Genomic DNA, 55,743 nt, shown 5'->3' with positions numbered 1-55,743 from the left:
GTGCTCGCCGGGCTTCCGGACGGCCGGTTCGTGATCGGTCTTCCGGGCAATCCCCTGGCGGCCGTGATGGCCCTGCTCACTGTCGGCGCACCCCTGATCGCCTCGCTTGGGGGCGCGCAGCCGCCTCCGTTGCAGCTCATGATGTCCGGCTGCGACCTTGAGGGCGATCCGGGAAGGACACGCCTGGTCCCCTGCCGGTTCCTGTCCGGCCTTGCGTTCCCCGTCCAGCACACCGGGCCCGGCATGATGCGCGGGCTTGCCTGGGCCGACGCGGTCATGGCCGTTCCTCCCCAGGGCGTTGACTCGGGGGGACCCGTTCCCGTGCTCCCGCTTCCGTGGGCAGCACCAGAAACCCCAAGGACCCCCGGGGCGGAGGCCGCCAACCCACCCTGACGCAGAGGTTTGCCCTGCTTCCCCCCTCACCGGGCACTCGATATGGCAGAGGTCTTCCTGTCCCAGCGGTCAGGGCCTTTGGTGGGCCCCGGAGTACCCGGCAGGAGCGCCTACACACTTCGCCTTTAGGGGGTCACACTCTTGACATTGAATGTGAGCTGGCGCACGATTTTGTTGCATACAGCGAAGGTTGTTGATCATCACGGAACGAAGCTCGCCCGGATACGCTCCTCCCGTCCCCCCGGCTCCACCCGTGATGACTTTGGGGAACAGACGAACGAATTCATGATGGCCGATCCGAAAGGGGCCCTGCCCCGTGCATCGGCCGCACAACGGCTGCCAGCATCATGCGGCAGCGCCAGATCACCAAAGGAAACTGTCTATGACTATCAGGGATGGCAGCACCATCGATCAAAGCAGCGCAGGGCGCCGGAACCGGGGAACGACGCCGAAGCCTGTCCGCGGGTCCAGGAAACAGCGCTCTGGCACCTTCAGCGGTTTGCGCTGAAGCCGGAAGGGAACGAATCTTAATGATCAATCCGACCAAGACGACGGCAACCGTCGACACCTCCTCATCAAAAGAGACCAGCTCCAGGTTCAAACGCCGCTTCATGGTGCGGCTTGTCGCGGTCTTCATCGGCGGGATGTTCCTCGACGGCTACATCCTCGGAATCATCGGCCCCGTCACCGGACCCATGCGGTCAGATCTCCAGCTCGACGCACTGTCGCTGGGCATGATCGCTGCCGGCCCCCTGGCAGGCATTTTCATCGGCTCCCCGCTGGCCGGCTGGGCTACTGACAAGTTCGGACGCAAGCCCATGTTCCTCGTGGACATGGGGCTGTTCCTGGTGGCCTCAGCTGCCCAGTTCTTCGTAACCTCCGGAGACGGCGCCGTAATCCAGTTGGCGCTCATCCGATTCCTGATGGGCGTCGCGATCGGCGGCGAGTACTCCATCGGAGGGCCACTGCTGTCAGAGTTCTCCCCTCCAAAGCTCCGCGGACGGTTGCTCGGGCTGACCCTGATCGCCTGGTACGTCGGTTTCATGATGGCATTCATCATTGGCACTCTCCTGCACGACGCCGGCACCCCCTGGCGCCTTGTCATCGGCACGAGCACCATACTGGCATTCGTTCTTTTCATCGCCCGCATAGGCCTCCCCGAATCGCCGAGCTGGCTCATCACGAAGGGACGGCGTGAGGAAGCACTCGCGATCGCCCACAAATACGTCGAATCGCCGCAGATGCACAACAGCATCACCGAGGAGATCGATCTGAGGATGATCCAGGAGGCCCAGGCCGCGAAGGGCCGGACCAAAATCAAGAACGCCTCCTTTGGAATGTTGTTCTCGAGGGAGCACTGGCGCACCACCCTCTTCACCGCGGGCTTCTGGTTCTGCGCGGTAACTCCGTACTTTGCGATCGCGACCTTCGCCGACGACGTGCTCAGCCAATTCGGCTTCGGCGGCGGCTGGGCAGGTGGAGTCGGCCTGTCCGCACTTGCGGCCGCGGGTGTTGTCACCACCGTGCTTCTGATTGACAAGCTGGGCCGCCGAATCCTCACCGTGCCCGGACAGTGGCTCTGCGCAGGCATCCTGCTGGTCATCGGCGTCTGGGCGGACGCACCGGCGATCCTCGTGCTCGCCCTGTTCCTCGCATTCTCCTTCTTCAATGCCGGCTACACCACATTGACCCAGGTCTATCCGGCCGAGGTATTCCCCGCACCCCTGCGCGGCATCGGCATGGGCTTCGCCGCGGCTTTCAGCCGCATCGGAGCCGCACTCGGCACCTTCGCCCTGCCGTGGGCAATCAGCAACATCGGCTTGGGCCCAAGCATGGTGGTGGCCGCCGTCGTCGCATTGCTCGGCGCAATCCTCTCGCAATGGCTCGCGCCTGAGACGAAGGGGCGCACCCTTGCCGAGATCTCAGCAGACGTTTCCCACTGACCCCGGGACCGGACGGCCAAACGCCGCCGGATAACCGGAGATGCACCAAAGAGGCCTTCGCCGCACCAGCGGCGGGGGCCTCTTTGCCGCCTGCGGACACAGCGCCGCCCATCCCCGCAACAAAGCAGGAAACCCTTGACATCCCATGTGAGCTGAGACACCCTGTTGCATATAGTAATGCGCGTTGCTCATAGCGAAGCAAATTCCATCACCCGGTCAGGCGGATTCCAGCAGCAACCAGGAGAACCCAACATCATGAGCGCATCACCCCGCGTCGTCATCATCGGAGCCGGCATCGTCGGTACCAACCTCGCCGACGAGCTGGCAAGCCGCGGCTGGAACGACATCACCGTCGTCGAACAGGGTCCGCTGGAGCTCGCAGGCGGCTCCACGTCGCACGCCCCAGGCCTCGTGTTCCAAAACAATCCGTCCAGGACCATGACGGAATTCGCCACGTACACCGTCAACAAGCTCCTCGCCCTGGGCAAGGACGGCCAGTCCTGCTTCAACCAGGTGGGCGGCCTGGAGCTGGCAACCACTCCGGAGCGCCTGGCCGACCTCAAGCGCAAGATGGGCGTCATGACCTCCTGGGGTGTCGAAAGCAGGATCGTCGACGCCGACGAATGCGAAAAGATCTACCCGCTGCTGAACACGGGCAAGCTCACCGGCGGCCGCGAGGTCTTGGGCGGCCTGCTCATCCCCACCGACGGACTCGCGCTGGCGGCACGGGCCGTGCAGCTGCTGATCGAACGCACGCGCGAGCGCGGCGTCACCTACCGCGGGTCCACCACCGTCACCGGCATCGCCCAGGAGGGCGGCAAGGTCACCGGCGTCGAGACCTCCGCGGGCGTGATCCCTGCCGACATCGTGGTGTCCTGCGCGGGGTTCTGGGGCCGTGAACTCGGCCGGATGGTGGGCCTGGAGGTGCCTCTGCTGCCGCTGGCCCACCAGTACGCCATCACCACACCCCTTGCCGAACTCGAGAACGTCAACGAGCTTCCGAACGGCGCCAGCAAGCCGATCCTGCGCTACCAGGACAAGGACCTGTACTACCGCGAATGGGGCGACCGCATAGGCATCGGCAGCTACGCCCACCGCCCGATGCCCGTGGACATGTCGGCACTGCCGGAGGTCTCTGCCGAGGACATGTCCGACCACCGCATGCCCTCCCGCCTGGACTTCACCCTCGAAGACTTCGTGCCCGCATGGGAGGACAGCCAGGACCTGCTGCCGGCACTGCGCAGCACCGAAATCCAGGACGGTTTCAACGGCATCTTCTCCTTCACCCCGGACGGCGGCCCGCTCATGGGTGAGGCACCGGACCTCGAAGGCTTCTTCGTGGCCGAGGCCGTCTGGGTCACGCACTCGGCCGGCGTTGCCAAGGCCATGGCAGAGCTGATCATCGACGGCCAGCCGCAGACCGACCTGCACGGCTGCGAGCTGACCCGTTTCGAGAAGGTGCAGACCTCCGACGCGTACGTCAGCGAGACTTCACAGCAGAACTTCGTGGAGATCTACGATGTCATGCACCCGCTGCAGCCCCGCGAATCGCCGCGCGACCTGCGCGTCAGCCCGTTCAACGTCCGCCAGAAGGAACTCGGGGCTTTCTTCCTGGAGTCCGCCGCCTGGGAACGCCCGCACTGGTTCGAGGCCAACCGCGGACTCCTGGCCGAACTGCCGGAAGAATGGCAGGCGCCCGAGCGCGACGACTGGTCCGCCATGTTCCACTCCCCCATCTCCGCCGCCGAAGCCTGGAAGACGCGCACCGCCGTCGGACTTTTCGACATGACGCCCCTGAAGCGGCTCTCGGTGGTGGGCCCGGGCGCGCAGGCACTGCTGCACCGGCTCAGCACGGGCAACATCGCCAAGAAGCCGGGTGCCGTGACCTACTGCCTGCTGTTGGCGGACGATGGCGGCATCCGCAGCGACGTGACCGTGGCCAGGCTCGCGGAGGAAGAGTTCCAGCTGGGCGTGAACAGCAATGTGGACTTCGATTACCTCCGGGTGGAGGCCCGCCGGCAGTCAGCTGCCGATCCCGCCCAGTGGGTGCATGTCTCCGACATCACCGGCAGTACCTGCTGCATCGGCCTGTGGGGCCCGCTGGCCCGGGAGGTCATCGGCAAGGTCTGCCTGGATGACCTGACCAACGACGGCCTGAAGTACTTCCGGACCAAGGAGATCTCGGTGGGCGGCATCCCTGTCACGGCGATGCGGCTCTCCTACGTAGGCGAACTCGGCTGGGAGCTCTACACCACCGCCGAATATGGGCTCAAGCTCTGGGACCTGCTGTTCGAGGCCGGCCGGGAGCACGGCATCATCGCTGCAGGACGCGGCGCCTTCAACAGCATGCGCCTGGAGAAGGGCTACCGGCTTTGGGGCACGGACATGACGTCCGAGCACCACCCCTACCAGGCCGGCCTGGGCTTCTCGGTGGCCAAGGACAAGACCGGGTTCGTAGGCGCCGAGGCACTGGCGGTCCGCAGGGAACAGCCGGCAGCCAAGACGCTGCGGTGCCTGACGGTCGACGACGGCACGTCGGTGGTGCTGGGCAAGGAACCGGTGTACGTGGCCGGGGAAGCCGTTGGTTACGTCACCAGTGCGGCGTACGGCTTCACCGTCCGCAAGCCCATCGCCTATGCCTGGCTGCCCACGTCGGTGACTGAAGGCGACTCCGTGGAGATCGAGTACTTCGGCCGGCGCGTAGCCGCCATCGTCAGCGCAGAGCCGCTCTTTGACCCGGGCATGGAGCGCCTCCGCGGCTGACCTGTCCCGGCGGTTGAGCCGACGAAATCTGGTGGTTTGGCCTGCTTGAGACCGGCAGGCCCAACCACCTTTTTCGTGCCCTCTGGATGGTGCCATCCGAATGTCAGACCCCCTTGCCATGATGGGTTTATGGGGAAGGCAGCGGTGGTGAGGGCGTTTGGGGAGATCCGTGCTGCCCTTGCGGTGCTGAATGCTGAGGTGGACGGGGCCGGTGCGGTGCCTTTTTCTGCGGCTGACCCGTTGGCTGGTTTGGCGGATGGTTGCCTGGAGATTCTGGCCGGGACCCGGGAGGTTGAAGCCGGGATCGCTGGGTTGAAGGCCAAGGCTGCCGTTGCGTATGCGGAGAGCGCCCACGTTGTTGCGGGGCCGGATGTTCCGGTACGGGCGCAGGAGATGGCGGTCGCGGCGGAGATCGGATGCGTGCTGGCCTTAGGACCGCGGGCGTCGTCGTCGTTCCTGGTCACCTCCTACGCTGTCACGGCGACGTTGCCGCGAACGCTGGAGGCGTTGCGGGCCGGGGCGATCTCCTGGAGCCACGCGGTGGTGATGGCGGACGAGACAGCGTGCCTCGATCCTGCCGGCGCTGCGGCGTTGGAAGCCCATTTCCTGGACCCGGACGCACCAGCCCCGGCGAGGGGGTGCCCGGTGGGGCAGTTGCCGGCGCACCGGTTCAAGGCCAAGGCCCGGACCTGGCGGGAACGCCACCAGGCCGGATCCATCGAAAAACGCCACGCCAAAGGCGTCGCTGACCGGCGGGTGGAGTTCCGGCCGGACCAGGACGGGATGGCCTGGCTGTCCGCGTACCTGCCCGCGGACCAGGCCCTGGCCGGGTGGAACCGGCTCACCGCGGCCGCCCGGGGCATGCAGGGACCGGACGAGCCCCGCAGCATGCCCCAACTCCGGGCCGACACCTTCACCGATGCTCTCCTTGACGGCGGCAACAGCACCGGCAACGGTGCCGGCGCCGGAACCGACCAGCCGTCGTCGGGTATCCGGGCGCAGGTGCTGGTCACGGTCCCGGTGTTCTCCCTGATGGGCCAGACCGATGAACCGGCGGTGCTGGACGGGTACGGTCCCATCCCACCCTCAATGGCCAGGGCACTCGTCGCCTCCGGTGCGGGCTCGTTCTACCGGGTGTTGGTGGATCCTCGGGACGGGGCTCCGTTGGAGATCGGCCGGACAAGCTACCGGGTCACCGGCGGGATGCGGGCGTGGCTGCGGATGCGGGACGGCAAGTGCCCGTTCCCGGGCTGCAGCAACAACTCCCTGGACAACGACGCCGACCACATCCTCGCCTGGGCCAACGGCGGCCCCACCGGAATCAGCAACCTGGGACAGCCCTGCCCGAAACACCACAAACTCCGCCACACCACCGCCTGGAACCCCACCCCCGCCACCAAGAACGAACCACCCGGCTGGACCTCACCCACCGGCCGCCACTACCAAAGCGAACACCAGGACTGGGAACCACCACGCTGGCCGAATCTCCAAAACCGCGGCTGGGCACCAGAGGAAGGCAGTCCGCTTGGCGCTGTTCCGGATCTCGTTCACTTCCCGCTATTCCCGGCAGAAGATTGGCTGGACCGGGTCCTGCACCCGCCATCCGCCTGAGACGGCGAGGTTAATGCGGCCCTGTCCAGGCCTTGCATGCTGTCTGGTGCCGGTGCTTGGCTGGTGTCATGGCTGATGAAGAGGTAGCGAAAAACCTTCCAGACGACGAGCACCTGCGGAAGAATGTGGCGCCCGGGTCTGAGGAGCCACCGCAGGACGTCCAGGAGGACCAGTTCGCGCCAGGCCAGACGAATGCCGGGCAGCAGGTAGCCGGGCTTGCCTCAGCCAGCGGCTATGGCAAGGACCCGGACCCGGAAGCCGGTCCAGACGGGAACCACCCAGTGTAAAACCTGGTTGGGCCAACAGCGACGGCGACACCCGGCACCTGCGGGACTGCCGCCGTCGTTAGTCTGCGCACCGGCGCAGCCAACCCGCCGCGGTGGGGCTAAGAGTGCGTTCCGGCCAGCGCCCCCGCGGACTCTTCGGCCACCGCTGCCCCGCCCCGATGCGGCTCGAAGCGGACGAACATTGCCTTGAAACCCGGCGTATTGGACACGCGGGCCACGTTTTCCTTGTGGACCAGTGCGTTGGCCTCCGGGAAGTACGCGGCGGCGCAGCCCCTGGCAGTTGGGTACGCCACCAGGCGGAACTTGTCCGCCCTGCGGTCCACACCCTGGAACGTGCTCACTACATCCACGAGTTCGCGGTCCTGGAAACCCGATTCAGCGAGGTCCTCCGGGTGGATCAGGATCACGCGGCGGCCGTCGGAGATGCCGCGGTAGCGGTCGTCCAGGCCGTAGAACGTGGTGTTGTACTGGTCGTGGCTTCGGATGGTCTGCAGCACCAGGTGGCCCGGCGGCGGCGTCAGGTACTCAAGGGGGCTGACCGTGAACCGGCCGCGGCCGATGTCCGTGGCGAAGGAGCGGGTGTCGCGCGGCGGGTTGGGCAGCACGAACCCGTTCTTGGTGCGGACCCGGGCGTTAAAGTCCTCGAACCCCGGCAGGACGCGGGCGATGTGGTCGCGGATCACGTCGTAGTCCTCGGCCATGCCGCGCCAGTCCACGGAGTGGTCCGGGCCGAAGGTAGCTTCGGCCATCCGGGCCACGATCACGGGCTCGGCGAGCAGGTGCTCGGAGACCGGCGTGAGGCGTCCCTGGGTGGAGTGGACCACGGACATGGAGTCCTCCACGGACAGGAACTGCGCCCCCTTGGGGTGCTTGTCGTCCTTGTCGGTCCGGCCCAGCGTGGGCAGGATCAGCGAGGTGCGGCCGTGCACAATGTGCGAGCGGTTGGGCTTGGTGCTGATGTGCACGGTCAGCCCGATCCGCTGCATGCCCGCTTCCAACGCTTCAGTGTCGGAGCACGCCAGCGAGAAATTGCCGCCCATGGACACGAAGACGTCCACCTCGTCGCGCTCGAACGCCTCCATCGACTCAACGGCGTCGTAGCCGTGGTGCCGCGGGGATGAGATGCCGAACTCGGAATCGAGTGCCGAGAGGAGCCATTCCTTCGGCTTTTCCCAGATGCCCATGGTCCGGTCGCCCTGGACGTTGGAGTGCCCGCGGACGGGGCAGGCGCCGGCGCCGGGTTTGCCGAAGTTGCCCTGGAGCAGCAGGACGTTGACCATCTCCTTGATGGTGTCCACCGAGTGCGGCTGCTGCGTCACGCCCAGCGCCCAGCAGAAGATCGAGGCCTTGGACGCCACCAGCATCCCCGCCACCTTCTCGATCTGCGCGCGGGAGAGGCCCGTGGCCGTCTCGGTCTCATCCCAGTCGAGGGTGCGGCGGGCGTCTCGGTAGGCGTCGAACCCCTCCGTCTGCGCGGCAATGAAGGAATGGTCGACGACGGTTCCCGGGTTTTGTTCCTCAGCCTCCAGGAGCAGGTGGCCCAGCGCCTGGAACAGCGCGAGGTCGCCGCCCACCTTGATCTGCAGGTATTCGTCGGCGAGCGGGGTGCCGCCGCCCACCACGCCCGAGATGGTCTGCGGGTCCTTGAAGTTGAACAGTCCGGCCTCGGGCAGCGGGTTCACGGCCACCACCTTGCCGCCCTTGTCCTTGCACTCCTTCAGCGCAGAGAGCATGCGCGGGTGGTTGGTGCCGGGGTTTTGACCGACGACAAAGATCAATTCGGAGTCGTGGATGTCGTCGAGGGACACGGTGCCCTTGCCGATGCCGATGGTCGGGTTCAGCGCCGATCCGGAGGACTCATGGCACATGTTGGAGCAGTCCGGCAGGTTGTTGGTGCCCAGGGCCCGAGCGAACAGCTGGTACAGGAACGCGGTCTCGTTCGCGGTGCGCCCGGAAGTGTAGAAGACGCTGCGGTCCGGGGTGGTCGCCCGGAGGTGCTCTCCGATCAGCTCGAAGGCGTCAGCCCAGGAGATCGGTGAATAGTGGGTATCACCCTCGCGGATCACCATCGGTTCACTGAGCCGGCCCTGGTTCCCCAGCCAGTACTCGGTCTTCCCTGAGAGTTCGGCAATGGAGTGGTTGGCCCAGAACTCCGCGCCCACGGTCCGCAAGGTGTTCTCCTCGGCCACGGCCTTGGCACCGTTCTCGCAGAACTCGGCAGTCTTGCGCTTCTTGTCCGACTCCGGCCACGCGCAGCCGGGGCAGTCGAACCCGCCGCGCTGGTTCAGCCGGAGCAGGGAATGTGCCGTGCGGGTCACGCCTGCCTGCGCCACCGCGCGCTCCAGTGCCACCATGACGGCCTTGACGCCGGCGGCCTCGGTCTTGGGCTTGTGGACTTCGAGGTTGTCCTCGTTGATGTCCGCGACGGGGGCAGGCTGTTTGCCGAACTTCATTGTTCCAACTTCCTCGCCGGCACCCGGGAACTCCCGTGACGGCTCAATTGTTCATTTGCAGTGGAGGCGCGCCGGAATCCCGGCGCGCCTCCAGGGCACTCGTTGCCGATTTCCGCTACTCCGGAACCTTCGCCAGCGTTTCCTGCTCCGCCGCGATGGTGGTGTCCCCGCCATGGCCGGTGCGGACCACGGTCTGAGCCGGAAGCGTCAGCAGGCGTTCGCGGATGGAAGTCAGGATGGTGGGGTAGTCACTGTAGGACCGGCCGGTGGCACCCGGGCCGCCATTGAACAGCGTGTCCCCGGTAAATACCGTTCCTTCGCTTTCGAGGTAGAAGCAGGTGGACCCCGGGGAGTGGCCCGGTGTGTGGATGGCCCGCAGCGTTGCCCCGCCCACCTCGAACACGTCCCCGTCGGAGTGGTAGCGGTCCGGCTTGGCGTCCGGGTAGACCTGCTCCCACAACACCAGGTCCTCCTCGTTCAGGACGATCGGGGCTCCCAGCGCGTCAGCAACCTCCCGGGCGGCACCGATGTGGTCGTTGTGCGCGTGGGTCAGCAGGATGGCCTTGACCTTCCGGCTGCGTACCTGGTTGATGATCGCGGCGGCATCGTGGGGCGCATCGATAATGACGCATTCCTCGTCGTTGCCCACGATCCAGACGTTGTTGTCCACGTCCCAGGTGCCGCCGTCGAGCGAGAACGTGCCCGAGGTGACCAGGTTCTCAATGGTGACGGCCATCAGACCCCCACCGGGCTGACTTCAACAACGGAACGCAGGACCTTACCCTCGTGCATCTTGCCGAAAGCCTCCTCCACCTGGTCGATGGTGATGCGCTCGGAGACGAACGCGTCCAGGTCCAGGTTGCCCTGCTTGTAGTGGGACACCAGCATCGGGAAGTCCCGGGAGGGCAGGCAGTCCCCGTACCAGGAGGACTTCAGCGATCCGCCGCGGCCAAAGACATCCAGCAGCGGCAGCTCCAGCTGCATCTCCGGCGTCGGCACACCCACCAGGACCACGCGGCCGGCAAGGTCGCGGGCGTAGAACGCCTGCTTGTACGTTTCGGGACGGCCGACGGCGTCAATCACCACGTCAGCGCCGTTGCCTCCGGTGAGGGCCCGGATGGCCTCCACTGCGTCCTCCTGCTTGGAGTTCACGCCATGGGTGGCGCCGAGGGACTTGGCCATCCCGATCTTGTTGTCGTCGATGTCAACGGCGATGATCGTCGTCGCACCCGCCAACTTCGCGCCGGCGATCGCGGCGATGCCCACACCGCCGCAGCCGATCACTGCTACGGATTCCCCGCGCTTGACCTCGCCGGTGTTGATCGCGGCGCCAATGCCGGCCATGATGCCGCAGCCCAGCAGGCCCACCGCGGCCGCGTCGACGTCGGGGTCCACCTTGGTGCACTGCCCGGCAGCCACCAGAGTCTTTTCCGCGAAGGCACCGATGCCCAGCGCCGGGGAGAGGACCGTGCCGTCCTCCAGGGTCATTTTCTGGGTGGCGTTGTGGGTGTTGAAGCAGTACTGCGGCTGGCCCTTGGCGCACGCCCGGCACTCGCCGCACACGGCGCGCCAGTTCAGGATGACCCGGTCACCCGGCGCCACGGACGTCACGTCCGGACCCACTGCAGAGACCACACCGGTGGCCTCATGGCCCAGCAGGTACGGGAAATCATCGCCGATGCCGCCCTGCTTGTAATGCAGATCCGTGTGGCAGACACCGCAGGTCAGGATGTCCACCAGCGCCTCCCCCGGGCCCGGATCCGGCACCAGGATGGTCTCCAGCGACACCGGGGCGTTCTTCTCCCGGACAACGACGGCTTGAACTTTATGGACCATGGTTCTTGTGTTCCTTTCCTGGATCCGGCCGGATCCGGTGAGTCGGCACCAAGTGCCAATCTAGCCGACATGCCACCTCCGGGGACCACGTCATTGCCGCAAAGCTGGACGCGCGTCGAATTGCGCATGGCACAACTTGTTGCGCATAGTGCTCACAGCAGAATATGACACTGGCCACACTTTGTATCAATAGATATATCAGTTACAGCCTTCGTGGCTATCAGGATCGAGTCCTGGATTCGGCGCGTGTCTCCAGGGACGGACGGCGACGGACCCGTTACACCCGCTGTTTCGTCCGGCAGTAGGCTGGATGTCATGGCTTTTCACGAAACCCCTGCCGAGCGGCGCGAAGTGACCGTCCGCCGCGCACCCAAGTACGTTCCTTTTTTGATTGTGGGTGCCCTGGCAGGCATTATCGCCGCCGCAGTGGTGGCTTACGCGCTGCCCGGCGACGCAACCTTCGACCCCGGCGCCGTCTTCGGATTCTTCATGGTGATGTTTGCGGCTGGCGGCGCCCTGCTTGGCGCCCTGCTGGCGCTGGTCCTGGACCGCCGCAGCGTGAGGCGGCAGGAACGGGCCGTCGTGGAGGCCGTCCCGGACTCGGAACCGGACACCGATCCCCAGGGCTAGCCGGGTCACAAACTGAAGCGGGGGAAAGTCATACCCCATAACGTGCGATAATCGATCAGTGGCACGCGGCGATGGCAAACTTTCCCATGATCTTCTTCCCGGCGAAAAAGGACCCCAGGATGCCTGTGGCGTCTTCGGTGTTTGGGCACCCGGTGAAGAAGTAGCAAAACTTACCTATTACGGGCTGTATGCACTGCAGCACCGCGGTCAGGAGTCGGCTGGCATAGCCACCAGCGACGGCAAGCGGATCAACGTCTACAAGGACATGGGCCTCGTATCCCAGGTCTTCGACGAGACCACGCTGAACACCCTGACCGGGCATCTGGCCGTGGGCCATTGCCGCTACTCCACCACCGGCGCCAGCCACTGGGCCAACGCGCAGCCCACCCTGGGCGCCACCTCCACCGGCACGGTGGCCCTGGCGCACAACGGCAACCTGACCAACACCGCCGAACTCAACGCCATGATCACGGAGCGCAACGGTGGGCAGCTCACCGGCGAAATGAAGCAGGGCAACACCTCGGACACCGCACTGGTCACCGCACTGCTGGAAGGTGAGCCGGGCAAGAGCCTGGAAGAGACCGCCACCGAGCTTCTCCCCAAGATCAAGGGCGGCTTCTGCTTCGTCTTCATGGACGAAGGCACCCTTTACGCAGCCCGCGACACCTACGGCATCCGCCCGCTGGTCCTGGGCCGCCTGGAACGCGGCTGGGTTGTCGCCTCCGAACAGTCCGCACTGGCCACCGTGGGTGCCAGCTTCATCCGCGAGATCGAGCCCGGCGAGTTCATCGCCATCGACGAAGAAGGCGTGCGGTCCAAGAAGTTTGCAGAGCCGACGCCGGCCGGTTGCGTTTTCGAGTACGTCTACCTCGCCCGTCCGGACGCCGCGATCGCCGGCCGTTCCGTCTACGAGTCCCGCGTGGAGATGGGCCGCCAGCTGGCCCGCGAAAACACCCACGAAGCGGACATCGTCATCCCCGTCCCGGAGTCCGGCACCCCTGCAGCCGTGGGTTACGCCGAGGAATCCGGCATTCCGTTCGCACACGGCTTCGTCAAGAACTCCTACGTGGGCCGTACCTTCATCCAGCCCTCGCAGACCCTCCGCCAGCTGGGTATCCGGCTCAAGCTCAACGCCCTTGAGTCCGTGATCCGCGGCAAGCGCGTGGTGGTGGTCGACGACTCGATCGTCCGCGGCAACACCCAGCGGGCCATCGTCCGGATGCTCCGGGAGGCCGGCGCCGCCGCCGTGCACGTCAAGATCTCCTCCCCGCCGGTGCAATGGCCCTGCTTTTACGGCATCGACTTCGCCTCCCGCGCCGAACTGATCGCCAACGGCGCCACCATCGAAGAGATTTCGCAGGCCATCGGCGCCGACTCGCTGGCCTACATCTCCGAGGACGGCATGATCGGCGCCACCCGGCAGCCGCGCGAACGCCTGTGCACCGCCTGCTTCACCGGCAAGTACCCCATCAAGCTTCCGGACGCGGACAAACTGGGCAAGAACCTCCTGGAGCGCACCGACCTGGGCGGCCTCAAGCCCTCCCCGGCGGCCCTTCCCGGGGAAACGGCCGCCCTGGCTGTCGACGCCACCGAGGACCCGGCGGAAAAGGCCGGCGCCACGGGCTGCGATCCCGGCCCCGACTCCGAATTCGAGAACCTGCTGACCGAAGCCGACCTCGTGCCCGACGTACACGCCGCCACCAGCGCCGACAAAAAGGACTCCGTATGACCTCCGCCAGCCCCGCCGCAGACAACGCCGGCATCACCTACGCGTCCGCGGGCGTGGACGTCGAAGCCGGGGACCGCGCCGTCGAGCTCATGAAGGATGCCGTCAAGGCAACCCACAACTCCTCGGTGATCGGCGGGGTGGGCGGCTTCGCCGGCCTCTACGATGTCTCCAGGCTGCTGACCTACAAGAAGCCGCTGCTGGCCACCTCCACGGACGGCGTCGGCACCAAGGTCGCCATCGCCCAGGCCATGGACATCCACGACACCATCGGGTTCGACCTGGTGGGCATGGTGGTGGACGACATCGTGGTGGTGGGCGCCGAGCCCCTGTACATGACCGATTACATCGCCTGCGGCAAGGTGGTCCCCGAGCGCATCGCCGGCATCGTCCGTGGCATCGCCGCTGCCTGCTCCGTGGCCGGCACAGCCCTGGTGGGCGGCGAGACCGCCGAGCACCCCGGCCTGCTGGGCGAACACGAATACGACGTCGCCGGTGCAGCCACCGGCGTCGTGGAAGCCGATGCGCTGCTGGGGCCGGACCGCGTCCGCGCCGGCGACGTCGTGATCGGCATGGCCTCCTCCGGCCTGCACTCCAACGGCTACTCCCTGGTCCGCCGCGTCATCAACCACGCCGGCTGGGCCCTGGACCGCCAGGTCTCCGAACTGGGCCGCACCCTGGGTGAGGAACTCCTGGAACCCACGCGCGTCTACGCGGCCGACTGCCTGGACCTGGCCCGTACCTTCCCGGTCAGCGCCGGCGCGGCCGTCCACGGTTTCAGCCACGTCACCGGTGGCGGCCTTGCCGCCAACCTGGCCCGCGTCCTCCCGCAGGGCCTGGTGGCCACGGTGGACCGTGCCACGTGGGAACTGCCCGCCATCTTCAAGCTGGTGTCCGAGCTGGGCAACGTTCCGCTGGCCGACCTGGAACGTACCCTGAACCTCGGCGTGGGCATGGTGGCCATCGTGTCCCCCGACGCCGCGGATGCCGCCGTCGCGCGCCTGAACGAACGGGGCCTGCCGTCCTGGATCATGGGCACGGTCACCGAGGACTCAGACTCCATCCTCAAGTCCGGACCTGACTACGTCCAGGGCGCCAAGGGTGTGGACGGCGGCGCTGTCCGCCTGGTCAACGCCTACGCCTAAAGCTTTCTTTGAGTGCTCCCCTCCACCGGCGGGGAGCACTTGGCGTTTAAGCGGCGGTCTGGATCAGGTTGAGGACGCCGCCCTGCGGGTCCCTGATGGTGGCGAGTGACCCGTCGGCGGGACGCTCGTCCGGCTCGACGAGGACCTCTCCCCCCGCTGCCTGGACGGCCGCTGCCGCCGCGGCAACGTCTGCCGTGCCGAAGTAGATCTGCCAGTCCGCTTCGTCGCCCTCATCGGCAGGGATGATCCCGGCCACCTCATTGCCGTCGACGAGCAGCGTGCTGTAGCTGCCGCCGTCGTCCTGCGGGTACTCGGTGACCTCATGCCCAAAAAGCTGCTGGAAGAAGCCGACGGCGGCCTGGGGCTCGGGCGTGAAGAGTTCCGCCCAGGCCAGCGCGCCCGGCTCGTTGAATAATTGGCTGCCGTAGTGGCTTCCTGCCTGCCAGATGCCTGTGGTTCCGCCTCCGGGAGGGGCAAGGAAGCCCAGAACACCGGTATCGCCCACCGTCTCCGGCCCGAATTCGGCGGCCCCTCCTGCGTGGGCAGCCTCCTCCAGTACATCCGCAGCGTCTGCGGCGGCGAAGTAGACGTTCCATTTTGCGGAGGTGCCGGCCTGCAGCTGCAAGGGGCTTTGCGGTGCAATAGTGGCCACCAACCGGCCACGGATAAAGGCCTGCGCGTAGCTGCGGCCGTCCGGGGTGGGAAAGTCCTGGAACGTCCAGCCGAAGAGCCGCCCGTAGAAGTCCTTGGCAGCCGCAACATCCGGGGTCTGCAGATCCGCCCAGCAGGGTTCGCCGTGACGGTATCCCTCAACTAATGCCATGCAGGCAAGGCTACACGGACCCCTTGAGCAGCAAAGGGGTGAGGGGCACAATAGCCTCCACACAACTGGGCTCAGGGATCAGCGGCATCATCGGGAAAACGTCGATCCGGAACGGGAGAACACATGGCCGGCATCGTAGATATCAATGGACACCCGACATGGTTGGAGGACCGCGGCGGCAATGGCGCTTCACTGCTGCTGCTGCACGGCGGCCTCAGCAACAGTGATGCCCTTCTTGGCACTATTGGCGCCGGACTCGCGGAACACTACCGGCTCATCGCCTTCGACCGCCCCGGCCATGGATACACCGCCGACACCGATGCCGACTTCCACTACAGCGATATGGCGCGGGAGGCAGTCAGCGTCCTCGAGAAGGTGGCCGCCGGCCCCGCCCACCTCGTCGGCTGGAGCGACGGCGGCATCATTGCCCTCCTCGTGGCACTGGCGCGGCCGGACCTGGTGGCGAAAATGGTGGTCATCGGCACCAACTACCACGTGGACGGGCATCCAGCCCGTTGACATGGACCCGGACTCGCCGGTGTTACAGGAGCTTGGCCGGGCCTACGCCGAGCGTTCTCCTGACGGACCCGGGCATTTTGAGGCGGTAGCCCGGAAAGGCATGCAGCTGATCAGCACCGAGCCTTCGCTCACTACGTCCCAAATCTCGAGTATCCAGCAGCCGGTGCTGGTGGCGGTGGGGGACGACGACATTGTGACCCTGCCGCACACCATCTCCCTGTATGAGGCTTTGCCCAATGGGCAGCTGGCGGTGATTCCGGGGCGTCCCATGGCCTGCCGCTCGAGCAGCCTGCCACGCTCACCAGCCTTATGCTCCCATTCCTGGCAGCCGAAGGTCCTCCCCGGACGCTCATGCCCGTCAGGCGCCGCGCGCATTAGCCGGGAACGGCAAAAGGTCCATTGGGGCACACCGGAAACAGGTGTGGCCCAACGGACCTTTTTTGACTGCGGTCAGCACCGATAGCGCTGCAGAAGAAGCAGCGAGGCGAAGATTATTGAGACCGGCGTGCACTGCCTAAAGAGGCAGCCGCTGCCGGCGACAACTAGCCGATGCGACGGTTGTCTACCTCGTCGTCATCGTCATCCAAATCATCCGCGTACTTATCCACATAAGCCGAATAGTCCGGTTCAACCGGCTCATTCGAGTAACGGCTCGTCGAACGACTGCCCGGACCCGTCAGCTCACGCTGAAGTGCCGAATAGTCAGTGTTCGGGGAGTAGTACTTAATGTCCCGAGCCTGCTTGGTAGCTTTTGCCTTTTGACGGCCGCGCCCCATGGCGTGACCCCCTTTTGTACTTGGACCGGAGGTGGTCACCTTGGCGATCGGTGAGGCCCCGGAATGTTTGGTCAATTTGTCGTACACCTAGATTACATGCTTTCGGCGGGCCCTGCTTGCCGCCTCATGGCCCGGACGCCCGCGTGGGGTAACATCACGCACCTGCGCCCGCGGGATTCCGGGATTTTTCTTCGGTAGAGTCACTTAAGAACTGCCGATTTTGTGTGGCCTTTGGCGAGCCGCGGTACCAAACCCAGGAGGATGCGCACCCGTGAACCACCAGGACATCCCGCCGAAACCAGCCTTGCCACCGCGGACCGGAAGCCTGCCAATAGTCAAGGGCGGGGACGCCGGTTCGGCGCCCGCTCCGGAGTCTGTAACCTGGTCCCAGCCGCGCCAGGATCCCGGGCCGGAAAGGCGGGCCAACAGGAGGCCTGCGTTCTGGAAAGCGTTCCTCATCGTCGTCATCCTCGCCGTGGCCGGCTCGCTGGCATGGCTCGCCGTGTGGCTGAACTCCGCTCCCGGCACCGACACTGCAAAAAGCGCAGCGCCGGGCGTGCTGCAGACCGCCGTCACTCCGCCGGCCACTCCCCAGCCCCTGCCCCGCGACGGGGTTGCGCCGGCAGCCTACGCGGTAGGTGACTGCTTCAAGGACTTTGATCCCCAGGCCCTGGCGTCCACGGTGGTGCCCTGCGACACGGGCCATTCGGCGCAGTTGGTGTCCACGCTCCACTACCCGGACAGCGCCAAGTATCCGGGGGCTGACCCGCTCAAGGCCAAGGCGCTGGAAGTCTGCCAGGCAGCGAAGCTCGGCCCGGCGGCCAAGCAGTTCCAGCTGAACTACCAGCGCAGCTTTCCCAGCAACACCAGCTGGGAGTCCGGGGACCGCAGGGTGGATTGCTACGTCACTGCCGACGGCGGCAACGTGATCAACGCGAGCGTGCTGCCCTGACGGTCAAACCGCCAGGGCCGCACTCCCCAGCCCTGCAGGCCGGCTAGTCCTTCCGCCGCACTGAGAGGCCGGAGCTCGGGGCACCCGTCAGCGTGTCGACGTTGCCCTCGGTGAGTTCGCCCAGGTCAGCGGCGGTGTCAACCACCACGGTGTCGCCGTCGCTGATCCCACCGGCAAGGATGGCCTTGGCCAGCCGATCGCCGATCTCACGCTGCACCAGGCGCCGCAGTGGCCGGGCGCCGTAGGCGGGGTCGTAGCCGGACAATGCCAGCCACGCCTTGGCGCCGTCGGTGACTTCCAGGGTGAGACGCCGTTCGCGCAGCCGCCGCCCCAGCTCTTCCACGTGCAGCTCCACAATGTGGGCCAGTTCGTCCACCGTGAGGGCGTCGAACAGCACCACCTCGTCGAGCCGGTTGAGGAACTCCGGCTTGAAGGATGCGTTCACCGTGGCCATAACGGCGTTGCGCTTGGCCGTGGCGTCCAGGGACTGGTCCACCAGGAACTGGCTGCCCAGGTTGGAGGTCAGCACCAGGATCACGTTGCGGAAGTCCACGGTGCGGCCCTGCCCGTCGGTGAGGCGGCCGTCGTCGAGCACCTGCAGGAGGATGTCGAACACCTCGGGGTGCGCCTTCTCCACCTCATCCAGCAGCACCACGGAGTACGGACGGCGGCGGACGGCCTCGGTCAGCTGGCCGCCTTCCTCGTAGCCCACGTATCCCGGAGGGGCCCCCACCAGGCGGGCGACGCTGTGCTTCTCGCCGTACTCGGACATGTCGATACGCACCATGGCGCGTTCGTCGTCGAACAGGAAGTCCGCCAGCGCCTTGGCCAGCTCGGTCTTACCGACGCCGGTGGGGCCCAGGAACAGGAAGGAGCCGGTGGGGCGGTTGGGGTCGCTGATGCCGGCCCGGGCACGGCGTACCGCGTCGGACACTGCGGTCACGGCCTTGGCCTGGCCGATCAGGCGCCGGCCCAGCTCCTCTTCCATGTGGAGCAGCTTCTGGCTTTCACCCTGCAGCATGCGGCCGGCCGGGATACCGGTCCAGGCGGAGATGACCTCTGCAATGTCCTCCGCGGTGACTTCCTCCGCCACCATCTGCGCGGACTTGTCCGTCACGGCGGCCTCGGCTTCCGCGGCGGCGTTCACCTCGCGTTCAAGGGCCGGGATTTCCCCGTAGAGGATCCGGGACGCAGCCTCCAGGTCGCCCTCGCGCTGGGCCTTGTCAGCGGCGGAGCGCAGTTCGTCCAGCTTCGCCTTCAGGTCACCCACCCGGTTGAGGCCGGCCTTCTCCGCTTCCCAGCGGGCGTTCAGGGCCGAAAGCTCCTCTTCCTTGTCCGCCTTGTCGGCGCGGAGTGCCGCGAGCCGCTCCACGGATGCGGGATCGGATTCTCCGGACAGTGCCAGTTCCTCCATGGTGAGGCGGTCCACCTGGCGCCGCAACTGGTCGATCTCCTCCGGAGCGGAGTCGATTTCCATGCGGAGGCGGGACGCTGCCTCGTCCACGAGGTCGATGGCCTTGTCCGGAAGTTGACGCCCTGTGATGTACCGGTTGGACAGCGTGGCGGCGGCTACCAGGGCTGAGTCGGCGATGGAAACCTTGTGGTGCGCCTCGTAGCGCTCCTTGAGGCCGCGGAGGATGCCGATGGTGTCCTCCACGCTGGGCTCGCCCACGTACACCTGCTGGAAGCGGCGTTCCAGGGCCGCGTCCTTTTCGATGTTTTCGCGGTACTCATCCAGGGTGGTGGCACCGATCAGGCGGAGTTCGCCGCGGGCCAGCATGGGCTTGAGCATGTTGCCGGCGTCCATGGAGGAATCACCGGTGGCGCCTGCACCCACCACGGTGTGGATCTCGTCGATGAACGTGACCACCTGCCCCTCGGAGCCCTTGATCTCCTCGAGGACCGCCTTCAGCCGTTCCTCGAACTCGCCGCGGTATTTGGCGCCGGCCACCATGGACCCAAGGTCCAGGGAGATGAGCGTCTTGCCGCGCAGGCTTTCCGGGACGTCGCCTGCCACCATCCGCTGGGCCAGGCCTTCGACGACGGCGGTCTTGCCCACGCCGGGCTCGCCGATCAGCACCGGATTGTTCTTGGTGCGCCGGGAGAGCACCTGCACCACGCGGCGGATTTCGGAGTCGCGCCCGATCACGGGGTCCAGTTTGCCGGCGCGGGCCATGGCGGTGAGGTCCGTTCCGTACTTCTCCAGGGCCTGGAAGGTGTTTTCGGGGTCCGGGCTGTCCACCTTTCGGTCGCCGCGGACTCCGGGGAGGGCAGCGAGCAGAGCCTCCCGTGAGGCACCGGCTTCACGCAGCAGGCGCGCAGCAGCATCATTGCCGGCGGAGAGGCCCACCAGGAGCACCTCGGTGGAAACGAAGGAATCGCCCAGCCGGTCCGCTTCCTCCTTGGCGTGCTGGATGGCCTGCAGGGCGGGGCGGGACAGCTGCGCCTGCTGGCTGGAGCCGCCGGAAGTGGCGGGCAGGGCCTTGATGGCGCTGCTGGCCTGGACGCTGACGGCATCCGGGTCCGTGCCCGTGGCCTTGAGGAGTGCGACCGCCACACCCTCCCGCTGGTCCATCAGCGCTTTGAGAAGGTGGGCCGGTTCCACCTGGGGGTTGCCGGCCGTCGAGGCGTTCATTGCCGCCGCGGAAAGAGCCTCCTGGCTCTTGGTGGTGAATTTGACGTCCAAAGAGAGCTCCTTTCGGGGGCTTGTTGACTAAGTTGAGTGTACTACGCTCAACTTTGCGCGGCGAGGTTCCCCTGCCATGTTTGCCCACGGCGTAACAGCTGTCCAGAGCCGGAAGTCCTTCCCGCCCACCGGCCCGCACCGGCGGGTCCTGGCGCTACGTGCCGTACACGGACACGGCGGCGGCCTTGACCACGAAGTGCACCGTCATCCCGGGAGCAAGGCCCAGGTCCGCCGAGGCAGCCGGCGTGATGTCGGCGGCGAGGCTGCCGGCGCGGACGCGGATCTGGTCGCCATGGGGCTCGAGGTCGGTGATGGTGACGGCAAACGAGTTCCGCGGGCTTCCATGCGCGTCGTCGAGGAACACAGACACGGCCGACGGCGGGAACACGGCCACGCCCGGGCCGCCCGGCCCGGGCAGCCGGCCGGGTTCCCCGGAGCCGCCCAGATCTTCGTCGTGCCCCGCGATCCGCAGGCCCTGGCTGGTGCGCACACCGGCGCCGTCGAGGGTGCCGGGAATGAAGTTCAGTCCGGCAAGCCCGGCAGCAAAGGAGCTGCGCGGGCGTTCCAGCACGGCACGCGTGGGACCCTCTTCTGCAACCTTCCCGTCTTCCAGGATGACCACCCGGTCCGCAAGGACCAGCGCGTCCAGGACATCGTGCGTGACGATGATGGCCTGCCGGCCCGCGAGGACCCGTTTGAAGAGGCGGCGCAGCAGCGGTGCGGAATGGATATCCAGGGCGGTCAGCGGCTCATCCAGCAGCAGAAGTGCGGGGTCGGCGGCGAGCGCGCGGGCCACGGCAACACGCTGGGCCTGGCCGCCGGAGAGTTCGGCGGGACGGCGCCCGGCGAGGTGTTCCGCTTCCACCTCCGCCAGCCAGCGCAGGGCACGCTCCTTCGCGTCCCGCTTGGGGACGCCGGCGCTGCGCGGCCCGAATGAGACGTTGTCCACCGCGCTCAGGTGGGGAAACAGCAGGGGCTCCTGGGCGAGCAGGGCGGTGCCGCGGTGATGAGGAGGCACCCAGGAGGGCTTTCCGCCGTCGAGGTCAAAGAGCGTCCTGCCGTTGAGTTCGGCGCGGCCGCTGTCCGGCCGCAGCAGGCCCGCGATGCTGGCCAGCAGGGTCGATTTGCCGGCGCCGTTGGGTCCCATGACGGCCACCGTTTCACCCGGCCGGACGGCAAGGTCCACGTCGAAACCCCGCCCGGCCACGGCCGCCTGGAAGGACAGCGTCACCGGACGTCCCCTCCGGCCGGTGCGGCCGTCGTCGTCCGCTGCCCTGCTCCGGCACGGGCCGCTGCCGGCTGCCGGTATGCGAGCGCCACCACGGCGACAGCGACGGCCACCAGCACCAGGGAGAGCGCGACGGCGGCGTCCGGGTCCGTTTCCCGCTGCAGGTAGATCTCCAGCGGCAGCGTCCGGGTAACCCCCTGGAGGCTGCCCGCGAACGTCAGCGTGGCGCCGAACTCGCCCAGGCTGCGGGCGAAGGACAGGACCGCGCCGGAGGCCAGTCCGGGCAGGACCAGCGGGAGCGTGACGCGCCGAAAGACGGTGCCCGGGCGCGCGCCCAGCGTTGCGGCCACGGCCTCGTAGCGGGAGCCGGAGGTGCGAAGCGCCCCTTCCAGGCTCACTACCAGGAAAGGCAGCGCCACGAACGTCTGCGCCAGGACCACCGCCGTCGTGGAGAAGGCGATGCGCAGCCCGAGCACCTCCAGGGTCTGCCCCAGCAGCCCTTGGCGGCCGAACGTGTAGAGCAGGGCGATGCCGCCCACCACCGGGGGAAGCACCAGGGGCAGGAGCACCAGCGCGCGCAGCAGCCCCTGCAGCCGGAAGGAGTCCCTGGCCAGGACCAGGGCCAGGGGAACCCCCAGCAGGATGCACAGGAGGGTGCTTGCCGCCGAGGTCCGCAGGCTCAGCCCCAGAGCCGTCAGGGACGGCTCCGACGTCACCAGCGGGATGAACTGCGTCCAGTCAACGCGCAGCACCATCGCCAGCAGGGGAAGCACGACGACGACGGCCGCCAGGACTGCCAGCGCACGGACCCACGCGGGGATGCCGGAGTAGGCGGCGGCCTGGGTGCGCGGCCGCGCCTGGGGTAGTTTCCCTGGCCGCTGTATCACTGGCTGCCCGGGCCGGAGCTGGCTGACCCGGAAGTGGCTGGCCCGGAATTGCCCGGGCCGGAAGTGGCTGACCCGGAACCGTCCGGCCCGAATCCTGCCGGGCCGAACCCCGCGGCGGCGAGGACCTTCTGGCCCTCGGGACCGGTGACCAGGTCCACGAACGCCTGGGCGGTGGCCTTGTTCCGGCCGTTGACGACGGCCGCAATCGGATAGGTGTTGACCGCGCTCCCCGATTCCGGGAACTGAATGCCTGCCACTTTGGTCCCGGCGGCCTTGATGTCCGTGCCATAGACCAGCCCCGCATCCGCCTCGCCGGAGGTGACCTTGCCCAGGACGTCAGTGACTGCGTTCTCCTCGCTGGCCGGGCTCAGCGCGACGCCGGCCGCTTCCGCCACTTTGGCTGTGGCAGCCCCGCAGGGGACCTGCCGGGCGCAGGTCACCAGCTTGATGCCCGGCCGGCCCAGGTCCTGGAGGGATGCGACCTTCGCGGGGTTGCCCGGCGGCACGGCGATGGCCAAGGTGTTGGTGGCGAAGTCCTCCGGCGTTCCCTCGGTGAGGCCGGCGTCCTGCACCTTCTTCATGTTGGCCGTGTCCGCGGAGGCGAAGACGTCAGCGGGCGCGCCCTGGTTGATCTGGCTGGCAAGGTCCGAGGACCCGGCGAAGCTCAAGGTGACCGTCGCGCCAGGGTGTTCCGCTTCGAAAGTGCTCGCGAGTTCGGTAAAGGTCTGCTTGAGTGAGGCGGCCGCGAAAACGGTGATGGCGCCTGCCGGTCTGGTGCCGGAACCGGTGGCGGTGCCGGCACTTGTTCCCGCGTCCGGATTGCCCGCCGTGGCACAGCCAGACAGGACGGCAAGCAGCAGCACGGCCAGTGCGGGGACGGCGGCCCGGAGGGTGGAAGCCGCGGACCGGACGGGTTGCCGGCTCATGCGGCGGCCCGGCCCTTCGGCGACTCGATGATGACGGTCGTTGCCTTGACCACGGCGGTGGCCACGGCACCAGGTTCCAGCCCCAGCTCACGCACCGCCTCGCTGCTCATCAGCGAGACCACCCGGAAGGGCCCGCACTGCAGTTCCACCTGCGCCATGACCTTGTCCGTAATGACGTTGGTCACCAGGCCCATGAACCGGTTCCGCGCCGAACTGCTGCCGCTCTTCGGGTCATCGGGAAGCTGGGCGAGCTTCTGCGCGTGCGTTGCCAGTTCCAGCCCGTCCACCGCCAGGCGGCCGGAGGGGTCCCGCAGCGCGGTGAGGGTTCCCTGCTCCGTCCACCGGCGGACGGTATCGTCGCTCACCCCCAGGAAACGGGCGGCCTCTGAAACGCGGATAAGTGCCATTCGGCGATTCTAGCCCGCAAATGAGGGTTGATGGCACGTTTTAAGACGCAGCAGCGGTCATGAACGTGCCGCGTGGCTGCAGGGCGTTCGACGGAAGGGCGGCACTAGACTCCTTGCATGGCCATCTACATCGACCCGCCGCTGTGGCCTGCACACGGAACACACTTTTCGCACCTGGTCTCGGACGCGTCCCTGGACGAGCTGCACGCGTTCGCTGCCGCCGCGGGGGTCCCCGAGCGGGCGTTCGACGGCGACCACTACGATGTGCCGGAACGCCGCTTTGATGACCTGGTGGCGGCAGGAGCGGTTCCGGTGGAGGGCCGGGTGCTGGTCCGCAGGCTCATTGCCAGCGGACTGCGGATCCCGGCACGCCGGCGGAATAAGTCATTGAAGGTCCCTCTCCTGAACCGCTGGGAAGCCATCATGCCGGGCCAGGACGCCCTGTTCCTGGACCTGCTGGACCGCTGGAGCGAACCGCACCGGCACTACCACGGCTGCACCCACCTGCTGTCCGTGCTGGAGGCGCTGGACCTGCTCACCGAACCGGCTGAAGCGCCCCGGACAGTACTGCTGGCTGCCTGGTTCCACGACGCCGTGTACCGCGGCGCAGCCGGCATGGATGAGGAGGAGTCGGCACGGCTGGCGGAGGAACGGCTTGCCGACGCCTGCCTTCCGGAGGCAGAGGTGGCGGAAGTGGCGCGCCTGGTCCGGCTGACCTCGGACCACCGGCCGGAACCGGGTGACAACGACGGCGCCCTCCTCTGCGACGCCGACCTCTCGATTCTCGGCGGCGAACCGGAGGAATACGCCCGCTACGTAGCTGCCGTGCGGAAGGACTACGCGCACATCGGCGACGCCGACTTCGCAGCCGGCCGGGCCGCCGTCGTCCGGCACCTGCTGGAACTGGACCCGCTCTTCCATCACCAGCGGGCCAAAGAACTGTGGCAGGACGCCGCGCACCGCAACCTGAACGGCGAATTGCAGTGAACGCGCCCGGCAGCAGCCCCCGGCACACATACTCCGCCAACGCGGCGCACCGGCAGCTGCCCTTCACCGTGCGGCTGGACTGGGGTCTGGAAGGGGGCAGGACGGTGGCCGCCGGCGCCGACATCGCCGTGGTGGTGGACGTCCTGTCCTTCGGCACCTGCGTCAGCGTGGCACTGGACCGGGGCGCCGACGTCTTCCCCTACCGCTGGCGGGACACCACCGCAGAGGACTTCGCCGCCCACCACCAGGCCCAGCTGGCGGGCCCCCGGAACGGCGGCGGGCTGAGCCTGTCCCCCGCCAGCCTCCGCGCGGCAGCCTCGCTGGAACGGCTGGTCCTGCCCTCCCCCAACGGTTCTGAACTCTGCCACGCCCTGGCGGCCGAAGTGCCCCTGGTGGCCGCAGTATGCCTCCGGAACGCCGCGGCCACCGCAGACTGGGTGGCCGCCAACCTTCCCGGCGACGTAGTAGTGGCGGTGGTCGCCGCGGGCGAACGCTGGCCGGACGGCACCCTCCGCCCTGCCGTGGAGGACCAGATCGGAGCCGGAGCTTTCATCGCAGGACTGGTGGCCGCCGGCAAGGGCGGCTATGAGGCCGGGGACGGCAGGCACGGCTATGCTCCGGAGGCCGTGGCGGCCATGGCTGTCTTCGAAGCGGCCGAGCCGCGCCTGCGCGAAACGCTCCAGCACTGCGCCAGCGGCCGGGAACTGTCCGGGGCCGGCTACGCGGAGGACGTGGACATCGCCGCTGAATTGGATGACAGCGACTCGGCAGCCATCCTGCGGGACGGGGCGTTCCGCCCGCTGTGACGGGACGGCAGTCCTGCCAGGCTGTACGTCCTGCCAGGCTGTACGTCCTGCCTAGCGGTAGGTCCTGACGGGATAGGTGCTCGCAAACGGCGTGGTGCTGGGCACGATCTGCTTCCCCAGCGGCATCAGGGACACCGGAATGAGCTTGAGGTTGGCGATGGCCAGCGGGATGCCCACGATGGTCACCGCCATGGCGAACGCTGTGACCACATGTCCAATGGCAATCCAGATCCCGGCCACCAGCAGCCAGATCACGTTGCCCAGCAGCGGGAAGACACCTGTGCCGCCGGGCTTGTCCACCACCATCCGGCCAAACGGCCACAGCGTGTAGGCAGCGATCCGGAATGAGGCAATGCCCCACGGGATGGTGACGATCAGCAGGCAGCAGACCACACCCGCGAGGAAGTAGCCCAGGGCCAGCCAAAAGCCGCCGAAAACCAGCCAGATGATGTTCAGAAGTGTCTTCATGCACCCATTGTGCCCTCGACCCCCTGACAAAAAGGCCTTTCGGCTAAAAGATGGGGGACATCCCTGATCCTGCCCTGACCCGCAGCCGCCCGGGCCCCGGAGCCGCCCGCCGCTAAACTGTGGCAGCCGCTTTTGCAGCCTGGACGAACGCCCGGACCTTGGCCAGGTCCTTCACGCCGCAGGTCGCTTCAACGCCGGAGGAAACATCCACGCCCCAGGCATGCGCGGCGGCCGCTGCCTGGCCGACGTTCGCCGCTTCAAGGCCGCCGGCGAGCAGCCAGTTCCGTCCCTGAAGCACGGGCAGGGCCGCCACGGAGGAGTAATCCCAGGACTCTCCGGAGCCCGGCACGGCGGCATCGATCAGGAGCAGGTCCTCACCCCAGTCTTCGAACTCGTCCTGGCCGGCACCCATGGTGATGGCCCTGACCAGCTTCATGCCGGCGTCGTGCACTGTTGCCACGTCTGCGCGTGACCGGTCGCCATGCAACTGGATCCACTCAAGGCCCGCGGCCCGGGCAATGGCGATGGCATCGGCGACGGGCTCGTCGCGGAAGACTCCGATCGGGGTGACGCCCTCCGGAATTCCCGCCAGCAGGGAGGCCACCTGCGACGGCGAGACGACCCGGGGGCTGGCGGTGAGGACGAATCCCACGGCGTCTGCGCCGGCGTCCACTGCTTCGCGGACAGATTCGGGCGTGCTGAGACCACACACTTTGACGAACATTCCCGGGCTCCTTCAGGCTGTTTTCGTGTTGACCCCCCGGAGGAGATTAGCAGGGACCGGACACAACTGCGACGAGCGGCCATGGCGGGGAACTAGGCTGGGCTGATGCAGATCATCCGCTTCGCTGACCTTGAGGCCGAACCATGGCGCAACGGCGGCGGGGTGACCAGGGAAATTGCCCGCCAGGCTTCAGCCGACGGCGGCTGGGACTGGCGGTTGAGCATCGCGGACGTCACCAAGGCAGGCGACTTTTCGCCTTTTCCGGGCATGGAGCGCGTCCTGACCGTCATCGAGGGCGAGCTGCTGCTCCTCACCGTGGACGGCGCGGAGCAGCCCCTGGAGAAGTACCGTCCGTTCCGGTTCGACGGCGGCGCCGCCACCGGGGCCAAACTGCCCACGGGCGACATCCGCGACCTCAACGTCATCACCCGGACCGGGGCGTTCAAGGGCTTTACCTCCATTATTGAGCTGTCCAAAAAGCGCGCCCACCCCGTGTTCGAGGGGCAGCTCGGGGTGCTGTTGCAGGGACAGGCGAAGGTCAGCGACAGCGCTGGGGAACCGCTGGACCTGGGCCGTTACGACGCAGTAGTGGGCTCAGGCAGCGATTCCCCGGAAATCCTCGGCCGCGGCTTCCTGGCCGTGGTGTCCATCGACCCGAACGGCCCCACAGGCTGACTGCCGCCGCCAGGTGGTGGGCTTGGGCACCAATGGTGGAACCCGCCGTCGTGCCTTGCTACCTTGGAATTCAAGGCTCCGCACCGGGGCCTCCGGACGACGGTTCAGTACCCGGCACGCGACAAGACTGGCCAAAGGAACTGTCATGTCGTGGATAATCCTCATCATTTCCGGGGCGCTGGAGGCCGTCTGGGCCGCCGCCCTGCACCGTGCTTCCCAGGCTTCCGGACGCCGGCGGGTTGCCCCCGCTGCCCTGTTCCTGGTGGCCGTGGCCGCCAGCACCGGCGGGCTTGCCGTGGCCATGCAGTCCATCCCCACCGGTACGGCCTACGCCGTGTGGGTGGGTGTGGGCGTGGTCCTCACCTCCGCCTACGCGATGGCCAACAGGGTTGAACGTCCGACGGCGGCGCGCCTGCTGCTGCTGTCCGGCATCGCCGCGTGCGTGGTCGGCCTCAAGGTGGTGGCGTAATGGTGAAGCGGGGCCTTCCATGGTTGGTGCTGCTGGCCTCGGCCGTCCTGGAGGCGGTCTGGGCCACCGCGCTCGGCCTGTCCGACGGCTTCACCCGACCCGTGCCCACCATCGTCTTCGCCGTCACCGCCACGCTCAGCATGGTGGGACTCGGCATGGCCATCCGGAGCATCCCGCTGGGCACCGCCTACGCCGTCTGGGTGGGCATCGGCGCAGCGTTGACGGTGGGCTGGGCGATGGCCACCGGCGTGGAGCCCTTCAGCGTGGTGAAGCTGCTGTTCATTGCGGGGATCGTGGGCTGCGCCGCGGGCCTGAAGGTGTTGCCGGCCCAAAAAGATGCGCCGCGGGTGCGCAGCGGTGACTAGGCTTTTGCCATGCACTCCCCCGAGATCGCCATGGCCGTGGATACGCTGCGGCGCCGGCTGCTGCCCGGAACGCGCACCATCCTGGGCATCGCCGGGGCGCCGGGATCCGGCAAGTCCACCTTTGCCGCCTGGCTGCAGGAGCAGTTCAGCCCCGGAACCTCGGTAGTGGTGCCGATGGACGGCTTCCACCTGGGCAACGCGATCATCGAAGGGACCCCGCTCCGGCAGCGCAAGGGAGCCATTGATACGTTCGACGCCGGCGGCTACCTTTCGCTGCTGCGGCGCCTGGCGCAGCGGGACGAGGCCGTGGTGTACGCACCGGAGTTCCGCCGCACCCTGGACGAGCCGGTGGCCGCCTCCATCGCCGTACCGGCCGAGGTCCCACTGGTGATCACGGAGGGCAACTACCTGCTGGCGGACCAGGAGCCGTGGAAGGAGGTGCGGGCGCAGCTGGACGAGGTGTGGTTCCTCGAAACCCCGCCCGCGCTCCGGCTGCAGCGGCTGGTGGACCGGCACATCTCGTTCGGCATGGAACGGGACGCAGCGGTCGCCTGGGCCAATGGACCCGATGAAGCCAATGCCCGGCTGATCCAGGCCACGCGCCCGGCGGCGGACCGCGTCCTACCTTGGCTGTAATTTTCAAAAGCAGGAAACGAACAGGAGAACCATGGCAAACGCACCCACTGAACCCGGCACCCCTGAAGCCGCGGGAACTGTCCAGCTCGGCGACGGACTGACCGTCAGCCGCCTGGGCTTCGGCGGCATGGCCCTCACGCCGGTCTACGGCGAGGTGGACCCTGCCGAGGCACTGCAGACCCTGCACCACGCCGTCGACGCCGGGGTCAGCTTCCTCGACACCGCGGACATCTACGGCGGCGGCAGCAATGAGGAACTCATTTCACAGCTGCTCAAGGACCGGCGGGACGAAGTCCAGCTGGCCACCAAGTTCGCGCTGGTGGGAACGCCCACGGACGGCTACACGGATATCCGCGGCGACGCCGGGTATGTGCGCGAGGCCGTGGACCGGAGCCTGCAGCGGCTGGGCACCGAGGTGATCGACCTCTATTACATGCACCGCCGCGATGTCCGCGTCCCCATCGAGGAGACCGTGGGGGCCATGGCCGAGCTGGTCAAGCAGGGAAAGGTCAAGCACCTGGGCCTGTCCGAAGTGACGGCACAGGAACTGCGGGATGCGTCGGCGGTCCACCCGATCGCGGCGGTCCAAAGCGAATGGTCCATCTGGAGCCGGGACGTGGAACGCAACGTGGTTCCGGCCGCCGCCGGCCTGGGCGTCGGCTTCGTCCCGTACTCCCCGCTGGGCCGCGGCTTCCTCACCGGAACCGTGGACACGTCAAGCCTGGGCGCCAAGGATTTCCGGCGCAACATCCCCCGTTTCGCTCCGGACGCCGCAGGCGCCAACCAGGCCGTGGTGGACGCCGTCCGGTCCGTGGCCGACCAGCTCAACGCCACGCCGGCGCAGGTGGCCCTGGCCTGGCTGCTGGCACAGGGCAAGCGGCTCGGCCTGCCGGTCGTTCCCATCCCCGGCACCCGCAAGGCCGCCCGGATTGACGAAAACCTCGGCGCACTTGCCCTGGAGCTCACCCCGGCGCACCTGCAGGCGCTGGACGCAGCGTCTGATGCCGTCGTCGGCTCCCGTTCCGCGGACCCCACGTGGGTGTCCGAGGGGCGGGAATAGGGCGCGTTTGCCGAAGCCATCACACCGTATTTTGACCAATACCCCTAGGAGCCCCATGACTGCCATCGTCCATTTTGAAGTCCAGATCGATCCCGCCCGCCGGGAGGACGCCGCCAAGTTCCTCTCCGAGACCTTGGCCGCCACCCGGGCGTGGCCCGGCAACCAGGGGATCGAGGCTCTCGTTGACGACGCGGACCCGTGCCACATCCTGGTGGTGGAAACGTGGGCCACCACGCAGGACCACGACGACTACGCCGCCTGGCGGAACACGCCGGAAGGCAAGAGCGCGCTGCACGAGATCCTGGCCGGCCCGCCGTCCAAGCAGGTCTACTCCACCACCATGCCGCTTGACCTGCAGCCGTCCGCGGGCTGACGATCATGGACTCACTTCGATATGACCTGCCGGCCCTGACCATCCGCAGCATCTCCGTCAGCGGGATGGACAACAACGTGTACCTGCTGACCGCCAAGGAAAGCGGCGCGCAGGTGCTGATTGATGCCGCTGACGACCTCCCGGCCATCCGCCAACTGCTGGCGGACGGGGCTGCGGACACCTCTGCAGCCCCGCGGCTTGCCCTGGTGGCCACCACCCACCAGCATTGGGACCACGTGCGGGCCCTGAAGGAACTGGTGGAAGCCACGGGGGCGCGGACGGCAGCAGGGGCGGACGACGCCGATGCGCTGCCGGTCCCGGTGGACGTTCGGCTCAGCCACGGCGACGTGGGCAACTTCGATGGCTTCGACATAACGGCCGTGCACCTGCGCGGCCATACGCCCGGCTCCATCGCCTTCGTGTACCAGGACCCGGACGGCCCGGCCCACATCTTCTCGGGTGACTCGCTGTTCCCGGGCGGCGTGGGCAACACGGACAAGGACCCTGAACGGTTCAACCAGCTCCTGTCCGACGTCGCAGAGCGGCTGTTCGGCGCCTACCCGGACACCGCCGTCGTCCATCCCGGGCACGGCAAGCCCACCACGCTGGGTGCCGAGCGGCCGCACCTCGACGAGTGGCGCGCCCGCGGCTGGTAGATCCCTTAAACGGCTAAGCGGGCCCACCTAAAAGGCGGGCCCGCTCAAGAGGCACTTCTAGCGGCCGCGGCGCTCGTTCGACGCCGGTGCGGACGCGCGGCGGGGGCCGCTGCGGGCGGGACGGCCCGAGCCGCCGTTGCCTGAACTGCCGCTGCCGGAACCGTAGGAGCCTCCCGAGGTTCCGCCGGTGTTGGAGGACCAGACTGCCTTGCTTCCGCCGGTTGCGCCGGAGCGCTGGCCGGAGGTACCCGCTGCGGCGCGCTGGCCGGTTGCGGGGCGCCCGCTGCGCTGGCCACCGCCCGAGGCAGGACGTCCGCCGGTGGCGGGGCGTCCGGTGCCGCCGCGGGGAGCGTCGCTGCGGGTGATCCGGGAATCGGTGCGGCCCTCGGCTGCACGTCCGTTCGATCCGCGGCCGGCCGATGAGCGGCCACCTGCTGCGGGAACGTCGTTGCGGTGCGTGGAAGCCGTGCCGCGGCCGCGGGCGTTGCGGCGGGCAGCGGCTGCTGCCACTGCGCGGTCCTCGTTCTGCTCGGCATTGCGGTCGAATGCTGCACGGGCTTCCGTGCGGCCTTCGAAGGCGACAGCCCGGCGCTCGGCGCGGGTGGCGTCGCTGCGGGCGGATTCGGCCGAAACCTTGCCGCGTCCACTACGTCCGCCACGCCCACCGGTGGTGGGAGCAGCCTGGCGGCGTGCACGCTTGCGCTCCGCGTTGGCTCCGGTGGAGGTGCCGCCGCCCTGCTTGGGGGCTTTGGCTGCCAGGAGCGCGGCACGGGTGCGGGGGTCAACCTTCTCCGCAATGTCGCCAACCAGTTCAGCCACGATGGGTGAGCTGGCCGTGACGCGCTCGAAGCTGACGTCCACGCCGGCGGCCTTCATGAGCTTCTTCACGTCGGCCTGCTGTTCGGGCAGGGTCAGCGTGACCACGGTGCCGTCGGAACCGGCACGCGCGGTGCGGCCTGAACGGTGCAGGTACGCCTTGTGCTCGGTGGGCGGGTCCACGTGGATGACCAGTTCGACGTCGTCGACGTGCACACCGCGGGCGGCGACGTCTGTTGCCACCAGGACGCGGACGTCGCCGTTGGAGAACTCGGCCAGGTTGCGGTCACGCGCATTCTGGGAGAGGTTGCCGTGCAGGTCCACGGCGGGGATCCCGGCGTCGGTCAGGGTCTTGGCCAGCTTGCGGGCGTGGTGCTTTGTCCGCATGAACAGGACGCGGCGGCCGGCGCCGGAGGCGAGCTCCACGATCAGTTGCTTCTTGACGGTCTGGTCGTTGACCACCAGCACGTGGTGCTCCATGGTGGTTACCGCTGCCTGCGGATCGTCCACGGAGTGGGTGAGCGGGTTGGACAGGTAGCGCTGGACGATCTTGTCCACGCCGTTGTCCAGGGTGGCGGAGAAGAGCAGGCGCTGGCCCTCGCTGGGGGTCATGTCCATGAGCTTCTTGACCACCGGCAGGAAGCCGAGGTCGGCCATGTGGTCGGCCTCGTCCAGGACGGTGATCTCCACCGCTTCAAGGGTGAGGATGCGCTGGCGGATCAGGTCCTCCAGGCGGCCGGGGCAGGCGATGACGATGTCGACGCCGGCGCGCAGCGCCTTTTCCTGACGGGCCTGGGAGATGCCGCCGTAGATCACGGTGGTGTTCAGGCCGGCGGCCTTGGCCAGCGGCTCGATGGTGGCGTTGATCTGGGTTGCCAGTTCACGGGTGGGTGCCAGGACCAGGCCCATGGGGCGGCCGGGCTTGCGGAAGTGCTTGGCTTCCCGCTCAGCGAGTCTTGCTACAAGCGGGATAGCGAAAGCAATGGTTTTACCGGATCCGGTCCGGCCCCTGCCCAGGACGTCACGGCCGGACAGCGTGTCCGGAAGGGTCTTCACCTGGATGGGGAACGGTTCAACGATTCCCTGGGCGGTAAGGGTGTCTGCAAGGGCCTTGGGAGTACCGAGGGCAGCAAAAGTAGTCATGTAGTTTTTTACGGTCTTTCTGGCGGTATCCAGGCGGATATCGGCCCCCGATGCCGGTTGGACCAGGGGTTTCGCCGAAGAAAAGTCAGGTGATCAACCGGGCGCTGTAAATCAGGACAGCCGGCCGGGACCAAATGGAACGCGTTCATCGACGCAGGATGTGCCTCTCACATGAAGAAAGCCCACTCCCTGGAAAGGAACCTCCAGATCCGGAGCAGGCGGCATCACTGCACATCAAGTTCCTCCAGTCTAGCATCCCTGCGCCCGGAACCCATCGTCGGCGTTGCCTTCGGGGGCACGGCCGGGCAATGTTGAGGCATGAGCGAGCACCAGGAAACGCAGCAGCACGAAGGGCACGCGCACGACGACGGCGGGTCGCCGGACGGGGGCGGCGGCGGCATTGACACGGCTTCCGCCTGGGACGAGAGGTACCGCAGCAAAGCAAGGCTGTGGAGCGGGAAGCCGAACCCGCAGCTGGTCCGGGAGGCCGGTGGCCTGCGGCCCGGGAAGGCGCTGGAACTGGGATGCGGCGAAGGCGCCGACGCTATCTGGCTGGCGCAGCAAGGCTGGTCCGTGACCGCCGTCGACGTCTCCGCCGTTGCCCTGGAACGGGCCCGCTCCCATGAGCTGGCCGAACTGGCGCGGGAAAGCGTGCACGCCTCGAACGGCACTATGGAAAGCCGGATTACCTGGCAGCTGGCGGACCTGACGCAGTGGCAGCCGGGAGATGCCTACGACCTGGTGACGTCGCAGTTCCTGCATTCCCAGGAGCTGGACTGGCGGATCCCGCTGCGCACCGCGGCCTCGGCCGTCAAACCGGGTGGAACGCTGCTGGTGGTTGGGCACCACCCGGACCGGCTGCCGCCGTGGGGTCCGGGGCACCACCATGAAGGCATGTTCTACACAGGGGACCAGCTGGTGCAGGAACTGGGACTGGATCAGCCCGGATGGCAGGTGGAGGTCCTCACCAGCCGGGAGCGCCCAGTGACCGGGCCGGAAGGGCAGGAGGCCACCATCGCCGACGTCATCGTGCGCGCCACCCGCCTTCCCTAGCTGTACTCAGCCAGTAGGTTGGTTGCACCTGCTGATAGGTGGTTTGCCTCCGAGGCTGCCGTGTGGCCGGTGGTTGTTGTAGAAGTTTAGCCAGGACTGTAGAGCGTCGACGCGGGCTTGGTTGGATGCCGTTCGGAGTCAGGCGGGCATTACGGTGGGACATGAAGACCTCTTAGTCGTTGGCTGTGTGTGGTAACCACCAACCTAAGAGGTCTTCACCTATTCACGATGTAACCAACGTCCTGACTCAGTACAGCTAGCCGCCGGCGCGCCCCCGGTGGTGACGCGCGGCGCCACCAGGACCGCGGCGACCCCGATGGCGGCAGTGAAGGCGAAGACCCCCGCGAAGGACTGGACCGGCGTCGTGAATGCCGCGAAGACAATCCCCGTGGTGGCCAGCGACAGCGCGCCGCCCAGGGAGTCCGAGATGGACATGGCGGAGCTGTTGAAGCCCTCGTTTTCCTTGGTGGACAGCGCCAGGGTCATCACGCTCAGGCGCGGGTAGAGCAGGCCCATGCCGCCCCCTGCCAGCACCCAGCCCGCGATGGCGGTGGCGGGCGGCCAATGCAAGGCAGTGGTGGCCAGGGCCAGGGTTATCGCGGCCAGGACCATGAGCGATCCGGCCTGGACGGCGCGGCGGTGCGGCAGCCGTGTGCCCATACGGCCCTGTACGGCGGCGGCCCCCGCCCAAGCGAGCGCGCCGCCGGTGAGGGTCAGCCCGGCCAGTGTGGGCGGGAACGAATACTGGTCGATCAGGAGATATGGAAGGTAGACCTCGGCGCCGAAGAACGAGGCAGACGCAAGCCCACGCGCCAGGATCACGCTGGGCAGGCCGCGGCGGGCGGCGAGGGTACCGGAGGGCACCAGCGGACGCACGGCCACCAGGGCAACAACGACGGCGGCGAGCGCCAGGAGTGCCGTGGCTCCCGGGAAGGCGGGGATGCTGGCGTCCGCGGAAAGATTCAGCCCCAGCACCGCAAGCGCGGCCAGTGCCGCCCAACCCAGCCGGCCCAGGGCCCACGGCGCTGCGGCTTCTTCGGGTTGGCCCGGCCCGGCCGGCCGGCCCTCCGCGTCGGGCCCGTCCAGCCCGCGCAGCACCGGCACGATCATCGCCAGCGCCGGAATGACCAGGCCAACCACGCCCAGGAACACCCAGTGCCAGCTGAAGACCTGCGCCACCACCCCTGCCGCGAAGGGTCCCACCAGGGACGGGACCACCCAGGCCGCCGAGAAGGCAGCGAAGATCCTCGCGTGCAGCTGGCCTGGGAAGAACCGCGCCACGAGCACGTAGAGCGCGACGGTAAGGGCGCCGCCGCCAAGACCCTGCACCAGGCGGCCGGCGACGAGCATGGGCATGGTAAACGAGGTGCCCGCGATGAACAGGCCCAGCACGAACAGCGCTACGGAGGCGTACAGCGGCGCGGCGGGCCCGCGGCGGTCTGACCAGTTTCCGGCCCCCACCATGCCGATCACGCCCGTGGCCATGGGCCCCGCAAAGGCCAGCGCGTAAAGGCTTCCACCGTTCAACTCCCGGCTGACCAGCGGCATGATGGTGGTCACGGCAAGCGATTCGAAGGCGGCCAGGAACACCAGGGCGCAGGTTCCCACGGTCACCCAAAGGTATGGGGGCCGGAAGATCCCGGCGGCGTCGCGGGTTCCCGGGAGCGTGGAGTCCTGCACAGCGGTTCCTAACCAAGTTGTGATCGCGCACCCGAGGTGGCCCGGCTGCCCTTCCTCACATGGCTGCCCCGGACTCCCAACCCTAATGACTCAGCCAGCCTCGTAGGAAGCATGCAACAGCCATAAATGTCCTTTCCTCCTGGGCCAGCCGCGGCCTCACCATGGTCGGTGACGTATGGCCCTGCGAAGACCTCGAACGGTAACCACATTTCTGGCCATGTGCCGCCACTCATTGAAGCTCGCCGGAGGGTTCTTCATAGGCTTTTCGGCAGGCATCCGCATGGCTTTACGCCTCCGGTGAGTGGTTCGGAGCAAGGCAGCGGCAGCAAGCAGTCCGGCTATGGATAGTGAGGACTGTACGAATGCGGAGCCGTACCCCAAACTCTCCAACACCGCCGGTAAGGCGATCAGGTATGCCATCAGAGCACCAAGAGTCGCTGCAAACCACAGGATGGACAGCAGCTGCACCCTTCGCTCTGCAAGCAGGATGAGGTCTCCGGTATGGGAAGCGGCACACTCGCGCAACTGGTTTTCGAAGTATCCGGTTGCTTGTTGGCTTTCGCTGAGCTTGAGCCGGCTCACCTTCAAGGCGGCATCCCGCTCCTGGAGCTGGGCTTCGTAGCGGCGGCGCTTGGCCTCGAATAGAGCAGCGGAACTCTGAATGTTCGCTGCTGGCGGTTTCTCGCGTGCCATTGAGCGCCGGACCACCTCCCGCCTGATGGCCTCTCCGGCTGCTGTTGGCGTCGTAAAGGAAAAGTCAGCTGCCCGGTCAGCCATAAGAACGTCGGTTGTATGCCCAACAGCCGTTGCAATCGGAACTGGACAGTTGCGGACAGCAAGGGCAACCGATGGATCGTTGAAGACGTGCAAATCGCTCCAATGACCACCGCCGCGGACGAGTACCGCGAGGTCGAAAGCGTCTGCTTCGCAATTGGCGAGTATGGATGCAAGGTCCGTGGGCGCCGAATCACGACTCCATGTCACTGATTGATACTGGACATCGAGGTCACCGCTTTGCTGTGCGCGGTCCACACTTTCCTTGAAATCTGCCAGACCTTGGCTTTTTTCCGATCCGATTACCAGTACACGGCGCAATGTCGCAGGAAGAAGCTTCATCGCACCACCAATCGGGGCGTGTATTCGGTCTCGATCCAGCCTGCACAAAGGAACACCGGCGTGTGCAAGCTGTTGCATCGTCCTCTGGTCACGAACGTAGATAGGGCCGGTGCGGCTGAAACGCAGGGATATTTTGTGACGTCGAGGATTAGCTTCTTCCGACGGTCCAAGGTTGGGGTCGCCTCTAGTTCCAGCAAATTGCCCGTCTGGAGGGCCTGCGTGATGGATGTCCCCCTGCCCTGCAGGTATCTGCTGATCGTTGCCGCGTTCCGGGCCTCAATGCGGGCAGGAAGGACGTGAACCTTACCGTTTTGGATATCTGCCAGTTCAAAGTACCAATCGGTGCCGGTCCTCTTTGGCTCCCTGCATTCACCGGAGATCGATGTGGGAGATGTTCCGAGCGAATTTTTGACTCCGCTCAAGACCTCCTCGATGCAGCTTAGGTCCCTCCCGAAAGCACGCGTCTTTTGCTGGCCGGCAGGCCTCATTGTTTCCAATTCCGTCTCCCCAATACCCGTTGGCTTCTGCGTTCAGCACCAACGTAGGCGGAAGCCCGGACATTCTCCTGTCACATCCCAAAGTGCGGGAACGCTCCTACTCCACGAACCGGTTCCGGCCGGACCGGTAGCCAAAGACCGCCGCGAGCAGGCCCACCACCATAAACAGGATCCCGGCGGGAACGAAGGATCCCGTTGCCTGGTGGAGCTGGCCCACCATGAGGGTGCCCGTGGAGCCCACTCCGTAGCCCACGCCCTGCATCATGCCGGAGAGGTGGGCTGCGGTGTGCCCGTCGCGGGTGCGGAGCATGATCAGGGTCAGGGCCGCGGCGGTGAGGCTTCCCTGCCCCAGTCCGAGCAGGCCGGCCCACACCCAGATGAGGTTGAGGGGGCCGAGGATGCTCAGTACGAATCCCCCGCCGGTCATCAACGCTACAACCGTGTTGATGGCGCGCTGGTCCCGGAACCTCGCGGCCAGGGCGGGGGCGAACAGGGATCCCAGCATTTGCAGCACGATGCACACGGCAACGATCAGCCCTGCGGTGGCCCCGTCCACGCCCCGTTCCCGGAGGATGGGCGCCAGCCAGGCGAAGCCGCTGAAGGACATCATGGCCTGCAGCACCATGAAGATGGTGACCTGCCAGGCGACCGGTGAGCGCCACACATTGACGCCGTCCTTGACGGCCTGGTGCCGGACACTTCCCTGCCGCACGGCAACGGGAAGGAACAACAGGAGGACGACGGCGGCGGGCAGCGCCCAGACCCACAGCGCCTTGGTCCACTCCCCCGTCACCGTGTAGACCGGGTAGGTGAAGCCGGCCCCGAGGGCGGCTGATGCGCAGATCGCGGTGGTGTAGAGGCCGCCCATGAGCCCCAGCCGGTGCGGGAAGTCGCGCTTCACCAGTCCGGGGAGGAGCACGTTGCACAGGGCGATTGCCGCTCCGCAGGCCGCCGTTCCAACGAGGAGGGCCGGCAGGTGGCCCGAACCGGCGGCGGCTGCACCGGTGTCCACCGGCCGCAGCAGCAGTCCAGCGGTCAGCAGTGCCATGGCGCCCAGCAGCACACGCTCCGCGCCGAACCGCCGGGCCAGGACCGGGGCGACCGGCGCGAAGACGCCCAGCAGTGTCACGGGAACCGTGGTCAGCACCACCACGGACCAACCGGGCAGCCCGGCTTGCGATGTCACTTCCGGCAGGACGGCGGAGAGGCTGGAAAAGACGCTGCGCAGGTTCAGGCCGATCAGGACCAGGCACACACCCAGGTAGGCCAGGGCGCGCCGGCTGCCCACGCGGGTGGGTTCCGCAGCCGGCAGCTCATCAATTTCTGCATCCACCAGGGTGCTGAGGTCCACCAGGCTGCTGCCCGTCCTGGTCCGGCCGTGGGCTTCCCCGGAGTCAGCCCTTCGCTGCTGCATCCCCGGTCCGGCATTCGTTGCGTCGGTCATCCGCCCATTCTTGCAGGCGGGCACCGGCGTGGAGTTTTCCACATACGGACGCGCGCACCTTCCTGCGCTCCAGGCAGATTCGTAGGTTGTTACCAGCCGCGGCCACGCACCTGGCCGCACCTAGAACGGGAGCACCATGGAAACGACACCGCAGCCGGAACCACGCCCCGCCCCGCCCGAAGGCCGGGCTCTGGAGGGTGGACCACTGGAGGGCATAAAGTTGGAGGGCACATCACCGGAGAACGCACCGGCGGACGGGACGGGGCCGCCTCCCTTCCACGGCGGCCCTGGCCAGCCGCCGGGAGCCCCCGGCCATAAAGCGACGAACAGCCTGGTCCTGGCGATCCTTGCCCCGGTCAGCATGCTCCTGACGGGACCGTTCGCCGGGCTGGCCATGCTCCTGACGTATTCGGACAACGGCTACTCGCGCACCCCCTGGGCAGCTCCCTTCGTGCTGTTCAGCCTGCCTCTCCTCTTTGCCTTCCTCGGTCTCCGGCTGGCACTCCCAGCGCTGAAACAGTTGCCGCGGGGATCTGGAAGCCGGTCCGCGGCGGCAGTTGCCCTCTGCATCTGCGGTGTGGTCTTCGCCCTGGCACTCGGTCCCGCCCTCGACCTCATAGGCGTGTTCTGAGCATCGGAGTGCTCCGGGCGCAGGTGTCTTCACGGCGCTCCGATCGTCCGCCGTCCCCGCGGCGCTATTCTGGAAGGGATGAGCGAATCCCCTGAAAACCCCCAGCAGCCGCATGTCCCGCGGCCCGTCACGCCCGGCACCCAGGCCTCCTTCGGCACGTACGGCGGCCGCCCCGTCAGTTTCGTGCGCCGCGGCACCAGGCTGCAGGGCCGCCGGCAGGCTGCCTGGGCCGAGCACGCCGAGCGGTGGGCAGTCGACGTGCCACGGCATGTAGCCAACACCTCGGTCCACCCCGATTACACCTTTGACGCCGCCGCGGAATTCGGCCGTGAAGCGCCGCTCATCGTCGAGATCGGATCCGGGCTCGGCGACGCCATCTGCCATGCGGCGGAACAGAACCCGGACACCAACTTCCTGGCCGTGGAGGTCTACACGCCGGGGCTGGCCAATACGATCATCAAGATCAACAGCAGGGGCTTGAACAACGTCCGCGTGGTGGAAGCGAACGCACCCGAGGTCCTGGCCACCATGCTGCCCGAAGGCTCGGTCAGCGAACTCTGGGTCTTCTTCCCGGACCCCTGGCACAAGTCGCGGCACCACAAGCGCCGCCTCATCCAGCCCGAGTTCGCCGGGCTTGCGGCACGGGCGCTGAAGCCCGGAGGCCTGTTCCGGATCGCCACCGACTGGTCAAACTACGCCGTCCATGTCCGGGACGTCATGGCGGGTTCAGGGGACTTCGAAAACCTGCACACCGGCGAGCGCCGCGGCTTCGAAAGCCCCCTGACGCAGGTGTGGCAGTCCGGCGTCGAATCGGTAGTGGGCGGGGCGCCGGTGCGTGAAGGGCGCGCCCCGGTCAGCACGGAACACACCGGACCCAACGAGGGCGTGGATGAAACAGGCGGCTGGGCGCCCCGCTTCGAGGGCAGGATCCGGACCAGCTTCGAGGCAAAGGCCCACGAGGCCGGGCGGCTGATCTTCGATCTCTGCTACCGGCGCCGCTGAGCGGCAGACCGGGAAACGCTCCTAGCCCACGTTGATGGCGGCCACGATCTCCTTGAGCATGTCCAGGCGCGGTTCCGCCTCCGGGTTCATATAGGGCCAGACGACCACGACACCGATGAACCGGCCGCTTTCCCACACGCCCACGGTGGCTGCCACCTTGGCCGGCCCGCCGTCGTCGTCATATCCCACCACCACGGCGTAAGCGGCCTTGCCGGGCAGGTTCAGCTCGCCCTCCGCCAGGAGGGTGCCGCCGCGGTCTTCAAGGTAGAAGTCCGCCATTAGGTGCGCCCAGCCGTTGGCCTGCGGCGCATCCTGCACGGAGGTGTCATCCTTGATCAGGGTGACCAGGACGCCGCCCAGCAGGCCGTACTGTTCGCTGTTGGGCCCGGCCGTGGAATCCTCCAGGACCTGGGTATGCTCGGGAAAATCTGCGGTGAAGCCCAGCGGGGATTCGATGTGCACTGACATTGGTTTCAGAGCCTCTCGAGCTTGGTGTCGTTGGGGACTTTATAGTACGTGGACACATTGGTGGTGGCCTGGTTCTCGGTCTTGACGTCCACTTCACCCACCTTGACGTCGAACCCGGGCTCGTTGGTGGCCGTGACCACGGAGTTCACCTGCACGGTGGCGGAGCCGGCCTCGTAGAGCCGGGCGGCATCGCGGGCGGCACCGGCATCGTTGCCCAGGGCCACGTTGCGCAGGTAGCTGTCGATGACCGGGCGGTTCTCCGGCGAGTAATCGACATCGATCTTGACGCTGCCCTGGGTACCGGCCGTCACGGTGGAATCAAACTTCGCAGCCTCGGTCTTCACACCGGACGTGACGCCCTGGGCCACGGTCCCGTCCATGGAGACGGACACGGAATCGATGTTGTTGTCCTTGTCCATGTTGACCTGCAGGCCGCCCTTGCCGGAGGCCTCGAAGACCCGGCCGTCCAGCTTGAGCTGGCCCTGGGCGGAGACCTCCCCGCTGGCTGTGGACGTACCGTCCGTCAGGTTCCGCTCATACGCAAGATCGAGCTTCGCCCCGCCGGACGCCGTTCCGGACTCGCCGCTGGCGTCGAGCGAGAACGTGCCCTTGGCCTTGTCCGTCTGTCCGGTGGACCCGTTGTCCTTCGCCGCGTCATTGATGGTGTCCAGGATGTATCCGGGCGGGTTGCCGGCCACATCCTTGATTTCACCGATGCTGTCCGGCGGGAGGTCGCGGTACATCTGCTCGCGGGCAGCCATGGCTTCCTCCACGCTGCCGAACGTGTACTCGCGGGAGACCTCGCCGGTAAGCGTCGCCCCCGCCGTGCCGCTGGTGTCGTTGACGCCCAGGCCCATGTTTCCGTACACCTTCATCGTGGCGGAGCCGTCGGCGTTCTCCACCACTTCGGTCCCCACCTCGGCGCCGCCGTGGACCCAGGCAACCCGGGCTTCGATGGAAGCCTTGCCCGTTTCCGTGTAGACCGGGATGTCTGCTTTGGCCAGTTCCTGCAGGTGCTGTTTTGCCAGTTCCTGCGCGGACGCCGGAATGCCGCCGTCCATGCGCATGAGGTCCTCGGCGAACGGTCCGTCGCTGCCCTCGCCCTGGATCAGGTACGCCCGGTCGGCATCGGACAGGCCGGCCCACCACTTCCCCTGCTCTTCCGGGCTGGCGTTAACCATCCGATCCAGTCCCGTTTCAAGTTCCCGCCGGTGTTCGGCAGCCGCACTGGCTTCTTCGGCCCTTTCCTTGAACCACTCCTTCGCCTGCGCGGCCATCGAGGTGAGCCGGTCCCAGGTGCTGCCGCCGGAGCCTCCGGTTCCCGCCGTGGACGCTTTTTCCTGCTCGTCGGCATGCTTCATCAGGATTTTCGAGTTTTCCCGCAGGCTTGCCACCACTTTGTCCAGGCTGGGACGGTGGCTGGCACTCCACTCCTGGCGGAAGCGTTCACCGTCCCGGCCCTTCCACGGCGCGGACTGGATCTGGCTGTGCAGGGACCCTGCGCGGCTGCTCAACAGTGATGCTGCCTGGTCCGCGGCCTTGGCCAGCGCCCGCAACTGGCTGATGTCTGCGCCGTAAAAAGTCATGGTTTCCCCCGGGAAAGAGTGCGGTACGTGTCAATCGCTGGTCCTTATGGTTGCACAGGTGCCGGAACCGGGCGATGGGGATCCCTCCCCATCGCCCGGACTGTGCCCGCCCGACTGTTCGGTGCCCCGGCGGCGTGGGACGATTGGCCTTGTAAGAAGGGCACGCACACCGGCGCGCTACCGCGCCTGTCCAAAGGAAAGACGATCAAAGAAGAACTGAAGCAGGTCGTTGACAAGGCTGAGGACGTCACCAATTCGCGGGTCCTTGAGTTCCTGGCCCGGTCAGGGTTCGCGGCCAGCGGCATCCTGCACCTGCTGGTGGGTGCCATCGCCATCCGCCTGGCCATGGGCGGCACCGGGCACGCCGATTTCAGCGGTGCCGTGGCCGAGCTTGCCACCATGCCTGTGGGTCCGTTCCTGCTGTGGGGAAGCTTTGCCGCCTGCGCAGCCTTGTCACTGTGGCAGGCCGGTGACGCGATTTTCGACTTCAACCACCAGGCCACCAAGAAAAAGGTCAAGAACAAAGCCAAGGCCGCGCTGCAGGCAATCGTGTATGCGGTGCTGGCGTTGACACTGTGGCATTTCGCCACGGGGACGGGTACCGGCGATGACAACCGCAAGGCCACCAGCGACTTCACCGTTTCCATGATGTCTGCCCCCGGCGGCGTGGCACTGCTGGTCGTGATCGGCCTGGCAGTCGCTGTTACGGGGGTTGCCTACGGCATGCGGGGGCCCAAGCGAAGCTTCGAGAAGCAGCTGCGGATGCCTGCCGCCGGCGCGGCCCGGACCGCCGTGCTGTCCCTGGGCATTGCCGGCTACCTGGCCAAGGGTCTGGTACTGCTGCTGACGGGGCTGCTCATCGTCATCGCCACCATCAAGGAGCACCCGGAGGACTCCACCGGCCTGGACGGCGGCCTGCGTGCACTCCGCGACCAGCCCATGGGCCCCTATCTCCTGGCCGCGGTGGGAGCCGGGCTGGTCTGTTACGGCGCGTACATGATCATGCGAGCCCGGCTGGCGAAAATGACCAAGTAACACCCCGCGCCGTGGTTAGGTTGGGGCATGCCCCAAGTACGCGCTGAGCGTTTTATCCGTATCGATCCGGAGACTGCGTTCGCCCTCTCCCAGACCACGGGAGACTTCCGGCTCAAGTGGGACCCCTTTATTTCCGCCCAGGGCTTCCTTGACGGAGCGCGTGCGGCGGGAAAGGGCGTCCGCACCCGGACCAGATCCCGGCTGGGCCTCGTGATGGTGAGCCAGTACGTCTCCTACGCACCGCCCCGGAACGTCGGCATGACCATGGTGGCCGGCCCGTGGTTCTTCACGAACTTTGGCGGAGGCTGGCGGTTCACGGCGGACGACGGCGGCACCCGGGCCGTCTGGAAGGACACCTTTTCATGCCGTCCGGCTTTGCTCCGGCCCCTTATGGAAGGGATTGGCAGCCGGCTGCTGGGCTACGAGATCGAACGCCGGATCGAGGCCTTCGCCCGCGCCTGCGAGGACCCCGCCCTGGTGGCGGAATTCCGGGCCCTGGGGCATGCCGGTGAAGCCGCCGACCAGGCCGGCAACCCGCACCCCTAGGTGTACTGAGTCAGGACGTTGGTTACATCGTGAATAGGTGAAGACCTCTTAGGTTGGTGGTTACCACACACAGCCAACGACTAAGAGGTCTTCATGTCCCACCGTAATGCCCGCCTGACTCCNTCCTGAGCCAGGATCAAACTCTCCGTTGAAAACAAACAGACACAACCAAAACCACCGGAAATAACGGTCATAATGGCTGCACAAAATTTGAAACCAGCTAAAAACACCAAACCACACCACAGGGGCGGCACGATTCGGCAAATTCAACCAATTACATACATAATCGGTATCAACAAACTTGGCACACTATTGAGTTCTCAAACAACAGACACACCCGGCACCACCCAGACCAACGTTCAGGATCGCTCCGGAGCAACTTTTCAAACTTACCCGATCCCACCCGGCTTTGCAAACCACGTTTCCGTGACCCAAAACCTCCAGGATCAGCCCCCACCCACCAACAGCACGCACAAAAAGCGAACCATTGTCCAGGCCGTTCAAAAAGGGGGGTTGGCCGCTATTTTTCCGCTTCAGCGGCGGCGACTCAGAAAACAATACCCGCACACAACCCCCACCGCAAATCGAACCAAACCGTACCCCAGGGGCCTCCTAAACCCCGGAATACCGCGGTTTTTGGTTGCTTAGGCGGGGGTTTCGGCCCCTCCGGCGCCAGTTTGCCGGCTTTATGGAGTGGCTCACATCTGCTGCAGGCCGTTCCCAGTTACCCGGAGGACCACGTCGAAGGCCGCCGTCCGGGGCTTCAACCGGTATGGCTCCAGCACGCCAGGCCCGCACGCTGCCGTCCCCACACCCCTCATGGCATGGTCAAGGTAGATGTAGGTGCGCCCGTCCGGAATGAGATCGGGCCTGTGGGTGGCTGCTGCCAGGGCCTGCATGCTGTATGGCCGGACTGTCAGCGCAAAGGGCGCGCCGCAAACGTGCAGCTCCCTGCCACCCGCGCTCAACACCGCGGACCGCACTCCGGACCGGGCCCCCGACTCCTGGGGGCGGACGTACTCCACGTCCAGGCCGGCAAGGGGCAGCTCGAACCATCCTGTCCGGGTGCCCTGCCCGGTGTCCGGGTAACTCTGGTGCGGGCCCTGGCCGAACCAGCCCACGGTGGTTGTCCCGGCCCCCAGCACGAGCTCCAGCCCGATCCGCGCCCACTCCACCTCAAAGCCGGCGTTGACCCACTCCCCTACCGGCGTGACATGGGTCCGCAATGCCAGGGAGCCGGCCCCGCTGGTCCACTCATAGTCAACCAACACTCCGAACTGCTTGTCCGCCGCCCCCATGCGCGTGCTGACGCGAAGGTGCTCGCCGCCGTCGGGCGTTGTTTCGGCGCTGATGCCAAGCAGGCGGGTGTGCAGCCGGTCGAGTCCCGCCTCCTTCCACTGGGTGGCAAGGGGCCGCTCGTCCGTGCTTCCCCACTCCCGGCCGAGGTCGTTGTCCGTGGGTGCCCACCACAGGACCAGGCCCAGCTTTTCCACGGGCAGGCCACCGATGCAGGTGGGCATGCCCGTGGCCCGGTCGAATACGGCAGGACCCAGCCGGAGTTCCTGGTCGGTAACGTCAACCGGTTCTTCGGCCGGCGGCATGGCGGGTGGCGGCACCGCCCGGACTGCCTGCCCCCACGCCACCTCATGGCCGGCAGCAGCCCAGGCAGTGTCCGAGGCGAGTACAGCACTGACCGTGAGAACGGCCGCCTGGCTCTCCGGCAGGCCCGCCACATACCGGGCCACCTCCGCCGGCAGCTCTACAACAGCCCGGGACTGCGGTGCGAGCGGCGGAACTGCCACCGATCCCTCCAGCTGCGTGCCGCCGTCGTCCTCCACCTTGTATTGGAACCGCAAGGCCGATGTGTCGGCAAAGTCCTGGCCGTTCCGCACGGTGAAGCCGGCCCAGGAGTCTGCCACCCCGATGTGCAGCGGTTCAATCACCTTCTTGAAATCCAGCAGGCCGGGGCGGGGGTTGCGGTCGGCATCCACCAGCCCGTCCGTGACGAAGTTCCCGTCGTGGATCTCCTCACCGAAGTCCCCGCCATAGGCGAAGTGGTGGCCGCCGCCAGGGGAGGGGACGGTGATCCCGTGCTCAAGCCACTCCCAGACGAAGCCGCCCATAAGCCGGGGATACCGTTCGAACAGCTCCTGGTACTCACTCATGCCGCCAGGCCCGTTGCCCATGGCGTGGACAAATTCGCACAGCATGAACGGCATGGCGCGGCGCCGCGCATCGAGTGCGGCATCCTCCAGGGCCGGTTCAATGCCCTGCCCGATGAGCTCCGTCTCGGCCTGGCTGGCGTACATCCGTGAGTAGACGTCCACGTCGGGCGAGGACCAGTCACCTTCGTAGTGGATGGGACGGGACGGATCACGGTCCTTGGTCCAGCGCGACATGGCCGCCAGGTTCCTGCCGGTGCCCGCCTCGTTGCCCAGCGACCACATGATCACCGAAGGATGGTTTTTGTCGCGCTCCACCGTCCGCTGCATCCGGTCCACCAGCGCAGCCTCCCACCGCGGATCATCGCTGGGGTTTTGTGCCCAGCCGGCGCTGTGGAAGCCGTGCGTTTCCAGGTCGCATTCAAGGACGACGTAAAAGCCCAGCCGATCCGCCAGCGCAAGGAACTCGGGGTGCGGCGGGTAATGCGAGGTCCTGATGGCATTGATGTTGTGCTGCTTCATCAACCGCAGCTCGGCCTCCACCACATCCCGCGGCACCACGCGACCAAGCCGGGGGTGGTGCTCGTGGCGGTTTACGCCGCGAAGCAGGATCCGCCGGCCGTTCACTTTGAACTGGGCGTCCTCGATGGTGATGCTCCGGAAGCCCAGCTGCAGCGAGACAGTCTCGCCGGGGGTGCTGACAGTGGCGTCGTAGAGGCGTGGGATTTCAGCGGACCAGGGCTCCACGCCGGGGATTTGCTGCTCCACCCCGGCGGCCAGTTCGAGGCCAAGTTCCGGAACGCGGACGACGGCGTCAATCGCCTGCCCCGAGCGGGTCACCTCAACGCGGAGTGAGCCGGCACCCGTTCCCGGATGGTAGCCCGCGTGGACAAAGACATCGTCACCCCCCTGCGCCGGCCGGCCCTGAAGCGTAACGTCCCGGAAGATGCCCGGGAGCCACCACATGTCCTGGTCCTCCACGTAGCTCGAGGCGGAGAACTGGGCCACCCGGACCGCCAGGGTGTTGGTGCCCTCGACCAGGACGCCGGAGACATCGAATTCGTGGGCCAGCCTGCTCCCGCGGGTAGTCCCCAGTTCCACCCCGTTCAGCCACACGGTCCCGGCCGAATCGATGCCATCGAACCGGAGCACGGCGTGCGGGAGGAACTCCGGGCCTGCCTCAAAGGCCACCAGGTGGTCGCCGATGGGATTGGCATCCGGCACGTGCGGGGGTTCCACCGGGAAGGGGAACTGGACGTTGGTGTAGGCCGGGGAGCCGTGGCCATGCATGTTCCAGCTCGAGGGGACGGGAAGGGCAGTGAAGCCGGACAGCCCGGTGCCGCGCTGCCACCCGTCGTTGGGTGCGGTCCGGATTCCGGGGCTCAGCCGGAACTGCCATTCCCCGTTCAGTGAGAGCCTGGGCGCGTCGGATTCGAGGTACGCCCGTGCTGGAAGGCTTCCCCGCCCCGGTGCCGGCGAGGCCAATTCCTTGGCCTCCGCGGCACCAAGATCCAGGAAGCGGGAGGGGGCCGTGGCTGTGGCGGCGGCGCCGTAACCGGCAGTTCCGGCTCGGTTGTGCAATGGCATGTGTCTTCCTTGGCGGGGAGGAGTACGGTACGTGAACGTTCACGGTGCTGCAGAAGAAGCCTAACCGTTCGATTTCCATTTGAGTAGGGGTCAGGCGGACTGCCGGAGGACAAGCTGATGCCGGAGGGTCAGGAAGGCCTCGGGGCTGCGGCCCTGGACTGCGCCGGAAAGCAAGCTGTCCACGAGTCCGACGGCGGCGCGGCCCACCGCGCGAAGGTCCAGCGAGAGGGTGGTCAGCTCAGGAGTGAGCAGCTCCCCGAGTGGTATCCCGTCCATGCCGATGACCGGACAATCGTCCGGGGCAGACCTGCCAGTTCCCTGGAGCGCCTTCAGTGCGCCTGCTGCCATCAGGTCGTTGAAGGCGAGAATGCCGTCGACGCGCCCCCCGCCCGTCAAGAGCAGGGCGATGGCCGATTTGGCAGCGGCCGCGGACGGCTCCGCCGGCAGGCGGGTGAGGTGCACGCCTGCCTGTTCGGCCTCAGCCGCTGCTGCCGCGCTGCGGCTGCTGGCGTTAGTGCCTTGGTCCGAGTCCAGGAAGATAATGTTCCGGCAGCCCCGGGACGACAGGTGCCTGAGGGCGAGCCGGGCAGCGTGACGGTAGTCGAAGGAGATTCCTCCGGCAGTGTCCGTGCCCGGGTAGTCGATGGCGACGACGGGGCGCCGGCCCATCAGCGCCTGCGCTTCATCGGGGTGCGGCGCAAGGTAGCCGATCAGCGCATCGACTTGGGGTGCAAGCCGGGCAGCGGCAGTTACGGCGCTGCCGGTGCCATGGCCGTAGTCGTCCATCACTACGTTCCAGCCGCGCTCGGTGGCAGCCTCCACCACGCTGGAGGCGAAGGCCGGAAAATAGGGGTTTGTCAGGTCCGGGATGGCGAGTCCTACAGAAGTCCGGGCGCCCTGCACCAGGCCCTTTGCAAAGCGGCTGGGGATGTACCCCATTTCCGCCGCAAGTCCCTGGACCCGTTCCCTGGTTTCCCGGCTGATGCCGGCCATGTCATTCATGGCGCGGGTCACGGTCTGTCGTGAAACACCGGCTGCAGCTGCCACATCCAGGATGGTGGCCCGCTTGCCCCTGGGTCCTTGGATCTGGGGGGTCATAGACGGTAAGTCTAGGCGGCTGAGCCACATGCGCCAGTAAATATGGCTGGTGAGCGCGGTATTGGGGGGCGTACCTGATGGAGCAGCCCAGGGGTGTTTTGTTTGTTAAATGTGGGAGGCCCCAACCGTGTGGTTGGGGCCTCGACCATTAATAGTTGTTCCGGCGGTGACCTACTCTCCCACACCCTCCCGGGTGCAGTACCATCGGCGCTGTGGGTCTTAGCTTCCGGNTTACATACATAATCGGTATCAACAAACTTGGCACACTATTGAGTTCTCAAACAACAGACACACCCGGCACCACCCAAACCAACGTTCAGGATCGCTCCGGAGCAACTTTTCAAACTTACCCGATCCCCGCCTCCGAAGCAAATCCATCTTTCAGGATTCCCATCGAATTGAAGACCGCCCCATACCGATTTCCAGCGCCCTAAAGAGCAACCAGATTTTGGCTTTGATTTGGGGGGTTTGGCCGCCCGGTGAACAGTTCTTCACTGTCTCCCCCGCGGCGACTTAGAAAACAATACACGCACTCCGGTCCCATCGCAAACCGGCCCTTCGGAGGCCGGAAATCCCCGGTATTCCGCGGCGAAACCCGGGGTGGATCGCCTGCGCAACCTGCCGTCGTCGTCATTCTGCCGCTGTGTGCTGCCGCACAGGTGTTTCCTGGCAGGCCCGGCCGCTGAGCAAGCAATGGGTTAAACGCAGAAGGGCCGGCAACCCTAAGGTTGCCGGCCCTTCTCAAGCAGCTGGAATCAGCGGTGCTGGATTACCAGGAAGACTTGGTGATGCCCGGGAGCTCACCGCGGTGAGCCATATCGCGGAAGCGAACACGGGAGATACCGAACTTCTGGAAGGTGCCACGGGGGCGGCCGTCGATGATGTCGCGGTTGCGCAGACGGATCGGGGACGCGTTGCGGGGCAGCTTCTGCAGGCCCAGGCGGGCTGCTTCGCGTGCTTCGTCGGTTGCGTTTTCGTCAACCAGGGTCTTCTTCAGTTCGAGGCGCTTGGCAGCGTAACGCTCAACGATGACCTTGCGCTGCTCGTTGCGAGCAATCTTTGACTTCTTAGCCATGTTTAGCGCTCCTCTCGGAATTCGACGTGCTGGCGGATCTTGGGGTCGTACTTCTTCAGGACCATGCGGTCCGGGTCGTTACGACGGTTCTTGCGGGTTACGTAGGTGTAACCCGTGCCCGCGGTCGACTTGAGCTTGATGATCGGACGTACGTCCTTGTCCTTAGCCACTAGAGCTTCACCCCACGAGCCAGAATGTCGGCGACGACTGCGTCGATACCGCGCACGTCGATGGTCTTGATGCCACGTGCAGAAACCTGCAGCGTGACGTTACGGCGCAGGGACGGAACCCAGTAGCGCTTCTTCTGGATGTTCGGATCGAACCGACGCTTGTTGCGGCGGTGCGAGTGCGAAATGCTGTGCCCAAAGCCCGGCTCGGCCCCGGTCACTTGGCAGTGTGCTGCCATGACTTCTCCTCAAGAATTGAAAGTAATGATCCGCATATCTGCTGCTGGACCATGCTGCCAAGTGCGACCCACAGAATGTACGGGCAACGGTTAGTTACGCAACTTGAGCCCCTAACTACCGGCCACCCTGGAGAAAATTACCGGGCAACCGGAGCAATTGCGCACGCTCCGCGCACTTAGCGCCTACCAAGTCTACGAGTTGACGCAATTAAAGACCAATCGGGTGTATAAGGGCTTGCCCCTGTTGAAAGGTCACAGCCGCCGCTGGCCCCTTTTCACAGCAGGGACATAGCTTCCCCAAGCATGTTTGATGCATGAACACACAGCTCCTGCCGGCATCACCGGCCGCAAGCAGCTCCGGCCGCCCGGAGCTCTCACCACCGAAGATACCCGCCCGCGGCTGGTTCGCCCGCCAGTACCGCCGGCGCATGCTGCGGACGGACCTCCTGACCGTCATTGCATGGGCATCCGTGGCTGCCGCCATCGCCTTGTGGCTGGCAGACGGCGGGGCCACCAACATCACCTCGCCCGCCTCGCTGTTCACGGCGGCGGGGATCGTGGCCGGCCTGGCGGGCATGGACCTGGTCCTGCTGATGCTGCTCCTGGCCGCGAGGATCCCGTTCATCGACCGCACCATCGGCCACGACCGGGCCCTGGAATTCCACGGCAAACTGGGCAAGCCCTCCCTTTACCTCCTGTTGGCACACGGCCTCCTGCTGGTCATCGGGTACGGCATGGCGGAGGGACTGGACCCGGTCAGCGAATCCATCAACCTGTGGGTGCAGGTCCCCGACATGTGGCTGGCGTTCGTCTCCATGGCCCTGTTCATCGCCGTCGTGGTGACGTCCCTGGTGGCTGTGCGCCGGCGCTTCCCGTACGAGTTCTGGTACGTGGTCCACCTGCTGACCTATGCCGCGGTGGCAACGTCAATCCCGCACCAGTTCAGCGTGGGCGGCCTCTTTGCGGCCGGCACCTGGCAGCGGTGGTACTGGCTCGCCATCTGCATCTACACCGGCTCGGCCCTGGTGTACTTCCGCATCCTTGAGCCGGTTCTGGCCACCGCGCGCCACCAACTGACGGTGGCCCGCGTGGAGGCCGTGGCTCCCGGCGTGGTGAACATCGTCATGCGGGGACGGAAGCTGGACCAGCTGGCGGGGACGGGCGGACGCTTCTTCATCTGGCGCTTCCTGGCTCCGGGCATGTGGTGGCACCCCCACCCGTTCAGCCTGTCCGCGGAGCCGGTGGTCAACGGCCGGGACGGCCAGGGGACGCTGCGGGTCACCGTCCGGAACCTCGGCGACGGCTCCGCCCAGCTGCTCCGGCTGCGGAAGGGCACCAAGGTGGCCCTGGAGGGTCCCTACGGATTGCTCAGCACGGCAGCCCGGACGAAGAACAAGGTGGTGATGATCGGCGCCGGCATCGGCATCACTCCCCTGCGCGCGCTGCTGGAGACCACCCCGTTCGCTCCGGGCGAGGGCACGGTCCTGCTCCGCGGCCACACTGACAAGGAGCTTTACCTGGGCAACGAAATCCTTGACCTCTGCCAGGCGCGCGGGGCCCGGCTCTTCCACCTCACCGGGCCGCGGGGCCCTCGGCGGTCCACCTGGCTTCCCGAGGACTCGGTGCGCAACGGCTACAGCCTTACCTCCTATGTGCCGGACATCAGGGATGCGGACGTCTACGTCTGCGGCCCGGCGGCGTGGGCGGCCAATGTCATTGCGGATGCCGGGAAAGCCGGCGTCCCCGAGGAACAGATCCATCACGAAAGGTTTGACTGGTGAAAATTCGCGGAACAGTCGCAGCAGCTTTGGCCTCCGCCGGGATCCTCCTGGCGGGCTGGCAGACAGGCACGCAGGCCGGCGGCATCAGCACCGTCGCTTCGAGTACGACGGCGACCGGCACCACGGGTGCAACAGGCACCGGGTCCACGGGTGCAACAGGCACCGGGTCCACGGGGACGGGGTCGTCCGGGTCATCGGGGTCCTCCAGCTCGTCGGGCACCACAGGTTCCTCCGGGTCCGCAAGCTCCGGGTCCTCCAGTTCGTCCAATTCCTCCGCGTCCGGCACCTACAAGGGAAACACCGTCCAGACCCGGTTTGGCCCCGTGCAGGTCCAGATCACGGTGGCGAACGGGAAGATCACGGATGTCACGGCGCTGCAGCTGACCAATACGGACGGCAAATCCATCCAGATCAGCAACCGCGCGGCACCCCTGCTCCGCAGCAAGGTCCTGGCGGCGCAGTCTGCCAATGTCCAGACCGTCAGCGGCGCCACCATCACCAGCGACGCCTACCTCACCTCACTCCAGGCAGCCCTCGATGCAGCAAACCTCTAACCCCCTGCCCGCCACGGCAGGCACCACCCTGAAGGCCCGCACCTTTGACTGCATGGGAACGGTCATCGGCCTGACACTGCCGGTGGGCTCCCCCGCGGAAGGGCAGCCGGGGCTCGACGAGCTCGCAGCCGCCACCGCCGTCGTCGAACTTCTTTTCCGGGACCTGGACGAAACCTTCAGCCTGTACCGGCCCGATTCGGAAGCAGGCAGGCTGGCCCGAGGTGAGCTGAAGCTGCCCCAGGCCTCGGCCCGGATGCGCGAGCGGTACGCCGAGGCGCATGAATGGCGCCTGCGCACGGAGGGCGCGTTCACCCCCGAAAGGCCCGACGGCGTGCTGGACCTGTCCGGGATTATCAAGGGCCACGCAATCCGGGAGGCGGGAACCTCGCTCCTGGCCTTGGGGCGGCGCGATTGGTGCCTCAATGCAGGTGGCGATGTGCTGGTCAGCGGCTCACCTACGCCCGGCAGCGGTGAAGCCTGGAAGGCCGGAATCGTGGACCCTGCCGACCGACTGACCCTCATCACCGGCTATCCGCTGGGCGGCAACAGCCGGCACAGCGCGATGGCCACCTCCGGCTCCGCTGAACGCGGCGAGCACATCTGGCGGGTGGGAAGCGGGGCCGGTGACGACGGGTTTGTCCAGGTCACCGTTGCCGCCGGGGATATTGTCACCGCCGACGTCCTGGCCACGGCGATCGTTGCCGGCGGGACACGGATGCTGGACCGTGCCGCGGACAACTGGGACGTTGCCGTGCTGGCCATCCGCGCGGACGGCTCGATCCTGGCGACTCCGGCGTTCCAGCCGGGGTAGGAGAGGCGCAGCCAGGACCCGCGCTACAGCCGCGTGAGCTGGGGGTACTTGGCCTGCAGGTTGTCCCCGGAGGATTTCCCGGTGACACGGCGGACCACCCACGGCGCCGCGTATTCGCGGAACCACTGGGCGTTGGCACGGATGGCGTCGGCCCCGCTCAGTTCCGGCACCGGAGTCATGGGCGGGACGTCAATGGAGTGGTCATATTTGAGGACCTCAAGCACGCGCTTGGCCATGTTCGCGTGGCCGGCGGCGGACATATGCATCCGGTCGTGGGCCCACATGCCCCAGTCGTAGTACTCGCTGAAGCGCCAGTAGTCCACCAGCAGGGCGCCGTGGTCCCCGGCGATCCCGCGGACCAGTTCGTTGTAAATGGCAGTGCGGCCCCGCATGGTGCCGAACACTTTCGAACCCCGGGCGTCGAAACCCGTGAACATCACCACGGTGGCGCCGGTGGCAGCGAGCTTCGCCACGGCGTCGTTGTATTCCACGAGGAGATCATCGATGTCCACGCGCGGGCGGAGGATGTCATTGGCGCCGGCGTAGATGCTCACCAGGGTGGGGTTGAGCTCGACGGCGGCGTCCACCTGCTCAGCCAGGATTTGGCGGAGCTTCCTGCCACGGATGGCCAGGTTGGCATAGCCGAAGTCCGGGTCCGCGGCGCAGAGCTGTTCCGCCACACGGTCGGCCCATCCGCGGACACCGTTGGGACGTGCCGGGTCGTCGTCACCGACGCCTTCGGTGAAAGAGTCGCCGAGTGCCACAAACCGGGAAGTGAAATCCATGCGGTTAGTTTGCCACCCGTTGCTGGAAGCAACCAATCGCCCGGGTGCTCCCAGGTCAGGCCTGGGTTTCGCGCAGGATCCAGTGGTCCGAATCCAGGCGTCCCACCACTTTTTCACCGATCCGCGCCAGGTCCAGCACGTCCTGTTCAGTCAGGGCATCGAGGAACAGGTCACGGACGTCCTCAACATGCGCCGGGGCCAGGCCGACAATCGTGGCCATGCCTTCCTCGGTGAGGTGCGCCGTGGTCACCCTGGCGTCGTGGGGGTGCGGGCGGCGTTCCACCCAGCCGCGCTTCTGAAGTTTGGTCACCACGTGTGAGAGGCGGGACAGGGAGGCGCTGGTGCGGGCTGCGAGCTCGCTCATGGGCAGGAACCGGTCCTCGGCTTCGGACAGCATGGCCAGGACGGTGTAATCGAACAGGGACAGTTTTCCGGCGGCGTGCAGCTTGGTGTCCAGGGCGGCAGGCAGCAGCGTATTGATGCTTACCAGCGCCAGCCAGGCGCGGCGTTCGTCTGCGTTGAGCCAGCGGGGTTCGGTCATGTTCCCTATTCTACGATTGATCCTTCAAGTAGCTGGTGCGGCGCCGGTAGGCTTGCCCCATGTATGTTGTCTCCCTCACCTACCGCGTGCCCCAGGAGATCGTCGACTTCCACAACGACGCCCACATTGCCTGGCTGCAAAAGGCGTTCGACGACGGCGTGTTCATCGCCGCCGGACGCAAGATTCCGCGCACCGGCGGGTTGCTGCTGTCGCAGGCCGAACGGGAAACCCTGGACGCGAGCCTGGCGCAGGATCCGTTCTACACCAATGGGGTTGCCGACTTCGAAGTCATGGAGTTCCACGCCGGCCGGGTGGCCCCGGGGTACGAGATCCTGCTGGACACCCCTCCCCAGCCCGCACCCTAAGGCGGGCTGCTTCCCGAAGGTATGCTGCCGGCGTCGGACGTTCCGGCGGCGAGCTTCTTCAACCCGCCCTTCCGCGGAACCTTCACCGGCTGGGGCCAGCGCGGGGTGAGGGTGTCCCCCAGCGTGACCCCACGGAGCTTGCGGCCGAAGAGCGGCAGGACCCAGTCGTGGACCCAGCGGCGCTGGCGCCGCTCCCACTCGCGCAGGCCGGGCCGGGCGGGTGGTTCCCAGTCCCTGGGTTTGATCTTGTGCGGCACGCCCAGCTGGTCCAGCACCTGCCCGGCAAGGTATTTGTGCCCGGCTTTGGACATGTGAAGCCGGTCCGAGTCCCACATCCGCCGGTCGTGGAAG

Annotated in this window: 54 protein-coding genes, 1 pseudogene and 1 riboswitch (2 of these 56 cut by a window edge); of the genes and pseudogenes, 28 read left to right on the top strand and 27 right to left on the bottom strand. The window is 66.8% G+C overall.

Annotated elements, in window-relative coordinates; translation table 11 throughout:
- The 5 genes from BACI349Y_RS01605 to BACI349Y_RS01585 form a co-directional block, all read left to right on the top strand.
- On the top strand, positions 1-393 hold the final stretch of the coding sequence (locus BACI349Y_RS01605; protein WP_159629853.1) for a molybdopterin molybdotransferase MoeA. 948 nt of this gene lie to the left of the window's left edge; only the last 393 of its 1,341 coding nucleotides appear in the window; its start codon lies beyond the left edge, outside the window; the stop codon is at positions 391-393.
- 530 nt (positions 394-923) lie between these two features.
- On the top strand, positions 924-2,336 hold the full coding sequence (locus BACI349Y_RS01600) for an MFS transporter (RefSeq protein ID WP_159629851.1): 1,413 nt from the start codon (positions 924-926) through the stop codon (positions 2,334-2,336).
- A 255-nt stretch (positions 2,337-2,591) separates the two neighbouring features.
- Positions 2,592-5,099, top strand: coding sequence for a GcvT family protein (locus BACI349Y_RS01595; RefSeq protein ID WP_159629849.1), 2,508 nt, complete (start codon positions 2,592-2,594; stop codon positions 5,097-5,099).
- A gap of 129 nt (positions 5,100-5,228) precedes the next feature.
- Positions 5,229-6,710, top strand: coding sequence for an HNH endonuclease signature motif containing protein (locus BACI349Y_RS01590; protein ID WP_159629847.1), 1,482 nt, complete (start codon positions 5,229-5,231; stop codon positions 6,708-6,710).
- 68 nt (positions 6,711-6,778) lie between these two features.
- Entirely contained in the window at positions 6,779-6,997 is a 219-nt protein-coding gene (locus BACI349Y_RS01585) for a hypothetical protein (RefSeq protein ID WP_159629845.1), read from the top strand.
- Between the two features lie 98 nt (positions 6,998-7,095).
- Here the strand turns inward: BACI349Y_RS01585 and BACI349Y_RS01580 are convergent, their stop codons facing one another.
- From BACI349Y_RS01580 to BACI349Y_RS01570, 3 genes are all read right to left on the bottom strand, one after another.
- Positions 7,096-9,450: an FdhF/YdeP family oxidoreductase gene (locus tag BACI349Y_RS01580; protein ID WP_159629843.1), complete on the bottom strand. Its 2,355-nt coding sequence runs from the start codon at positions 9,448-9,450 to the stop codon at positions 7,096-7,098.
- Between the two features lie 115 nt (positions 9,451-9,565).
- The gene (locus BACI349Y_RS01575; protein ID WP_159629841.1) at positions 9,566-10,186 is read right to left on the bottom strand and encodes an MBL fold metallo-hydrolase; all 621 of its coding nucleotides are present in this window, start codon (positions 10,184-10,186) and stop codon (positions 9,566-9,568) included.
- Positions 10,186-11,286: an S-(hydroxymethyl)mycothiol dehydrogenase gene (locus BACI349Y_RS01570; protein ID WP_159629839.1), complete on the bottom strand. Its 1,101-nt coding sequence runs from the start codon at positions 11,284-11,286 to the stop codon at positions 10,186-10,188. The genes BACI349Y_RS01575 and BACI349Y_RS01570 overlap by 1 nt, the downstream gene beginning before the upstream one ends.
- A 315-nt stretch (positions 11,287-11,601) precedes the next feature.
- Between BACI349Y_RS01570 and BACI349Y_RS01565 the strand changes: the two genes are divergently transcribed.
- The 3 genes from BACI349Y_RS01565 to purM are packed head-to-tail and all read left to right on the top strand — an operon-like array spanning position 11,602 to position 14,787.
- A complete protein-coding gene (locus tag BACI349Y_RS01565) occupies positions 11,602-11,916 on the top strand; it encodes a hypothetical protein (RefSeq protein WP_159629837.1) in 315 nt (104 codons plus the stop codon).
- Between the two features lie 58 nt (positions 11,917-11,974).
- Positions 11,975-13,645 carry an amidophosphoribosyltransferase gene (purF, locus tag BACI349Y_RS01560; RefSeq protein WP_159629835.1) on the top strand — a complete coding sequence of 557 codons (1,671 nt, stop codon included), beginning with the start codon at positions 11,975-11,977 and terminating at the stop codon, positions 13,643-13,645.
- Entirely contained in the window at positions 13,642-14,787 is a 1,146-nt protein-coding gene (gene purM / locus BACI349Y_RS01555; protein ID WP_159629833.1) for a phosphoribosylformylglycinamidine cyclo-ligase, read from the top strand. The genes purF and purM overlap by 4 nt, the downstream gene beginning before the upstream one ends.
- 46 nt (positions 14,788-14,833) lie before the next feature.
- Here the strand turns inward: purM and BACI349Y_RS01550 are convergent, their stop codons facing one another.
- Positions 14,834-15,610, bottom strand: a complete 777-nt coding sequence (locus BACI349Y_RS01550; RefSeq protein ID WP_159629831.1) for a VOC family protein — start codon at positions 15,608-15,610, stop codon at positions 14,834-14,836.
- 123 nt (positions 15,611-15,733) lie between these two features.
- Here BACI349Y_RS01550 and BACI349Y_RS01545 point away from each other — a divergent pair, with 123 nt between their 5' ends.
- A complete protein-coding gene (locus tag BACI349Y_RS01545; protein ID WP_159629829.1) occupies positions 15,734-16,129 on the top strand; it encodes an alpha/beta fold hydrolase in 396 nt (131 codons plus the stop codon).
- Positions 16,130-16,671: 542 nt separating this feature from the next.
- Here BACI349Y_RS01545 and BACI349Y_RS01540 read toward each other — a convergent pair.
- Positions 16,672-16,905, bottom strand: coding sequence for a DUF3073 domain-containing protein (locus BACI349Y_RS01540; RefSeq protein WP_159635036.1), 234 nt, complete (start codon positions 16,903-16,905; stop codon positions 16,672-16,674).
- Positions 16,906-17,176: 271 nt separating this feature from the next.
- Between BACI349Y_RS01540 and BACI349Y_RS01535 the strand changes: the two genes are divergently transcribed.
- Positions 17,177-17,857 (top strand): septum formation family protein, encoded by a 681-nt coding sequence (locus tag BACI349Y_RS01535; RefSeq protein ID WP_159629827.1) that lies wholly within the window; start codon positions 17,177-17,179, stop codon positions 17,855-17,857.
- Positions 17,858-17,900: 43 nt separating this feature from the next.
- On the opposite strand, the gene clpB is transcribed toward BACI349Y_RS01535, so the two are convergent.
- From clpB to BACI349Y_RS01510, 5 genes are all read right to left on the bottom strand, one after another.
- Positions 17,901-20,543 carry an ATP-dependent chaperone ClpB gene (gene clpB, locus BACI349Y_RS01530; RefSeq protein ID WP_159629825.1) on the bottom strand — a complete coding sequence of 881 codons (2,643 nt, stop codon included), beginning with the start codon at positions 20,541-20,543 and terminating at the stop codon, positions 17,901-17,903.
- A 154-nt stretch (positions 20,544-20,697) separates the two neighbouring features.
- Positions 20,698-21,774, bottom strand: a complete 1,077-nt coding sequence (locus BACI349Y_RS01525; protein ID WP_159629823.1) for a sulfate/molybdate ABC transporter ATP-binding protein — start codon at positions 21,772-21,774, stop codon at positions 20,698-20,700.
- Complete coding sequence (locus tag BACI349Y_RS01520) at positions 21,771-22,655, bottom strand: ABC transporter permease (RefSeq protein WP_159635033.1); 885 nt, start codon at positions 22,653-22,655, stop codon at positions 21,771-21,773. The genes BACI349Y_RS01525 and BACI349Y_RS01520 overlap by 4 nt, the downstream gene beginning before the upstream one ends.
- On the bottom strand, positions 22,655-23,584 hold the full coding sequence (gene modA, locus BACI349Y_RS01515; protein WP_159629821.1) for a molybdate ABC transporter substrate-binding protein: 930 nt from the start codon (positions 23,582-23,584) through the stop codon (positions 22,655-22,657). The genes BACI349Y_RS01520 and modA overlap by 1 nt, the downstream gene beginning before the upstream one ends.
- The gene (locus BACI349Y_RS01510; protein ID WP_159629819.1) at positions 23,581-23,991 is read right to left on the bottom strand and encodes a TOBE domain-containing protein; all 411 of its coding nucleotides are present in this window, start codon (positions 23,989-23,991) and stop codon (positions 23,581-23,583) included. The genes modA and BACI349Y_RS01510 overlap by 4 nt, the downstream gene beginning before the upstream one ends.
- Before the next feature lie 117 nt (positions 23,992-24,108).
- Here BACI349Y_RS01510 and BACI349Y_RS01505 point away from each other — a divergent pair, with 117 nt between their 5' ends.
- Both BACI349Y_RS01505 and BACI349Y_RS01500 read left to right on the top strand, forming a co-directional pair.
- Positions 24,109-24,978, top strand: a complete 870-nt coding sequence (locus BACI349Y_RS01505) for a DUF4031 domain-containing protein (RefSeq protein WP_159629817.1) — start codon at positions 24,109-24,111, stop codon at positions 24,976-24,978.
- The gene (locus BACI349Y_RS01500) at positions 24,975-25,784 is read left to right on the top strand and encodes a 2-phosphosulfolactate phosphatase (RefSeq protein WP_159629815.1); all 810 of its coding nucleotides are present in this window, start codon (positions 24,975-24,977) and stop codon (positions 25,782-25,784) included. Before BACI349Y_RS01505 ends, BACI349Y_RS01500 begins: the two co-directional genes overlap by 4 nt.
- Positions 25,785-25,835: 51 nt before the next feature.
- On the opposite strand, the gene BACI349Y_RS01495 is transcribed toward BACI349Y_RS01500, so the two are convergent.
- Positions 25,836-26,252, bottom strand: coding sequence for a YccF domain-containing protein (locus BACI349Y_RS01495; RefSeq protein WP_159629813.1), 417 nt, complete (start codon positions 26,250-26,252; stop codon positions 25,836-25,838).
- Positions 26,253-26,364: 112 nt separating this feature from the next.
- Positions 26,365-26,976 (bottom strand): phosphoribosylanthranilate isomerase, encoded by a 612-nt coding sequence (locus BACI349Y_RS01490; protein ID WP_159629811.1) that lies wholly within the window; start codon positions 26,974-26,976, stop codon positions 26,365-26,367.
- A gap of 105 nt (positions 26,977-27,081) precedes the next feature.
- Between BACI349Y_RS01490 and BACI349Y_RS01485 the strand changes: the two genes are divergently transcribed.
- From BACI349Y_RS01485 to BACI349Y_RS01455, 7 genes are all read left to right on the top strand, one after another.
- A complete protein-coding gene (locus BACI349Y_RS01485; protein ID WP_159629809.1) occupies positions 27,082-27,651 on the top strand; it encodes a HutD/Ves family protein in 570 nt (189 codons plus the stop codon).
- 70 nt (positions 27,652-27,721) lie between these two features.
- A riboswitch (guanidine-III (ykkC-III) riboswitch) is annotated at positions 27,722-27,787 on the top strand.
- Between the two features lie 9 nt (positions 27,788-27,796).
- Complete coding sequence (locus BACI349Y_RS01480) at positions 27,797-28,120, top strand: DMT family transporter (protein ID WP_159629807.1); 324 nt, start codon at positions 27,797-27,799, stop codon at positions 28,118-28,120.
- Entirely contained in the window at positions 28,120-28,485 is a 366-nt protein-coding gene (locus BACI349Y_RS01475) for a DMT family transporter (protein ID WP_159629805.1), read from the top strand. Before BACI349Y_RS01480 ends, BACI349Y_RS01475 begins: the two co-directional genes overlap by 1 nt.
- A 9-nt stretch (positions 28,486-28,494) precedes the next feature.
- On the top strand, positions 28,495-29,121 hold the full coding sequence (locus tag BACI349Y_RS01470) for a nucleoside/nucleotide kinase family protein (protein WP_159629803.1): 627 nt from the start codon (positions 28,495-28,497) through the stop codon (positions 29,119-29,121).
- Positions 29,122-29,152: 31 nt separating this feature from the next.
- Entirely contained in the window at positions 29,153-30,181 is a 1,029-nt protein-coding gene (locus BACI349Y_RS01465) for an aldo/keto reductase (protein WP_159629801.1), read from the top strand.
- 55 nt (positions 30,182-30,236) lie between these two features.
- Positions 30,237-30,554, top strand: coding sequence for a putative quinol monooxygenase (locus tag BACI349Y_RS01460; protein WP_159629799.1), 318 nt, complete (start codon positions 30,237-30,239; stop codon positions 30,552-30,554).
- A 5-nt stretch (positions 30,555-30,559) separates the two neighbouring features.
- A complete protein-coding gene (locus tag BACI349Y_RS01455; RefSeq protein ID WP_159629797.1) occupies positions 30,560-31,210 on the top strand; it encodes an MBL fold metallo-hydrolase in 651 nt (216 codons plus the stop codon).
- A gap of 57 nt (positions 31,211-31,267) precedes the next feature.
- Here BACI349Y_RS01455 and BACI349Y_RS01450 read toward each other — a convergent pair whose 3' ends face one another.
- Entirely contained in the window at positions 31,268-33,169 is a 1,902-nt protein-coding gene (locus BACI349Y_RS01450) for a DEAD/DEAH box helicase (RefSeq protein WP_159629795.1), read from the bottom strand.
- A 318-nt stretch (positions 33,170-33,487) separates the two neighbouring features.
- Between BACI349Y_RS01450 and BACI349Y_RS01445 the strand changes: the two genes are divergently transcribed.
- The gene (locus BACI349Y_RS01445; protein ID WP_159629793.1) at positions 33,488-34,222 is read left to right on the top strand and encodes an SAM-dependent methyltransferase; all 735 of its coding nucleotides are present in this window, start codon (positions 33,488-33,490) and stop codon (positions 34,220-34,222) included.
- Between the two features lie 6 nt (positions 34,223-34,228).
- Here the strand turns inward: BACI349Y_RS01445 and BACI349Y_RS01440 are convergent.
- The 4 genes and pseudogenes from BACI349Y_RS01440 to BACI349Y_RS01425 form a co-directional block, all read right to left on the bottom strand.
- Positions 34,229-34,330 (bottom strand): annotated as a pseudogene (locus BACI349Y_RS01440) (integrase core domain-containing protein); the annotation flags it as partial.
- Between the two features lie 111 nt (positions 34,331-34,441).
- Positions 34,442-35,902: an MFS transporter gene (locus tag BACI349Y_RS01435; RefSeq protein WP_159629791.1), complete on the bottom strand. Its 1,461-nt coding sequence runs from the start codon at positions 35,900-35,902 to the stop codon at positions 34,442-34,444.
- Between the two features lie 156 nt (positions 35,903-36,058).
- A complete protein-coding gene (locus BACI349Y_RS01430; RefSeq protein ID WP_159629789.1) occupies positions 36,059-37,018 on the bottom strand; it encodes an exodeoxyribonuclease VII large subunit in 960 nt (319 codons plus the stop codon).
- 594 nt (positions 37,019-37,612) lie between these two features.
- Positions 37,613-38,959 (bottom strand): MFS transporter, encoded by a 1,347-nt coding sequence (locus tag BACI349Y_RS01425; protein WP_236560686.1) that lies wholly within the window; start codon positions 38,957-38,959, stop codon positions 37,613-37,615.
- A gap of 220 nt (positions 38,960-39,179) precedes the next feature.
- On the opposite strand from BACI349Y_RS01425, the gene BACI349Y_RS01420 reads away from it, so the two are divergent.
- Together BACI349Y_RS01420 and trmB are read left to right on the top strand one after the other, a co-directional pair.
- Complete coding sequence (locus tag BACI349Y_RS01420) at positions 39,180-39,590, top strand: hypothetical protein (protein WP_159629787.1); 411 nt, start codon at positions 39,180-39,182, stop codon at positions 39,588-39,590.
- Positions 39,591-39,668: 78 nt separating this feature from the next.
- Positions 39,669-40,592, top strand: coding sequence for a tRNA (guanosine(46)-N7)-methyltransferase TrmB (trmB, locus tag BACI349Y_RS01415; protein ID WP_159629785.1), 924 nt, complete (start codon positions 39,669-39,671; stop codon positions 40,590-40,592).
- A gap of 21 nt (positions 40,593-40,613) precedes the next feature.
- Here trmB and BACI349Y_RS01410 read toward each other — a convergent pair whose 3' ends face one another.
- Together BACI349Y_RS01410 and BACI349Y_RS01405 are read right to left on the bottom strand one after the other, a co-directional pair.
- Positions 40,614-41,060 (bottom strand): hypothetical protein, encoded by a 447-nt coding sequence (locus tag BACI349Y_RS01410; RefSeq protein WP_159629783.1) that lies wholly within the window; start codon positions 41,058-41,060, stop codon positions 40,614-40,616.
- A 5-nt stretch (positions 41,061-41,065) separates the two neighbouring features.
- Positions 41,066-42,646 (bottom strand): hypothetical protein, encoded by a 1,581-nt coding sequence (locus tag BACI349Y_RS01405; RefSeq protein ID WP_159629781.1) that lies wholly within the window; start codon positions 42,644-42,646, stop codon positions 41,066-41,068.
- A 216-nt stretch (positions 42,647-42,862) separates the two neighbouring features.
- On the opposite strand from BACI349Y_RS01405, the gene BACI349Y_RS01400 reads away from it, so the two are divergent.
- Positions 42,863-43,681, top strand: coding sequence for a DUF1206 domain-containing protein (locus tag BACI349Y_RS01400; protein ID WP_159635027.1), 819 nt, complete (start codon positions 42,863-42,865; stop codon positions 43,679-43,681).
- 27 nt (positions 43,682-43,708) lie between these two features.
- Positions 43,709-44,227, top strand: coding sequence for an SRPBCC family protein (locus BACI349Y_RS01395; RefSeq protein ID WP_159629779.1), 519 nt, complete (start codon positions 43,709-43,711; stop codon positions 44,225-44,227).
- Between the two features lie 698 nt (positions 44,228-44,925).
- On the opposite strand, the gene BACI349Y_RS01390 is transcribed toward BACI349Y_RS01395, so the two are convergent.
- The 5 genes from BACI349Y_RS01390 to rpmB form a co-directional block, all read right to left on the bottom strand.
- The gene (locus BACI349Y_RS01390) at positions 44,926-47,976 is read right to left on the bottom strand and encodes a glycoside hydrolase family 2 TIM barrel-domain containing protein (RefSeq protein ID WP_159629777.1); all 3,051 of its coding nucleotides are present in this window, start codon (positions 47,974-47,976) and stop codon (positions 44,926-44,928) included.
- A 90-nt stretch (positions 47,977-48,066) separates the two neighbouring features.
- On the bottom strand, positions 48,067-49,074 hold the full coding sequence (locus tag BACI349Y_RS01385; RefSeq protein WP_159629775.1) for a LacI family DNA-binding transcriptional regulator: 1,008 nt from the start codon (positions 49,072-49,074) through the stop codon (positions 48,067-48,069).
- Positions 49,075-49,843: 769 nt separating this feature from the next.
- A complete protein-coding gene (gene rpsN, locus BACI349Y_RS01380; protein WP_015938870.1) occupies positions 49,844-50,149 on the bottom strand; it encodes a 30S ribosomal protein S14 in 306 nt (101 codons plus the stop codon).
- Positions 50,150-50,151: 2 nt separating this feature from the next.
- The gene (gene rpmG, locus BACI349Y_RS01375) at positions 50,152-50,319 is read right to left on the bottom strand and encodes a 50S ribosomal protein L33 (RefSeq protein WP_013602737.1); all 168 of its coding nucleotides are present in this window, start codon (positions 50,317-50,319) and stop codon (positions 50,152-50,154) included.
- Complete coding sequence (rpmB, locus tag BACI349Y_RS01370) at positions 50,319-50,555, bottom strand: 50S ribosomal protein L28 (protein ID WP_018763944.1); 237 nt, start codon at positions 50,553-50,555, stop codon at positions 50,319-50,321. Before rpmB ends, rpmG begins: the two co-directional genes overlap by 1 nt.
- 314 nt (positions 50,556-50,869) lie before the next feature.
- On the opposite strand from rpmB, the gene BACI349Y_RS01365 reads away from it, so the two are divergent.
- The 3 genes from BACI349Y_RS01365 to BACI349Y_RS01355 are packed head-to-tail and all read left to right on the top strand — an operon-like array spanning position 50,870 to position 53,701.
- A complete protein-coding gene (locus tag BACI349Y_RS01365; RefSeq protein ID WP_159629773.1) occupies positions 50,870-52,336 on the top strand; it encodes a ferredoxin reductase family protein in 1,467 nt (488 codons plus the stop codon).
- The gene (locus tag BACI349Y_RS01360; RefSeq protein ID WP_159629771.1) at positions 52,333-52,890 is read left to right on the top strand and encodes an FMN-binding protein; all 558 of its coding nucleotides are present in this window, start codon (positions 52,333-52,335) and stop codon (positions 52,888-52,890) included. Before BACI349Y_RS01365 ends, BACI349Y_RS01360 begins: the two co-directional genes overlap by 4 nt.
- Entirely contained in the window at positions 52,874-53,701 is an 828-nt protein-coding gene (locus BACI349Y_RS01355) for an FAD:protein FMN transferase (protein WP_159629769.1), read from the top strand. Before BACI349Y_RS01360 ends, BACI349Y_RS01355 begins: the two co-directional genes overlap by 17 nt.
- A gap of 23 nt (positions 53,702-53,724) precedes the next feature.
- On the opposite strand, the gene BACI349Y_RS01350 is transcribed toward BACI349Y_RS01355, so the two are convergent.
- The gene (locus BACI349Y_RS01350; protein WP_159629767.1) at positions 53,725-54,486 is read right to left on the bottom strand and encodes an SGNH/GDSL hydrolase family protein; all 762 of its coding nucleotides are present in this window, start codon (positions 54,484-54,486) and stop codon (positions 53,725-53,727) included.
- A gap of 55 nt (positions 54,487-54,541) precedes the next feature.
- Positions 54,542-55,027, bottom strand: a complete 486-nt coding sequence (locus BACI349Y_RS01345) for a MarR family winged helix-turn-helix transcriptional regulator (protein WP_159629765.1) — start codon at positions 55,025-55,027, stop codon at positions 54,542-54,544.
- A gap of 59 nt (positions 55,028-55,086) precedes the next feature.
- On the opposite strand from BACI349Y_RS01345, the gene BACI349Y_RS01340 reads away from it, so the two are divergent.
- Positions 55,087-55,392, top strand: coding sequence for a YciI family protein (locus BACI349Y_RS01340; protein ID WP_159629763.1), 306 nt, complete (start codon positions 55,087-55,089; stop codon positions 55,390-55,392).
- Here the strand turns inward: BACI349Y_RS01340 and BACI349Y_RS01335 are convergent.
- On the bottom strand, positions 55,389-55,743 hold the end of the coding sequence (locus BACI349Y_RS01335) for an SGNH/GDSL hydrolase family protein (protein WP_159629761.1). Its footprint extends 509 nt past the window's final position; 355 of the gene's 864 nt are visible here — the last part of the coding sequence; its start codon lies beyond the right edge, outside the window; its stop codon occupies positions 55,389-55,391. The genes BACI349Y_RS01340 and BACI349Y_RS01335 overlap by 4 nt on opposite strands.

The sequence above is a fragment of the Arthrobacter sp. 8AJ genome (assembly GCF_902506025.1).
Taxonomy (GTDB): Bacteria; Actinomycetota; Actinomycetes; order Actinomycetales; family Micrococcaceae; genus Arthrobacter.
Note: the sequence above shows the minus strand (reverse complement) of the source record. Positions and strands in the feature narration are given on the sequence as shown.

Coding starts and splice junctions, on each gene's coding strand:
- BACI349Y_RS01485 (WP_159629809.1), top strand. CDS start 27,082: ATGCAGATCATCCGCTTCGCTGACCTTGAGGCCGAACCATGGCGCAAC.
- rpmB (WP_018763944.1), bottom strand. CDS start 50,555: ATGGCAGCACACTGCCAAGTGACCGGGGCCGAGCCGGGCTTTGGGCAC.
- BACI349Y_RS01390 (WP_159629777.1), bottom strand. CDS start 47,976: ATGCCATTGCACAACCGAGCCGGAACTGCCGGTTACGGCGCCGCCGCC.
- BACI349Y_RS01495 (WP_159629813.1), bottom strand. CDS start 26,252: ATGAAGACACTTCTGAACATCATCTGGCTGGTTTTCGGCGGCTTTTGG.
- trmB (WP_159629785.1), top strand. CDS start 39,669: ATGAGCGAATCCCCTGAAAACCCCCAGCAGCCGCATGTCCCGCGGCCC.
- BACI349Y_RS01575 (WP_159629841.1), bottom strand. CDS start 10,186: ATGGCCGTCACCATTGAGAACCTGGTCACCTCGGGCACGTTCTCGCTC.
- purM (WP_159629833.1), top strand. CDS start 13,642: ATGACCTCCGCCAGCCCCGCCGCAGACAACGCCGGCATCACCTACGCG.
- rpsN (WP_015938870.1), bottom strand. CDS start 50,149: ATGGCTAAGAAGTCAAAGATTGCTCGCAACGAGCAGCGCAAGGTCATC.
- BACI349Y_RS01405 (WP_159629781.1), bottom strand. CDS start 42,646: ATGACTTTTTACGGCGCAGACATCAGCCAGTTGCGGGCGCTGGCCAAG.
- modA (WP_159629821.1), bottom strand. CDS start 23,584: ATGAGCCGGCAACCCGTCCGGTCCGCGGCTTCCACCCTCCGGGCCGCC.
- BACI349Y_RS01430 (WP_159629789.1), bottom strand. CDS start 37,018: ATGAAGCTTCTTCCTGCGACATTGCGCCGTGTACTGGTAATCGGATCG.
- BACI349Y_RS01580 (WP_159629843.1), bottom strand. CDS start 9,450: ATGAAGTTCGGCAAACAGCCTGCCCCCGTCGCGGACATCAACGAGGAC.
- BACI349Y_RS01470 (WP_159629803.1), top strand. CDS start 28,495: ATGCACTCCCCCGAGATCGCCATGGCCGTGGATACGCTGCGGCGCCGG.
- BACI349Y_RS01585 (WP_159629845.1), top strand. CDS start 6,779: ATGGCTGATGAAGAGGTAGCGAAAAACCTTCCAGACGACGAGCACCTG.
- BACI349Y_RS01510 (WP_159629819.1), bottom strand. CDS start 23,991: ATGGCACTTATCCGCGTTTCAGAGGCCGCCCGTTTCCTGGGGGTGAGC.
- BACI349Y_RS01410 (WP_159629783.1), bottom strand. CDS start 41,060: ATGTCAGTGCACATCGAATCCCCGCTGGGCTTCACCGCAGATTTTCCC.
- BACI349Y_RS01455 (WP_159629797.1), top strand. CDS start 30,560: ATGGACTCACTTCGATATGACCTGCCGGCCCTGACCATCCGCAGCATC.
- BACI349Y_RS01465 (WP_159629801.1), top strand. CDS start 29,153: ATGGCAAACGCACCCACTGAACCCGGCACCCCTGAAGCCGCGGGAACT.
- BACI349Y_RS01365 (WP_159629773.1), top strand. CDS start 50,870: ATGAACACACAGCTCCTGCCGGCATCACCGGCCGCAAGCAGCTCCGGC.
- BACI349Y_RS01490 (WP_159629811.1), bottom strand. CDS start 26,976: ATGTTCGTCAAAGTGTGTGGTCTCAGCACGCCCGAATCTGTCCGCGAA.
- BACI349Y_RS01600 (WP_159629851.1), top strand. CDS start 924: ATGATCAATCCGACCAAGACGACGGCAACCGTCGACACCTCCTCATCA.
- BACI349Y_RS01395 (WP_159629779.1), top strand. CDS start 43,709: ATGCCCCAAGTACGCGCTGAGCGTTTTATCCGTATCGATCCGGAGACT.
- BACI349Y_RS01590 (WP_159629847.1), top strand. CDS start 5,229: ATGGGGAAGGCAGCGGTGGTGAGGGCGTTTGGGGAGATCCGTGCTGCC.
- BACI349Y_RS01460 (WP_159629799.1), top strand. CDS start 30,237: ATGACTGCCATCGTCCATTTTGAAGTCCAGATCGATCCCGCCCGCCGG.
- BACI349Y_RS01450 (WP_159629795.1), bottom strand. CDS start 33,169: ATGACTACTTTTGCTGCCCTCGGTACTCCCAAGGCCCTTGCAGACACC.
- BACI349Y_RS01475 (WP_159629805.1), top strand. CDS start 28,120: ATGGTGAAGCGGGGCCTTCCATGGTTGGTGCTGCTGGCCTCGGCCGTC.
- BACI349Y_RS01340 (WP_159629763.1), top strand. CDS start 55,087: ATGTATGTTGTCTCCCTCACCTACCGCGTGCCCCAGGAGATCGTCGAC.
- BACI349Y_RS01550 (WP_159629831.1), bottom strand. CDS start 15,610: ATGGCATTAGTTGAGGGATACCGTCACGGCGAACCCTGCTGGGCGGAT.
- BACI349Y_RS01385 (WP_159629775.1), bottom strand. CDS start 49,074: ATGACCCCCCAGATCCAAGGACCCAGGGGCAAGCGGGCCACCATCCTG.
- BACI349Y_RS01505 (WP_159629817.1), top strand. CDS start 24,109: ATGGCCATCTACATCGACCCGCCGCTGTGGCCTGCACACGGAACACAC.
- BACI349Y_RS01565 (WP_159629837.1), top strand. CDS start 11,602: ATGGCTTTTCACGAAACCCCTGCCGAGCGGCGCGAAGTGACCGTCCGC.
- BACI349Y_RS01345 (WP_159629765.1), bottom strand. CDS start 55,027: ATGACCGAACCCCGCTGGCTCAACGCAGACGAACGCCGCGCCTGGCTG.
- BACI349Y_RS01545 (WP_159629829.1), top strand. CDS start 15,734: ATGGCCGGCATCGTAGATATCAATGGACACCCGACATGGTTGGAGGAC.
- BACI349Y_RS01480 (WP_159629807.1), top strand. CDS start 27,797: ATGTCGTGGATAATCCTCATCATTTCCGGGGCGCTGGAGGCCGTCTGG.
- BACI349Y_RS01425 (WP_236560686.1), bottom strand. CDS start 38,959: ATGACCGACGCAACGAATGCCGGACCGGGGATGCAGCAGCGAAGGGCT.
- BACI349Y_RS01540 (WP_159635036.1), bottom strand. CDS start 16,905: ATGGGGCGCGGCCGTCAAAAGGCAAAAGCTACCAAGCAGGCTCGGGAC.
- BACI349Y_RS01355 (WP_159629769.1), top strand. CDS start 52,874: ATGCAGCAAACCTCTAACCCCCTGCCCGCCACGGCAGGCACCACCCTG.
- BACI349Y_RS01570 (WP_159629839.1), bottom strand. CDS start 11,286: ATGGTCCATAAAGTTCAAGCCGTCGTTGTCCGGGAGAAGAACGCCCCG.
- BACI349Y_RS01445 (WP_159629793.1), top strand. CDS start 33,488: ATGAGCGAGCACCAGGAAACGCAGCAGCACGAAGGGCACGCGCACGAC.
- BACI349Y_RS01595 (WP_159629849.1), top strand. CDS start 2,592: ATGAGCGCATCACCCCGCGTCGTCATCATCGGAGCCGGCATCGTCGGT.
- BACI349Y_RS01350 (WP_159629767.1), bottom strand. CDS start 54,486: ATGGATTTCACTTCCCGGTTTGTGGCACTCGGCGACTCTTTCACCGAA.